Consider the following 55,369-nt stretch of genomic DNA (forward strand, 5'->3'; position numbering starts at 1 on the left):
CTACCCATGCGTAAAGCACTGCTAATCGTATTGGCCGCGGTCATCATCAGCGGCTGTCAGGCAAGGCAACTCATGCCCACACCTGAGAAACACTTAGAAGCCTCATGTGTATTAGGCGATATGACCGAATGGATGGCACAGGAACAACAGTACCAACAGGCCTCATCCAATGTTAGATCCTTACTACTCAAAAAAGCGACTGCCGATAAGAAAACGATCACGCTGGCTATTTTGCTCAGTCAGCCGGATAACACCACGGCCCAATTAAAAAAATCCATCGCACTATTTGAACAGCTCGATTTAAATAATCCCCCCCAATCAGATGCGGAGCAATACCTGCTAGTGCGCTACCAATACACACTGGCGGTCATGACATTACAACGTGCTTTGAACACCGCAGACCTTGAACGCAAAGCGCTATCCACCGAACGGGATAAGCTCAAGCAGCAAATAGAAGCCTTAACTCGCATTGAGAATGACCTGTCTCGCTAGAAAGACAGAGAGGAGAAAAATATGAAATCGACTCAGCAACTCATCCTGATCGTTGATGATGATCCGGGTATCCTAAAAGTTCTGAGCCTGCGCTTAAGTGCTTCTGGCTTTCGCATAGACACCGCCAACTCAGGCGTTGAAGCACTACAACGTATCAAGCATGAAACTCCTGACCTTGTTCTGAGCGATTTGCGCATGGATGGTATGGATGGCATGGCGTTATTTTCCGCCATTCAAGAGGATCACCCTGCATTGCCAGTGGTCATTATCACGGCCCACGGCTCTATTCCTGATGCCGTTGATGCAACCCAGAAAGGCATTTTCGGCTTCCTGACTAAACCGATCGATAAAGACCAGCTACTCAGCACCATCAATTCTGCACTGGATTCTGCTCATGCGCAGGATGATAGTTGGCGCAGTGCTATCGTCACCCAAAGCCCATTGATGAATGAACGACTCAGCCAAGCTGAACGGGTTGCTAAATCTAATGTTAGCGTACTGATTACCGGCCCGAGCGGTACCGGCAAAGAGCTGATGGCCAAAGCTATTCATAATGCCAGCGACCGTCACAGTAAACCTTTTGTCGCTATCAACTGTGGTGCTCTACCCGAACAGCTGCTGGAATCAGAGCTATTTGGTCATGCCAAAGGCGCATTCACCGGCGCAGTCACCCAGCATGAAGGCCTATTTCAATCAGCCCAAGGTGGCACTCTGTTTCTGGATGAGATCGGTGATATGCCAACCACGCTGCAGGTTAAACTGCTGCGGGCGATTCAAGAACGCACCATTCGCCCTGTCGGCTCGACCCGTTCCCTCGATATCGATGTACGGGTAATATCGGCCACTCATCGCAACCTTGAACTCGCCATGGAAGATGGTGAGTTCCGTGAAGACCTGTATTACCGTCTCAATGTGGTTAATCTAGACCTTCCACCTCTACGGGATCGGCCTGAAGATATCCCACTATTGGCGCGCTTTTTTGTCGAGCAATCGGCTAAGCGACATAACCCTAAGGTCAAAGGCATCTCACCGGGGGCGTTGCATATTCTTGCTCAAGCCGCTTGGCCGGGAAATGTGCGTCAACTAGAAAACGTCGTCGAGCAGACCGTTGCGCTATCCAGCGCACCGATTATCAGCGAAGGCTTGGTCAATCAGGCAATCGCTAATCAGGACCGGGTTATCCCCTCCTTTAACGAAGCCCGATCCAGCTTTGAACGCAGCTATCTCACCAAAGTGATGCATATCACCGCAGGCAATGTGACCCAAGCGGCCAAGATTGCCCAGCGCAACCGCACCGACTTCTATAAACTGCTTAACAAGCATGATTTAGAAGCCTCGCAGTTCAAGCTAAGCCGCAAAAGTAATGAGTATCTCGAACAGAAAAAAGCGGGATAAAACCCAGCGACAAAAAAGGCTGATGCAAACACATCAGCCTTTTTCGTTGTAAGCGGTTTTCCTTTTTACCCCATCGACTAGACACTCAGTAAGCCAATCAGTTTATACCAACACTTGCCGAGTATTTGCGATAAGTTGATGCACTTGGTCTTCAATGGCAGGCTCGATCATCTCTTCCGGCCGGCAACCGTTTGGACAGGCTAAACGTGGTGTCGTACCAAATAAACGGCAAATCAATGGCCGCTCTGCATAAACCGTACAGCCCTTTGGCCCGAGATGAACGCAGCTAAATTCATTTAATGCCGCCTCATGCTCTGCATCAGACTTTACCGGTAACCGCGACATCTCCTCCGATGAGGCTGTTACAGGACCACAGCAATCGTGACAACCCGGCGTGCACTCAAATGAGGGGATACGCTCACGCAATCGCACGATAATCTCTTGGTTGTTGTTCATTGATACCCTTTTAGTCTACACGCCCATATGATCGCTAACGGCCAATACTCGCCATAACACCATTCGTTAACTGCAATAAATCAGCCGGACTTAATTCAACTTCCAAACCTCGCTTGCCCGCACTGACAAAGATTGTTTCAAACTCACTGGCAGAATCATCTAGCAATGTTGGTAAGCGTTTTTTTTGTCCCAGCGGGCTGATACCACCGACCAAATAACCACTACTACGCTGCGCCTGCTGCGGTTCAGCCATGGTCACTTTTTTCGCTTTTAAAGCACTCGCCGCCGCCTTAAGATTTAGTTGTCCGGCAACAGGCACAACCGCCACCGCCAACTGACGATTATCACCGTTAAGCGCCACCATCAGTGTTTTGTACACTTGCTGGGGTAAAATATTCAATGCCTTAGCCGCTTCATCGCCATAGGAATCACAGTCAGGATCATGGGCATATTCATGCAGCGTAAAACTTATTTTTGCTCGTTTTGCTAACTTAATCGCAGGGGTCATCTATAGCTTCACTCCAAATATTTCTCCAGAGGTTTACTCCAACAGGCCTGTACCATCCAGTATATCAATCACATCAATAATGGTGCCATTCCCCTCAAGCACTCGAATAATCTTATGGCCTATTCGACGATGCTCCTCTCCCGCGATGCGGTCTAACCGTCGCTCCAGCTCATAGGGTAAGGCCTCTGAACGGCGATACAGATCTTGATCTAGAACTTCGCCTGCAATAACTTTTTCCTGCCAACCGGGAGGCAGTTTTCCTCCTCTAGCAAGTTTTTTCTGCAACCCCGGCGGCAGTGACTTCGGCTTATGCTTGCCCTTTCCTTTAGTCTCATATGAATAGTCATCACCAAGATAATACTGGCGAATATTACGCTGCTCATTATCATCAAAACGGTGAGACGCTTTACCCTGTTGATCGGACTCTTTGTATCCTTGATGATTATCTGCAGCGGATTGCTCAGCGCCGTTGCCAGCCCATTCCGGTTTTTTAGCCAGCACCGATAGCGGGGCTAACAACAATGCACTCGCCAACCATAAAGTTATCATTTGATTTCGCATTTTATTTTGCCTAATTCGATGCCACATTAACTCACCCGTTACCGGTTAATCCGCGTTATTTTTGAGCCTTCAATACTCAAGTTATACATCAGCCCTTTATTAGAAAATATAAAACCAATAATCGGCTGCTGTACGGTATTCGAGTCGATGGTGCCGCCCGCACCGAGTGTTGCCAAGGCGACACTACCATCGACCCCGGCTTCCCAACCATCACTGTTGCGAAATTTAGTCAGCGCTGCTTGAGTCATAAAAAGCAACACCTGTGATTTTATCTGTGCACCTAACTGAAAACCGATAGACGCCGCAGCTACATTGTAATATCCCGCGGTTTTACCGCCGATGCGCAAAGCCCCTTCACCATACTCACCACCAATACCAATACCCGCCTTGATAACATCAGGAAAGACTAATACTCCCACCGCCTTACGGCTCAACGCTTTACCTGCAGCGCTATGCTGATAAAGCGCCTGCAGTGCCTGATCAACCTTAGCATCAATCTCTTGAGCTGATGCGGCGTTGGCATTCAGTGGCATCAATAACAGCAAGGAAGCGGTCAGAAAAGCGATTACAGATTTCATCGTGGTTCTCCAATGTGACTGTCTATTTAGGCTATCCATTCGGACTATCACACAAGGTACACATAACCCTATGACGATAAAATGCCTACTGAAAGTATGAGTGACAAACCCCGTAGCAGCAACCTAACCCAGCCTAACCACACCTTACCCTAGTAATACGAAGACAATAGTGCTGCGGCGATTAATAAAATCGCCGATCAATATCGCTGTGTGAGTGGCCGTAAAACATCTTCCAGCCCATTGAGCTTCACCTCATAGAGGATCTGCAACAAAATACCAATCTCGCCCTCAGGAAAGCCCTTACCGGCAAACCACACGAGATAAGGCTCCGGCAGTTCTAGCAAGAGTCGGCCTTTGTATTTACCAAATGGCATCGGCATATTCGCCAATTTTTGTAACCTTTCGGGGGTAATCTCCATAGTGGCCTCATATTGAATCGATGGACCGTTTACACGGCTCAAGCCATTCACTATACATCAAAACGCAGTGCTATTAATGGCAAAACGACCTTACTGGCACGATAGGCCCATGCCTAGAAAAATTGCTTTTTCAGCCGATCGAAGCGAGGATAGCAAGCATCATCAACGGCAGCCAATATTGCCATCACCGCCACCGAATCACGAGAGAACCTGAGATGTCACCAAGCCTTTCCGCTATCACGGTTTACCCAATCAAATCCACCGCGCCGATTAGCCTAAGCCGCAGCGCAGTAACCGTAACGGGACTGGCCTTCGACCGACAATTTGTCCTGTGTAATGAGCAGGGCAAGTTCCTCACCGCCCGCAGCCATCCGCAACTCTTGGCAATTAAAACAGCCTTGCTACAAGAAGGATTGCTTATCACGGCACCAGACATGGTGCCACTGCATCTTGAGTTCAGCGCCCTAGGGCAACAATACGATGAGATCGCCGTTTGGAAGGATACTATCCATGCCCAATATTGCGGCTTGGCCGCTCAACAATGGTTTGAAAGCTATCTACAACAACCTTGCAAGTTGTATCGCTTTGGCCCGCAATCTGACCGCCCCGTGAGTGACCATTCAGAGCATCAAGTTGCCTTTGCCGACGGTTACCCGCTGTTACTCATCTCGAAAGCGTCCCTGAGTGATCTAAACCAACGCTGCCAAAACGCCGTATTGATGGAACAGATGCGCCCCAACTTAGTGGTCGACAACTGCGTAGCTTATGCGGAAGATCGTTGGAAACGGATCCGTATTGGTAGCGTTGAATTTGCCGTTGTGAAACCTTGTGGGCGCTGCATCCTCACCACCACAGACCCAACCACATTGACTCGCAATCCAGAACGGGAGCCCCTTAGTGTATTAAAGAAATACCGTAAAGGAAGCGATGGTGAGGCTCACTTCGGTCAAAACCTAATCGCCCTCAACAGTGGTATCGTTAACTTAAATGACCCTGTAGAGATACTCGAAACAGGAGAACCGGAACACTATCCAAGCGAGCTGTTAAAGGATTGACCATCCAACGCCGCTAACAGATCAGCATCAATCATGGTGCCGGTAAGTGCTAATTGTTGTAGCTGTTGCGCGGCCTTCTCTGCGCCCTGCTGCTGCAATGCCATACCCGCATCAGAGACGCCTCGCAACATCACCGCCGCATAGGTGCCACTGACTTTATCCCGATGGTGGCCTAGCCGCTGTAACTGCAACCCAAAACGCTGCCAGAAACAACACAGTGCCGGGGTGGCTCCAAAGCTAGCCCCCAACCAATCGATATCAACAATCCCTTGCTCGACAGCATGCAACAGCTGGCTGCCGATGCCTCGCCGCTGCAGCTGAGGGTGCACCGCGATGCGCATGACGCGAAGTCCTCGACAATCGGCCGCTGCGGGGATTTGACAATGAGCTAGCAAGGTCTGAGGAATCAACTGCCCCTTAGGCCGGCGAGTGCCGTTAATAATCGCATTAGCCAATTCAGTCTCGATCGGGCCTTCATAGGCCAGCAACACCGCCGCAACCAACTGCTCTTCACCCGCCTGCTCAATAAAGCCGGCCCAGATTTCAATATTAGGACTATCTAATAAGATCCTCAGATCGCCAGGTGTGGTTCGGTAGTGCGCCAAAATCAACAAGCCAAATAGCTGTTTTAGTTGGCGAGTATCAGCCACTAACACATCCCGATCGAGTTTTCTAAAACACAGCGCTAAATGCTTAGCCGCCGTCATATCAGCGGGTTCTGCATCCAGCATCAATGCTTGATAACTAAATCGCTCCAGCGGATCGCCCTCAGCCCAACGTACCGGCTGACGCAAACATAACAGCTGCCGCTGGGGTACTTGGCGATCAAGGTAGGGCATAAAGCGCACGGCAAACCCCTGCCCGGTGCCCTCATAGCCATGCAGGGTCGATGCAAACACAACCCGGGGATAGGCTAATAAACTGAGTAATACCGGCGCAGGTATCGCAGCCGCCTCATCCACCAGCAACAGGTCAGCTTCTGGGCGGCACTGTAATAATTGATCCGGTAGGAAAAAACGCAACCGACTTTGCCCCACTCGCCAACAGTCCCTTTCGCACTGCAACGATCCCTCGGTAAAAGACCGCTGTAGCTGTAGCACAACCGCCTGTATCGCGCTTCGGGAAGGCGCCGTTAACAAGATGTCTAACACTGACCCGGTATCAGTCACTGCTTGGCGATAACGCTGTTGCATCAAGCGGGCGGCAAGAAGCCCCAATGCAGCACTCTTTCCCCGCCCCCGATCAGCGGTGATAACCGTGACCGCACGTGATTGATTGAGAATATCTTCACCGTGTTCAACCGCGGCTTGCTGATCGAGGGTTTTAAAGGGTGCAAGCTCTGCTTCTAAAGCGATCGCAGGTACCGGTAACAACCGATGCGAATCTCCCGGTAACAGCCGCCGAGGATCGGGCTTACCCTGCTCAAAATGAAGTAGCTCGCTATCGGCAGCGATAGTATTTTGCAGATGTAGAATAAAACGCCGCCCCACATCCGCCGCCGTAAAAGGTGGCACGGCAATATGGCGATATTCGGGATCATCAAAACGCAACCACTGGTCAGTGGGAGGGGTGATCAAAATAAACACTCCGCCAGCGACTAAAGTCCCTACCACCTGACCAAAACCATTCGGATTAAAGCCACTCCAACTATCAAACACAATGCCTTGGCACTCTCGCCCTAGCAGTTGATGCGCCTGTTTAGCACTCACGAGTTGCAGCATGGCCGGTGGTTTTAAACCTTCCGGCTCGCCCACCCACAGCCAGCCCGGTGCCTGATCGTCGGATTCAGTTTGCTGCAGGGGCGGATACGAAAAACCATCCATCTGCGCCTGACACCAAGCTTGTGTACCACTTAACACCACCAACTGCCGGTGCGATCGGCGACCCGCACTCGCCAGTACCCCTTTAAGGTCATTCAAAATTGATCCCTGAGCGCCCACACTACTACCTTTAACTGCGTCAATTTTTGAATTTTACACGCTCCTTGCTGTCAGGGTATAAGTTATAGGGAATAAAACGTTAGGGAGATGACATCAGCGATCATGGCTATTAACACGAGAATCTTATCCGCACTCAGCAAATCTGCTCGGGAGCTAAGCGATGCGCGCTGATTTGTGCCTAGTGATAGACCAAGGCAGCCACTACTGCCGGGCGATGGTTTATGACCGTCAGGGAATCCGTCTAAGCTTTGGCAAGGTAACGGTTAAAACCCAACTCACACCGCCAAATCGAGCAGAACAACAACCCGAGGCGGTTCTTATATCCCTGAAGCAGGCCTCCCTCGAAGCGGTCAGCAAACTCACCCGCGATCAACGCCGCCATCTAAGAAGCGCAGCCCTAATATCCCAACGGGCTAGCATGCTCTGCTGGGATGCGGATAACGGTAAGCCGCTCACGCCCATTATCAGTTGGCAGGATCAACGTGGTCGCCCCTACATCGAAGCGTTGATGCCGCTGGCAAGCATGATTCGGCAACTCACAGGGCTTTATCCCAATGCCCACCTACCCGCCGCAAAGCTACGCTGGTGTATGGAGCATATGACCGCCAATAACCCCAAGCACCGCATCCGAGGAGGGCCTCTCTCCGGCTGGCTGATTAAGCAGCTATTACATGAACAACCAGATCTGATCGATGGTGTAACCGCAGCTAGAACCATGCTGTATTCGCTCAAAGATCGTAATTGGCATCCTGAACTGGTCGAGCTATTCGAGCTACCAAGCTCACTCTTGCCAAAAGTACAATACAGCCAATCTCATTTCGGCACCCTAAAGATACCCGGTTTAAACCTACCGCTGGACTTTGTTGGCAGCGATCAGGCCGCCGCACTATTTGCCTTTGGCGAGCCCTCACAGGACAACCTCTATATTCATCTAGGCAACGGCGGCTTTATGAATAGAGCCTTGACGGAACGCGGGCTTCACCCTCAAGAACGAGTGCTTCACCACCTAATTCTCGCAGCTAAACAGCCACTCTATAGCGCCGAAGCCACTATCAACGGAGCAGCCAATGCGCTCGATTGGGCTTTCAATCACTGTCGCCCCGAATCACAAAATATTGATGAATGGGCGGCCGATTACACCGATCCGCCTTTGTTTATGAATATGGTTGGTGGAGTTGGCTCACCCTATTGGCAACCTTTAGAACGTTCATGCTGGATCAATGAATCAGACGATCCGAAAGCACAGATGGTCGCGGTGATGGAGAGCATTGCTTTCCTAGTCTATCGTAACCTCAAAGCGATGTCTGCGCTGCCTCCAGCCAAGCAGATCATCATCGATGGCCAAGCCAGCCAATTTGACTCACTCTGCCAACGGGTGGCTGACCTCAGTGGCTTAACCGTATTACGCTACGATCAACATGATATTACCGCCTTAGGGGCTGCTTGGCAGACACTGCCCAATAGCGTCAGACAGATCGAAGCGGATAGTACTTTTGAGCCGCAAGAAAACCCCGTTCTTGAACAGCGTTACCTTGTTTGGCTGAACACCTTTAATGACTACCTAAAGACGTTTAATGAACAAGAAGATTAACCAGTCAATTTCTCTGCGGCCTCAAATAGCACAACATTAGTGATACAAAAAAGCCTGCATGATGCAGGCTTTTCAACACATTGAGATCACCTAATCACACCCTAGGTAAAGATAACGGGCACCTCTGTCGAATCATCCGTATGGGCACGCACCTGTCCGCCACCGCATTGAATCGCCTCGGCTAAGGCCGACTCCGTATGTGCCAAAATAGTCTCCGCAGTCAACAGCGCCGAAGGCTGTAAGGTACTACTACCAATACTGATGCTTAGCCGCTGCCCTGCCAACGCACTATTCTGAACATTCTGACAAAGCCGTTCAGCCAGTAGTGGAGACTGTTCATTTGTTGAGGGAAGTAATAGTGCAAAGCGATAGGGATCGATTCGGGCAACTTGATCCCCCGGACGCGCAATTGCCTCTTTAAGTACATCGGCAACGCAGCCCACCTGCTGGTCATCGATATCCCCCGTCTCTGGCTTATCAATAGCCACCAGCATCAGCGTCAACGGATTAAAGTCACGCACGGCGCGACGGCACTCAGTTGACAAAACTTCACTAAAATGACGACCATTGATCAAACCGGTTAGCTCATCAATAATCATGACTGCCGCCAGTTTTTCATGACTTTGTTTTAAAGCACTCTCTTTATCGGCAATAATTTTATCGTAACGCCGCGTCCGCGCCTTCATATTTAGCAACATGCCGAGCGTGATAAAGGTAAGTCCGGCGGCCATCAACGCAATGAACAGTGGCAAAAAGGTTTGATGGCTGTCGATAATGGGTTCAGCCAACTGATAAAACTCATCCTCAGTTAACTCCACTTGTGGCCCATAAACAGACCACAACGCATCAATATCCGTTGCTTCACTGGCCCGGACGCTATCGACCTCATCAACCCGGTGTTCAATCGCAAGCCGAACCGCTTGCACAGACACCCGTTCTTCATAGGCGCGCACGCCGAGATACAGCACAGCAAACACTATTATTGAAACCACCAGAATGACAATGGTCTGAAGCCGATCACGGCGTTCAGTCTGCCTGGTATCTATCACCGTTTATTTCCTTAAATCACACCCATGTTGATGTTTAGTAGATACTTTTTTATAGAGCGATGCAAATACCTACTGCCCATAACGTTTATGGGGCTGATTCAAGTAAGCTAACTCTTCCGGTGTTGATGAACGCTCAAGGATTTTATTGCGATAAGGGAAGCGACCAAAACGTACAATCAGATCACGATGTTCATGGGCAAAATCAAGGGCATTATCAATATGGTGCCGATATTCACGAGGGGTCGTGCAAAGCAACCCTTCTAACTGAGCAACACAGAGGTTCTGGGCGCTAATATCTTCTGCATGCTCCAACGGCATCAGAAAGAACAGTTTTTCACTGCCTTCCAAGGCGGCATCGTGCCCCTTCGCTAAGCCCTCACGGCACAGTTGTTCAGCGCGACTATCGCCGGAAAACGCATCGGCAGAGCCACGATAGATACTGCGGGTAAACTGATCGAGTAAAATAATCAACGCTAAACGTCCTCGAGGCTGTCCAGCCCAATCATCTAGCTGCCCCCAAAGAGCCTGACGAACCTGATGACCAAACAACTCTTCCAGTTGTCGGTCCACGGCCTCATCACCAAACCACCACAACGACTTTCGATTCGTGACAGGAAACCCCTGTCGCAATTCACCAAACCAGAATTGTAAAATTTCTTCGATCTGCTCTGTCATCTCACTATCCGCTTGTTACGACTCAGCTAAAGACGATACCTCTAATGTGTGACCCATGATTGAAGGCGATATTTCCTTATACCCACACCCATTTAAACATCCCGAAAGAGCCCCTCGTATGCCATCATTGATAGCCAGCACACCACGTTATATCTTAACCAGTATAGAAGAGATGCGTAAACTCTGTGAGAGTCATCATCACGACAGCGATTGGCCCGTTTGGTAATTTAACTTTTATCTAGTGGAAATCTGTTTTAGTCTGAACCTTAATAACATAAATCACTCTTTATAATGTGAGTACGGTCGAGTCATAATATCTAACGGGGGAAAGATGCGGAACTTACTGATTTTAGTCATATTGGCCGTGGCAGGGTTTGCCGGTTATCTGTTCCTCAACCAATCGCAACAAAGCCCGATAGTGCAACCAAAGATACAACAGGATGAGCTATCCAAAATGGCCGCTCAACGCCATATAGAGAGTCTGACCGCCAAACCTGATCAGGTTATCGAAATTGGTAAAGCCAATAATTTTGTCACCCAAGATCAGCTGCTGAAACTACCGACCACACAAACGGCAACGGCCGGTACACAAGCGGTCGGCGACGGCAATGCCATCACCTTCGGGGTACAACTCGACACCATCGGTAACACCCCACAGCATCAAAACGCCATTATATTAGCCAGTCAATTACCGATGGCCGACCAGATCAGGCTCAAAGAACTGCTGAATAACCCCGATAATACCGCCGACACACTGTTTTATATTCACGGCGTCAATGCGGCCGATAAACAGGGATTGTGGGGCATTATACAGCAAGGGTTGATTGACACTTTCAGCAGTGGCATTCAGTTAGAAAAACAAAAAATTAGTGCGGAGATTCCCCTAGAAGCCGATGAACGACTGGCCAACCGTAACAGTTCATTTCTCGGCACCATCCTCGATGGCAAGGTCAAAGACACCTATGTCTACAATTATCATAAAGGCGTGCTCGGCCAAAACCCCGATCTAATTACCCCGGGGCAAGAACTGATTATCGTCACCTTCAGTCAGGATGAACTGATTGAAATCTACCAGCACTTTAGCCAGCAACAGTGACAGGAAATATATATGATTGACCTCTATACGTGGGGCACGCCCAATGGCCGCAAAGTGTCCATTATGCTGGAAGCCACCGGACTACCCTACATGGTTCATCCCATCAATATTCTCGCGGATGATCAGTTTAAACCGGAATTCCTTAGTATCAGCCCAAATAATAAAATACCGGCAATCACCGACGAAGAAGGTCCCAGTGGGCAACGGGTACAACTCTTTGAGAGTGGCGCCATTCTGATCTATTTGGCGGAAAAAACCGGTAATTTCATCCCCAGCGATCCAATGAAGCGGATCGAATGCCTGCAATGGCTGATGTGGCAAATGGGCGGATTCGGCCCGATTTTAGGCCAATCTCACCACTTTAACCGTTTTGCGAAAGAATCTGTGCCCTACGCTAAAAAACGCTATAAAGATGAAACTCTACGACTTTGGGGTGTGCTGGATAAGCAGTTAACGGGCCGCACCTTTATCCTCGATCAAGACCTCAGTATCGCCGACTTCGCAATCTACCCTTGGGCCTGTCGCTATGAATGGCAAGAAGTCTCTTTAGATGACTTCCCCAATGTGAAAGCCTGGATGGAACGGATGGGCAATATCGAATTCGTACAGCGCGGCATGGCAATTCCTTAAGCCATCCGTCGGTTTCAGCATAAGGTCCCTATAACGCCTATTCAAGTGGGCGTTATAGATAAGCAAACACTAAGATAAGCACTTAACACGCCAACCCAAATCTGCGCAGTTGTCGAGGAAGCAGTTCATCTAACAAGGTTAAGTCACTGGCCTGAAATTCGATAACGTCCAAATCATGAGCCTCATAGAGCGTCTTCTTACGCATTTTCTCAGCGAGATAAGCCGGATCATGTTCACTGCCCCAAAATTCGATATACAAATGAATCTGCGGTAAATAAAAATCCGCTCGCGCCTCCTCTGCAACCGGCAACAGCTTATAGCAAGCATGGGGAATACCAGATAGATACAACCAGTTGTCGATCTTCACTTCCGCCTCTGAACGCAACAGATGGCCGTCCATAGCGTAACAGCCGGCAACCTTTTGCTGTGCTGGAGCCTGCTTAAATTGGTCGAGTGAACGTTTAAATAACGGGTTATCCGTAAGTTTTTTCGGCCAACTGACATAGGGGATTGCGGTATTAGCATCCTCTTTCTGCACCCCACCTTGGGCTGTACCGAAATCAGTTATTTGCCAGCCTTTCAACCAGGGTTTTATCCAGCCAAGTTCTGCCAGTAACTGGTTAATTTTTGCTGCCGCCAAACCGGTTTTTAAACCTAAGCCCTTCGCACTGGTGAATTGATCTTCAGGGTTAACCAATGCCCGATGGCCAATGACACTCTCTGGCCACACAATATAACGACCATAGCGTTCACTATCGCGATAGCTGCCCTGTTCAAATTCACCTTTGGCCGTCAGTTGCCATTGATTGTCTACCCGCTTGATCCAGCCCAGCGCTTCCAGCTCGGCAAACATTTGTCGACTCTGTTTAGTCAGCGCCTTAGCCAGTGCTGTAGTTGATATTTTCTGATGCTCGTTGGTCATAGACTCAGTTCCGCTGATATAGGCCGACGTTTAACCTGTGGCTCTTAAAATCCCACACTATAAACCCCAAGGTCAATCACTGCCTCAATGCCGCCAACACAATTTGTTTCGCATCGATCACCACGGTTACTTTTTGTCCCACCTGCCACTCATTAGCCGACTCAACGTTGACCACTGCACACAACTCGATGCTCCCTATGGCGAGGATAACTTCCGCTTCGTGGTCACTACCCGAAACCCGGACAATGGTGGCGGATAAATGATTAGCCGCTGCACTCACCGATGGCCGTTGAAGACAAATAGCCGGCGCTTTAATCAGCACCAGTACCTCGCCAAAGGGGTGTAGATCTAAACGTAGCCGGCTGCGATGGGTTACTTCGGCGACTAACGTCACACTCGCTTCACCGGCCTGCACATCAATAGAGACCCGATCATTAACCTGATCCGAAACAATCCGTGAGACTCGCCCCAACAGTTGGTTGCGAGCGCTGTTCTGGGCCGAAAACAGGGAAACGGCCCCTAGCAGGCTATCTAACGGGACCGTCTCATCCTGCAGAGCCTGCAAGGCACGGTTCTGAATATCACTGAGCATCTGATACAACTTAACTAACCGTTCGCCAAAGGGAGTTAGCTTTGCACCGCCGCCCCCTTTGCCGCCAACTGCTAGGGTTAATACCGGTTGTGCCGCTCGAGTATTCATATCGTTCACCGCATCCCAAGCGGCTTTATAGCTCATCTCAGCTCGCTTTGCGCCACCACTCAAAGAGCCCGATTCAACAATACAGGCCAACAAATGCATCCGCCGTGGGTTAGCATACGGATGCTCTGCCAAGGAGAGAGTCAGTTGTGCGGTTAAATCCATCAATAGCCACTCCGATATCAGTATAAATTGACGCTATATAAATTATTATATAACGTATCGCTATACAGTTGAGTATATAACGAAATACAGATCAGTCCGTCTAACGACCCTTCACTGTATTATCGCCTCAAGCCTTTGACCACTTGCTGGACACACCATGTACCGATTTTTACTGCTGCTCTGTATTTTCACTGCCCCATTATCGTTACAAGCACGCCCTCTAACACTGTTTGCCGCGTCATCAATGACCAATGCTATTGATGAGATTTGCAGCCTCTACCAAGCCCGCTATCAGCAACCGGTAGTCAGATCCTTTGCCTCATCATCCTCACTCGCCCGACAGATCGCCGCTGGTGCTCCAGCCGATATTTTCATATCGGCAAACACTCGCTGGATGAATTTTTTGGCCGAACAAGACGCCATTCAAGCGACAACGTTAAAGCCCCTTTTAAAAAACCAGTTAGTATTAATTCGTAGCCACTACACAAAGGAACAGCACGTCAGTCTAGCAACGCTTGCCGAACAGCTAGGCACCGAACGACTGGCGATCGCGAACCCTGATCATGTGCCCGCGGGTATCTATGCCCGTCAAGCCTTGCAGCATACCGGCCAATGGCCATCACTCGTATCACGCTTAGCGCTAGGACAGAATGTTCGCTCCACGCTGTTATTGGTGGAACGAGGGGAAGCCCCCTACGGTATTGTTTACAACACCGACGCACAGCAAAGTGACAAAGTCAGCATTATCGAACAGATCCCTGACAATTTGCATGATGCTATTATTTACCCTGCCGCACTGACCTCACAGCACTTGACTGAAGCCAAGCAACTCTATCAATTGCTCTTTTCGAGGGAGGCTCGCGACATCTTCAACCGCTACGGGTTTCAACCTTTAACATCGGAGCCAAGTGATGCTCAGTGAGTATGAGGTCAGCGCACTACTACTCAGTCTCAAGGTCTCTCTCAGTGCCGTCGCATTCAGCCTACCACTGGCAATATTGGTGGCCTGGGTATTGGCCCGTAAGCACTTCCCCGGTAAACAACTACTCGATAGCTTAGTACATCTACCTCTAGTGTTACCCCCCGTCGTCATCGGTTATTTATTGCTGATCAGCATGGGTCGGCAAGGAGTCATTGGCAGTCGCTTATATGACTGGTTTGGGGTTTCATTCAGTTTCAGTTGGCAAGGTGCAGCGCTGGCGGCGGCAATTGTGGCTTTTCCGTTGATGGTCAGAGCCATCCGTCTGTCACTGCAATCCGTCGATATTAAACTTGAACAGGCCGCCCGCACCCTAGGCGCCTCGCCGCTTAAAGTATTTATGACGATCACCCTGCCCCTAACGATCCCCGGTCTACTAGCAGGCACGCTATTGGCATTTGCCAGAAGTTTGGGGGAGTTTGGCGCAACCATCACCTTTGTTTCGAATATTCCAGGGGAAACCCGCACCTTGCCGCTGGCAATGTTTAGTTTTATTGAAACCCCCGGTGCGGAAGCCGAAGCCGCCCGTCTCTGCCTCATCTCAATTATCGTCGCCCTTCTTGCACTACTGGTCTCCGAGTGGCTAACCCGCTTAGCACAAAAGAGGTTGGCATTATGACCTTGCAAATCAGGCTCAAAAAGCAATTAGGCAACCTGTGCATCGACACCGATCTTAATCTGCAGGAAAGCGGCATTACCGCACTGTTTGGCCGCTCGGGCGCGGGTAAAACCTCGATTATCAATCTAATCGCAGGGCTGCAAACACCGGATACAGGGAAAATAGTAATTGGCGAGCGGGTCGTGTTTGATGCCGAACAAAACATCAACCTAGCACCGGAAAAACGCCAGATCGGCTATGTTTTTCAAGGCTCACGGCTCTTTCCCCACTATACGGTCAGCGGCAACTTGCGCTATGGGCAACGGAGCAAAGCCTCTCAACAGCTAACGCTCATCGCCGAACTGCTGGGCATCGAACACCTGTTACACCGTTATCCCGCAGCACTATCCGGCGGCGAGCAACAGCGCGTAGCCATTGGTCGGGCATTACTGAGCAATCCCGCGATGTTATTGATGGATGAGCCCCTAGCCTCATTAGACGAGCCCCGCAAAAAGGAGTTGTTGCCCTATATCGAACAGCTCGTCAAAGAGGTCAATATTCCGATCATCTATGTCAGCCATAGCCTGGATGAACTGCTACGGCTAGCCGATCAGATGGTCTTGCTCGATCAAGGAAAAGTTGTTCATTGCGGTGCGGTTGCCGATATCTGGAACTCCGATGCGATGCTGCCTTGGCAACCGGACCAAGATATCAGCGTCATTCTGGAAGCCCGCATACAGGAACATAGCAGTCGTTATTCGATGAGCTGCCTTGATCTCGGTAATCATCAAGCCCTGTGGACCCCCTTTATCGACGCCCCCGAGTCCAGCCGGATACGCATGCGCATCCATGCCCGAGACATATCACTGGTTCGCAAGCCGCCCGAACAGAGTAGCATCCGTAATATCTTGCCGGTGACGATCATCAGCATGACACCACAGGACCGCTCTGCGTGCTTAGTTACACTGCAGGCCGGAGAACATAGACTGAAGGCTTCGATCACCCGCTGGGCCGCCGAAGAGCTCGGCATACAGCTCGGCGAGCAACTATTTGCCCAAATCAAAGGCGGCAGTATCTCCCGTAATGATCGAACTAGCCGCTAACGGCAATGACCTTAACGATTCTTTTGCCCTCAACCGACACCAACAAACCCCTCTATTTCAGGCCCCGAAATGGGGACTAGTCGCGCGATTTCAACCCTTACGAATGGCAATTTAAGCAACTAAAACCACGCCAAATCAATTAACACAGAATGGTTATTTTTTTATGACATATTCGCTTGCAAAATATTCTGAAAAGGGCATTCTGTAGATGTGACATCAAGCATAGTTTGCAGTAAGGGTTACATCATGAATATCAATATTACCAACCGCAATGACAAAGTTTCTCCTGCATTACGAGAAAAAATTGAAGCCTGGTTAGAGGAGAGTCAAAGACGCTATAACGTTATCACCAGCGCCCAGGTCACTATTGAAAAGAGCAATGGTAAAGTAGAAGTGGTAGAAGCGACAGTCCACGCCACCGGTAAAGATCTGTTTGCAAAAGCCAGTGAAGAAAACCTGTTTGCCGCGCTGGATTCTATGGCTCAAAAAATCGACAAACAGTTGGCTAAGATACGCGATATTCAAACCAACAAAAAAGGTGCCAGCGTCCCTGTGATGGCCGAAGCCGACGACATTCTAGACGAAGAGGAATAACCTTCCGTCAGAACCAAAAAAGGCTGAACAGTGTTCAGCCTTTCTTATATCTATTCATTATGTCTAAACCACGTGAATTACATGCAAAACCAATTAGCAGCGTAACCAGAAACAGCACTGAACCGAGTTTATTTGACCGGTTTAAGTAGACGCTCAAGCATCCAACCCGTCGTCGCTCGACCATTAAGATCAGCGCTTATTTTCAGCCAACCATTCTGACGCTCGATCGCCGTCACCCGCTGGGGATTACTCAGTTTGCCCACTGCCGAAAATTGAGTCCCAGGGCCAGAGCGGAAATACACATGACTACCTTTAACTTGATAGTGACCCGAAGCTTTTTCTCCACTCGATTTCGTCGTAGCGACTTGTTTAACACCCGCCTGCTGAGTCGAACGTAAGAAACGACCGGCAGTCCAAGCTTCTGCGGCTTGCCCTGATGTCTCGTGATAAGCAACTTTGACCCAATCACCCTGGCGCTGACGCTCTACCACTTGTTGGTTAAGTTTTATACTACCCACCACCGGAAAATCAGTCCCCGGCCCCTGGCGTAAACGCAGACTATTGGCGGTCACGGTTAATCTATTTCCATCACCCAACGACGGACGTTGCTGCCCATTCTGTTGCGCAGTCAGCTTTTCACTGAGCATCCAGCCTTTCAGGGGCTGCCGATTCTGTGACAGAAAAAAACCTTCGACCAAGCACCTTTCTTATCGATTTGCAGCAATACATTACCCTTGCTCAAATGAGTTAAAGCTTGGCCATTATCCGGTGCGGAATAAACCGTCGAATCATGATTAACCACAAAATAATCAAATGCCTGAGCAGCCACCGAAAAAAGGCTTAAGAGCATCAGCATCACAGAATTTAAAAGAGAGACTTTCACGTCATTCAATCCTTCGAAATCAACTACAACAGATTCAATCATAGCAAGTGTATCTACGGTAGTAACCTAACGTGACTAAATATCCACCCGAAAACAGTCTATTTAGTCCTATTGATGATGGTTCAGTCAGGTGAAAAAGCGCTATACTGATAACAGTTAGATAACACCTTCCTATGGTGTTGAGTGAAAGATCGATTCGGCCACTTCGAGGAGTCGTCCATGGCGCAGGATATCTTAATGGCCCGCCAGCCAATCTATGATGCAAATCTGAACGTTGTTGCCTATGAGCTACTCTATCGGGATATCAACAATAAGGCGCCCTGTTTAATCACTGATGGTAACAGCGCGACATCCCAAGTGTTACTTAACAACTACACTAGTATCTGCCAGTCCCGCAAAATGACGACTCTGCCTGCATTTATCAATCTCACCAAAGAGATGTTGCAGTCAGAGCATATTCCAGAAATATCCCGCAAACATATTGTCCTCGAAATCCTCGAAGGTATGGAGGTCGACGACAGCCTAATCGCCGCCATACAGCGATATATTGATGCAGGCTACCGGATGGCATTAGATGATTTTATCTATAGCCCAGAATACGACCCCATCCTCAAGATGGTGCATATCGTTAAACTCGACCTGCTTGCCATGAGCGATGAAGAGCTGGCACAACATACCGAACTGCTCAGTCAATTCAACGTCACCCTGCTGGCTGAAAAAATCGAAACCCTCGAAGAGTTCACCCGCTGTAAAGCGCTCGGCTTTAAGTTATTTCAAGGGTATTTCCTTTGCCGTCCGCAACTCGTCGAAGGCCGTAAATTAAGCTCAAACGAATTTGTCATGCTAGAACTGCTGGCACTGTTAACCGACCCAACAGCAACCACCGCCGCCGTTGGCCAGATTGTCAAAAAAGACCCTCAACTGACGCTGCAAATAATTCGTATCGTGAATTCGCCACTGTTTAATCTGATAAGAAAAATAGACAGCATCGAAGAAGCAGTCACCATGCTAGGCACCGCCGAAATAAAACGCTGGTGCGCTCTGATTGCGTTTTCCGGCGATAAAGGCAAGCCCGATGAATTAACTCGACACACCCTAATCCGCGCCAGAATGTGTGAACTTCTAGCAGAATCTAGCTCCAGTTTGTCTGGCTCTAGCGCGTTTATGATCGGTATTTTTGCGGGCCTCGAAGCCTTACTCGATACGCCTAAAAATGAGATTTTAGAACAAGTATTCCTGAGCGAAGACATTGAACTCGCCATTCGAGAAGGCGCAGGCCCCTACGGCGAGTTATTAACCAACGTTGATAGCTTTATTCTAGGCGAGTGGGCCTCATTAACTACGAGTTATGACCCGGCTCAGCTCAACCAAGCCTACCAAGACAGTCTTGGCTGGGTACGTGAAACCATGGAAAAAATCACCTCATAAGCTTATCGTTTCAGAGTGCTGCGCTCACCAACACGCGCAGCCTAGCTCACCCCCTATACGGACGCTATCGCGTCAGCCCTACCTTTCCTCTATGAGAACGAATAGCACTATAAAGTCACTAGCCCCAGCCTTAATCGCGATCATCAACACCGCACTGACTGATAAAAAAAGTTATCAGATCTGTAAGCGATTATTCATTAGACAGCCCACCATAGCACCGCCACAATAATGTCTTATTGATAATGATGATTCTAATAGGAGAGCGACAAACACCATGAGCACAATGATAGCGCTGAACCAATTTCAGCAACTGCGTCACGTTGACGAAATCATTGCGAAAGCCGAAAACAGCTGGTGGGTTTATCGCCGTACTATCGGGCACAACGGTAGCCTGAATACAACTGCCCGGGTGGTGTTTTTCGGTCGCACCAAGGAGCAGGTTGATCAGTGGATGGCCGCGCAGTAAGCGCCAATAGGTTTTTAAACTGATATCTCTGCACCAGTAGATACTCAGTTAACCGACTGGCCAGCGATCCTGGTCAGTCATCCCCTTGCCATTCAGGAATAGCGCAAGCTCTATGCCGTCTTGGCATTATACGGTCTAGCGCACACTCCTCAGGCACTCTCGCCCGCGTCCTGCATCTTTTTATCACCGCAAGGGTTAAGCTATAGCCTTGCAACATAGATATTATCACCTGACACCCTGTGCCGGTGAATGCTCCAACAGCGTTTCCTCCATGAAGCGATAGCACTGAAAGGTAACGACAATTCAAGAATCGCCGCGCTATGCGGCCCGCAGAATAAGGCTTTACTGATGAACAAAGAGATGACACCTTTTGAAATCCGCCAGCAGATTCGTCGTGGTGAGTTTACCGGCAATACCTCGGGTTTCGGCCAGGGGTTTGTACAAGGCAACCTCGCCATTATGCCGCAAGACTGGGCAAACGATTTTCTGCAGTTCTGCCAAAAGAATCCCAAGCCCTGCCCGATTGTTGGCATGTCCAGCCAACCCGGTGAATTTATGCTTGGCGATCTTGGCCAAGATATCGATATCCGTAGCGATGTCCCTAAATACCGCATCTACGAACATGGCGTGCTAACGCAGGAAGTCGCGGATCTTAAATCATTCTGGCGTGATGATCTTGTCACCTTTGTCCTAGGCTGTTCATTCTCTTTCGAAGAAGCCCTGATCGCCGACGGCCTTGAAGTACGTAATATCACTGAAGGGGTTAACGTGCCAATGTACCGCACCAATATTGAATGTAAAAGTGCCGGCCGTTTCAGTGGCACCACGGTGGTCAGCATGCGCCCGATGAAAGCTGCCGATGCCATCCGTGCGGTGCAGATCTGTACCCGTTTCCCATCAGTACACGGTGCCCCCTTACACCTAGGTGATCCAGCGCAAATCGGTATCCACGATATTAACACTCCAGACTTTGGCGATGCGGTCACCATTAAAGAGGGTGAACTGCCGGTGTTTTGGGCCTGTGGTGTGACACCTCAGGTCGCCATTGAGCAAGCCAAACCCGATTTCTGCATCACTCATAGTCCAGGTCACATGCTCATTACGGATTTACCCAACAGCCGTCTGGCCATTTTGTAAGAGGAGTAACAACGATGTCTTTACGTCTCAATTGCGATCTGGGTGAAAGTTTCGGTTCTTGGAAAATGGGCCTCGATGAAGCCGTAATGCCCTTTATTGATCAAGCGAACATCGCCTGCGGTTTTCACGCGGGTGACCCACTGGTGCTGCAAAAAACCTTAGCTCTGGCGAAACAAAACAATGTCACCATCGGCGCTCATCCCGGCTACCCTGATCTCGTCGGCTTTGGTCGTCGTAGCATTAGCGCCAGCGCCGCCGAACTGAAGGCGATGGTGCTCTATCAGATTGCCGCCATCGATGGCATGGCCACCACACAGGGACAAACGCTAACCTACGTTAAACCCCACGGTGCTATGTACAACGACATGATGGCCGATAGCGCGATTCGCGCCACCATCATGCAAGCGGTGTCGGAATATCACCGTCCATTAGTATTAATGCTACAAAGCACGCCCCAAGCAGAACTGCATCAGCAAGAAGCGAATAGCATCGGCCTAGAACTATGGTTTGAAATCTTCGCCGACCGTTGTTATGACGATGATGGCAAGCTACTGTCACGCACCAAACCCGGTGCAGTGCATAACAAAGAAAAGATGCTCGCGCAAGTTAAGCAACTCAAAGAGCTGGGCACCGTCACCACCGTTAGTGGTGAAACTCTAACACTGCGGGCCGATACGCTCTGTGTGCATGGCGATAATATGGATGGCGTCAATGCGATCCAAGAAATTCGCGAATTGATCAGTCAATGATAACCGAGGTGGCCAATATGCGTATTGATGTCGCGGGTGAAAATGCCCTGATTATCTATTTTGGTGAAAAAACCGACCCTCGGGTGTCGGCGCAGGTACAACAGGCCGTGACAATTCTTGAATCTGAATTGAGCGGCAAGCTGATTGACATGGTGCCCTCCTATGCCTCCCTTTTGGTGATTTATGACCAATTGGCAACCGATCACCTGGAAGTGCGCCGCTGCATTCGCCAAGTATTAAGCCAATTAGGTGACAGTGACAACAGTGAGGGCAACCTAGTCGTCCTGCCCGCCTATTACAGCACCGAATCTGGCCCTGACTTGGAAGCGTTGGCTCAACGCGCCGATTTAAGTATTGATGATGTTATTAAGCTACATAGCGAGATGGAATACCGCGTCTACGCTATCGGCTTTGCTCCTGGCTTTGCCTACCTTGGCGAAGTCGACGAGCGCATTGCTGCACCACGCCTATCGACCCCAAGAATGAAGGTTCCCCGAGGCGCTATCGCTATCGCTGACCGCCAAACCGCCGTTTATCCGGCGGTATCCCCCGGTGGCTGGAACCTTATCGGCCTGTGTCCGACGCGTATGTTTGATCCTAAAGCCACCCCCACCATGCCGGTGCAGGTTGGCGACCGTATCAAATTTAACCCTATCAGCCGAGACGAATTTTTTGCCCTCGGTGGCGAATTGGGAGAGATCAAATGAGCGGTTTTAAAGTGATCCAACCAGGGCTGTTAACACTGATTCAGGATGCCGGCCGTTTTGGCCATCACCGGATCGGTTTAACCACCGGCGGCCCGCTCGATTCGCAAGCCTTCAAATGGGCCAACCGACTGGTCGACAACCCACTCAATACCACCGCCCTAGAAATTAGCTTTGGCGGGTTGGTACTGCTAGCGGATACCGATGCACAGATCGTGCTGACCGGCGCCGAAATGCCATTAAAGATTAATGGCGTTGAACAAGATCGCTGGCATGCTCATAAGGTCAAAGCCGGCGACAAAATTGAAGTCGGCTTTTCAGCTCAGGGAGCCCGTGCCTACCTAGCCGTCAGCGGCGGTTTTCAGGTTGAACATAGTTTTTCTAGTAGCGCCACCGTGACCCGTGAAGGCATCGGCGGCTTTACCGGTGAAAAACTACAGCAAGGCGACTTTCTCAATTGCAGCGCATCAACGACGCACCGTGGTTTCCGTTTAGCCGAAACCCACCGGCCTGATTATGCCGATAATATTAGCCTGCGGGTGATTACGGGTTATCAGCAAAATGCCTTCAGCGACTATCAAAAACGGCTGTTCTTTAGCAGCGAGTATAAAGTTACAGATCGCGCCGACCGTATGGGTTATCGCCTAGAAGGCCCGGAAGTAAAACCCACCATTGATGGCATTTTGTCAGAAGGTATTTGTCATGGTGCGATTCAGATTCCAGCCGATGGCCAACCCATTGTGTTGCTGAATGATCGGCAAACCATTGGCGGCTATCCCAAAATAGGCTCCATGATTGCAATGGATACCGCCCGTATGGCACAGCTACTGCCCGGTTCACGGATATCCTTCGATGAAATCACCATCGATGATGCCCACAACCTGCACTGCTTAGCGCATGTACGGTTTAACAATACCGAGCCAGAACCAGTCGACTAAACAGTCTTGTTAACACAGTAACCAAACATCACATGGCCGGCCCTATGTACAACGCCGGCCCTTTGCAAAATTACTAAAGAGCGAACTCTCTATGTCACAGAATCAGATCAACGAAACAGTGCTGAGCAAGCAGGTTGAAGACCTGTTAGTTGCACGTAACCTGCGCGGCATGAAAACAGTTCAGCCCGCCCTATCCACCGGCTATTATCTGCGCGCCGCCCGCACGCTGTATAAGTGCCGAGGCCACGTTCTGATCGGCACCGGTTTTCCCGTTGTCGACACCTTTGAAACCGACGGACCATTGGGTGCTATTGCACTTTACGATGCCCTCGAAAAACTCGGTGCTACCCCCGTTTTAGTCTGCGGCCCACCGGTGTCTCAAGCACTGATGGACAAGTACCGCGTTCATGAGATCCGTGTTGGTGAACACCAAGAGCGCACCCTTGAAGCCTTCCAAGCACTTTACAACTACAACCCCGATGCGGTGCTATCAATTGAACGCCCAGGACAAGCAGCTGACGGCGACTACTACAACATGCGTGGCGAAAGCATTAGCGCACGTACCGCCTGTTTTGACACCTTTGTCAACAATGCGAAATGCCCAACGATTGGTATTGGTGATGGTGGTAACGAAATCGGCATGGGTAACATCACCGAAGCAATCAAAGGTTTAGATATCACCCCTGCCGCCACCTGTGTGGATGAATTGCTGATCGCCGATGTATCCAACTGGGGTGCTTATGGCCTGATCACCTTCTTCAGCCTCTGGAGCGGCCGTGATCTATTGGGTGAAACCGACCCGCTCGCCATTATCGAATATCTATCTAAACTAGGCAGTGTCGATGGGGTTACCCGCATCAATCAGCTCACCGAAGATGGCCTGCCGTTGGAAGAAGGCGACAGCGTGATTGCCGGATTACGTGCTTTGATCGGCTATACCGACTAATATTCAAAGTGCAAAACCACCATTCAAGACTGGCTATTACGCTGTTCTATGGTGGTTTTCTCGCTAATCTAAAAAGGCTGATGTAACTAACATCGGCCTTTTTTATTGAATCATGGAAGCAGCAAAAAAAACGCTTTAAGCCCTCGTTTGTAACAGGAAAAACAAACAGCAGACAGCCTAATAAGTAAGCGTACTAGTAGAGTAGGCCCACCAGAAACCTCGCACCGTCGCTTTATGATAGGCACGGAGGCGCGCGATCCACGCCGCTGTGCTTTGCTGTAGTTCCTTTGCTTTAGCGCAATAACCCAACAAACACTGCAGCTTTTTTTGCCTTATGGCTATGACCGACAACAGCCATCTAACATTGCTGCTAGCTGCTGTTGATAGACAGTAATATCACCGATATTCTGCATCACCCAGTCGCGGTCGTAATAACTATCGAGATAACGTTCACCACTATCGCAGATCAGCGTTACCAAAGAGCCTGTCTCACCGCGCTGATACATTTCCACCGCCAAAGTTAACATCCCCCAAAGATTAGTGCCTGTTGATGCACCGACTCTCCGGCCGGTTAACTGCTCCAGCCACTCCATGGCGGCGACAGACGCGCCATCCGGTACTTTGATCATCCGATCAATGACACTGGGCTGAAAAGATTCTTCCGCTTTAGGCCGTCCGATGCCTTCGATCCGCCCACCCTGATGAATTTCAATAGAGCGATCACCGGTTTGCCACACGTCATAAAACACCGAATTCTCAGGATCGACCGCTAATAGCAGAGTATTAAACCCCTTATAACGGATATACCGGCCCAATGTTGCAGTAGTGCCTCCGGTGCCTGCACTCATCACAATCGCACTGGGTACCGGGTGGCTCTCAAGCTTCATCTGCCTAAAGATACTTTCGGCAATATTGCTGTTACCCCGCCAGTCGGTTGCCCGCTCGGCATAACGAAACTGATCCATAAAGTGACCGTTACACTCTTGGGCTAAAGCTGCGGCCGCATCATGCATTTCGGTGGCACATTCAACAAAGTGACAACGTCCGCCATAAAATTCGACCTGTTTAATTTTAGCTTTAGCGGTTTTACGCGGCATCACAGCAACAAAAGGCACACCAATCATCCGCGCAAAATAGGCTTCTGATACTGCAGTACTACCAGATGATGCTTCGATGACGGTAGTATCCTGGCGGATCTGACCATTACATAAAGCATATAAAAACAGTGAACGAGCCAAGCGATGCTTTAGACTTCCCGTCGGATGACTACTCTCATCTTTTAGGTAGAGATCAACCCCCGCCAAGATCGGCAGCTCAAGTTTAATCAAATGAGTATCCGCTGAGCGCTGTGCATCCGCTTTAATCAGCGCCACCGCCTCTTGTATCCAAGCACTCATGACCCACTCCTTATACGTTATTTAGGTCTACAGTATAGAGCTGTCGATAGAGATATTTTTTGCCTTTTACTGGAAAAAAAGCCCAATATATAGAATAATTTTTCTTATTATTAACAAACTGGGGGATTATTTTTTATGGACAGTATCGACAAGAAAATTCTCACCATACTGCAACAGGATATAACCCTGTCGGTTGCCGACATTGCCGAACAGGTTAACCTATCGACAACCCCCTGCTGGAAACGCATTAAACGGCTAGAAGACAGTGGCGTGATCAAAGCCCGTGTCGCCCTGCTCGATAGCGCCAAAGTGGGTGCCGGTGTTTCGGTGTTTGTACATATCAAAACACAGCAACATGAAGAACAATGGCTGACAAACTTTGCTGCATCAATATTACGTTTTGATGAGGTGATGGAATGTTACCGGATGGCAGGGGAATGGGATTATCTTATTCGGGTAGCTACCCAAGATATTCACTCGTTTGACCGTTTCTATAAAAAGCTAATTAGTGAGGTGCCAGGCTTAACCGATGTCACATCCAGTTTTGCCATGGAGGAGATTAAGTTCTCTACCCGACTGCCACTGACAAACTGTTAAAACTTCATCTGTGCACCGCTTCCAAGCATTGATCTGCTTGTATATAGTGGCACTACTATCTGCTGAGCCTTATATCCATGCGACTGAGAAACCTAAACACTTTTGTTAATGTTGCCCGTCTGGGTAGTTTTCATGCCGCCGCTCAACAACTACATGCCACACAACCGGCGATATCGGCCAGAATCCACGCACTGGAAGAAGAACTCGGCGCGCAATTATTTATCCGCGATAAAAGCGGCACACGCATCTCCTCACGTGGCCTACAACTATTACCCTACGCGGAAAAACTGCTGGCCATCAGTCAGGAGATGAAACAGCAGATCACCGATCAAAACCCACAAAAGGGCACCCTCAGAATCGGCATTACCGATACTCTGGCGCACCTCTATCTGTCACCACTACTACAACAATGGCAGCAACAACATCCACTCATGTCGTTTGAATTGATCAGTGATGTCACGCCAACCCTCACCCGCCAGTTACGGGATAATCAGTTGGATCTCGCCTTTATGGTGGCAGGGGATAATGATCAGTCTGGACTGGTGACAGAGCCGCTCTGCAGTTTTCCTCAGTATTGGTGCACGACGCCGCTGCGCTTAGCACAGAACCCCGTGAACAGTGTCGAAGAACTGTGCCAATCCCCTATTCTGAGTTTTCCTCGAGATACTCGCCCCTGGGATTACCTACAACAGTTGTTTCGACCGCTTGAAGAAACACCGATATTTCATACCTGCAGCTCGGTAGCCAACTTACTCACCCTCACCCTCGAAGGTGCGGGGATGGCACTGTTGCCTGAAGCGGTGATTCGCCCCCATCTCGAACAGGGACGATTGATCCAGTTTAATCCCGGCCCCACACCACCCGAACTGGCTTTTTGCGCCTGCTGGCGTTTGGACGATGATCGGATTTTACCGCAGCTATTAGTTAAAAGTGGCCGAGATATCATCGTCAAAACCGCCTAAGCGCTGCTATGAAGTTTAGTCATAACCTTATAATGGATAGGCGTTATAACTGCATCATCTTTTTTTTCAACAGATCTTCCTAAATAAGCCGAAGATACAGATTATTTTTCTTATCTTTTTCCAGCTATTGCAACTATTCCACTTTTCTTAGAAACTGGACGCAACCCAAAAAGTCATATTGCAGTAAACCTATAGCTTCCCGCCACAAGCACGGCTCGGTTTGCTGCACGATCACGAGACCCGGAAGCTGTCCTCCGATCGATTCCCGATCAAATGTTACTCAGCGACTCAGTGTCAAATAATTCCGGACATTGCTAGTAAGGCGATACAGCCCTGTCTATTTTCTCAGGCTGCCGATCCCGCATTGTCCCTAACAGTTTAAGGAAGGTTAATATGAGCATTGCTTACCTGAATGGCGAATACTTACCACTAGAAGAAGCCCGCATCTCTCCACTCGACCGTGGTTTCTTATTTGGTGATGGTATCTATGAAGTAATTCCATACTACAACGGTAAATCTGTAGGCCTGATGCCTCATATCAACCGTATGATCAACGGCTTATCCATCATCGAGATCAAAAACAGCCACACTGCTGACGAGTGGAAAACGCTGCTTGATGATCTGATTGCCAAAAACAGCGACCTCGGCGAAAACTTAGGCGTTTACGTACACGTTTCCCGTGGTACTGACACCAAGCGTAACCACGCTTACCCAGAAAATGTTGAACCAACCATCTTCTGTTTTGCCTTCGGTATCAAGTCACCTGAACCTGCTGACCGCGCTAAAGTACACCAGTACAGCTTGATCAGCACTGAAGACCTGCGCTGGCAGCGTTGCCACATCAAGTCTACCGCACTGCTAGGTAACGTTATTCACTATCAGGAAGGCCACTCAAGCGGCAATGACGAAGCACTGCTTTACAATGCCAAAGGCGAGCTGACTGAAGGTAGTTCTTGTAACGCTTTCATCGTTAAAGATGGCGTGATTATCACCCCAATTCAAGACAACCAGATCCTGCCGGGTATTACCCGTCGCATCATCATCGACAGCATCAAAGCTGACGGTTCTCTGAAACTGGAAGAACGCACCGTTACAATGGATGAAGTCCGTAATGCTGACGAAGTTTGGGTAACAAGCTCATCTAAAGAGATCGCTCCGGTGACTAAACTTGACGGCAAGCCTGTCGGCAATGGTGAAGTTGGCGAGATCTGGGAAAAAGCCTTCAACATCTACACAGCGGCAAAGTTCGACTACTAAGCCCTACGTTTTGTAAGCGCTTAACGCATCTCAGCATTGATGAGACGCAGCCAAAAGGCCTGATAACGATAAGCCGTTATCGGGCCTTTTTGTTGCTTGCTAGCACCGACCTGCATAAAGCAGGCCTCATATCATCAACCCGCCAGCCACCAACCTGAGTTTTTATATTCAGAATACGATCTCCTCTCGCATAACCATCGGGATAGCAAATGATAAGCACAACCCCCGAGGGATTGGCTTAGCGAAGCTAATCAGGATAGATGAGAAAGCGTTGCAACAAGATAGAAACGTCTTTGAGGTATAAAATGGAGAATGTAAGCAAACCAAATTAGCTAATCATTATTGAACACGGCACAGTCTCGACCGTTTGCCTTAGCAAGGTATAGTGCTTCATCTGCGCGTTGCAACCAAGTATCTGCGGTGGTGCCCGGCACCCAAGAAGCAACACCAAATGACACTGTTATTTCATCACCATCGGGGGTTTTTAACGTGTTTTTAATGGCGGCTTTAAGGTTGTGAATAAACGCCTGTTGTTGCTCACCCCCCCGAAATCAATAACACAAACTCCTCGCCACCAAAGCGATAGAGCCGATCATATTGTCGAATATGCGAGGTGATAATGGCGACAAAATCTTGCAGTACTTGGTCGCCAACAGCATGACCATACTTATCATTTACTGCTTTGAAGTAATCTAAATCAAGAATGGCCAATAGCTGCTCTATACCGTTGCGCTCGGCGTTGGCTAGAGCAGCATTCATATCGCTATTCATCGCTCGGCGATTTAAAGCCCCCGTTAACGGATCAACCGTATTGAGCTTTTCAAGCAAATCAAACTGTTTTGCACTATGGCTGGCATACACAAAAGTGCTTATCGAAAGCATCAAGATAGTCACCACATAGGAAAGCACCGAGACCGTATCAAAAATATCCGCTAAGAACAGCAGCGAAGTACCGACCACAACATTGATAAATAAGGCTTCTAGTGGCTTGATCAGAACAAAGGTGCTGGCTAAAACCGGATAGATCCACAAAAAACTATCGACACCGTTCGCGACAACCACCACGACAACCCCGATATTGATAAATATGGCGATGATAGCGCTGACCAACCGGACCTTCTTGCAGAAATAGCCATAAGCGACTAACGATGTGATACCTAAAATCAACAGCACATCAATAATCGCACCGGACACATCGCCTCGAAGATAACGCATGACCACAAAGGGGAAGATACCCATTGAAGCAACAGAACTGAGTAACAACAATAACGACTGTTGATATTTTTCCTGTAGCTGATTGATCATAAAACTCTCGCAGTCAAAAAAACATTATGCCTATCAGGCGGTCACATTAACAAGCAGGTAAATATGTTTTGCTTGTCCGACTGAAACGGATCAGTCTGTTTGACCTAACATGCGATCTACATAGAGAGACACCCTCGTGTTACCAGGATAATCTCATCAAGTCACTGCAAGTTGCTTTACCGCCAATGACGCCATTGCGCAAAGCGAACCAAGACCTAAGCTGACACTATAACGCTTATTTCTCCTGCAGAATAACCCTTGAGCTATTTTTTTTACTTGCCCCCCATAAGGCTAGCGAACTCAATGCAAGCAAAAAGCGCTGCTGATTAAACCCTCAAGATAACAGTAACCTAGGTCATTTCTGATGTGCCTCCGATAAACACAAGCGATGATCAGAGAGGGCTTCGATGATACGGCAATCTGATACCTGCCCTCCTGCACACGCGCCGATCATTCGCTTCAGTTCTGTGCGCATATCCTCTAGCCGAGCAATTTTTGATTCGACTTCACTTAGGTGCGCGTGGGCGATCTTATCCACCTCAGCGCAACAATGGCTCGGATCATCATTTAACGCCAATATTGTTCGAATCTGCTCCAGTGAAAACCCCAGTTCACGGCTATGACGGATAAAATTCAGGCGATCACGATGTGCCTGCAAATAGATACGCTGATTACCCGCCGTGCGACCCGGCTTCAGTAATAAGCCGATCTCTTCGTAATAGCGGATAGTCTGCACCTTACAATTGCCAACCTTAGCCATTTCACCAATCGAAAACTGCTGTGCCATTTTCAAAGTTCCTCTTGAACCTACAGCGACTGTAGGTTGTAGACTATGTTTTTTAGCCTAATAAATAAATGGGAGTATCAATCATGGCGGGGTGTAATAGCTGTGCTAGTGACAATACAACGGATGCTGAACGCAATAATCCACTGTTCCGGCGTATCTTATGGATCGCGCTCTTAAGTAACGCTGCGATGTTTTTTGTCGAGATCGCAGGCAGTATTGCCAGCGGCTCAATATCATTACAAGCCGATGCTCTGGACTTCTTCGGCGACACTGTGAACTACGGGATTACCTTATTCGTCATCGCAATGGCACTGCATGTCCGCGCAAAAGCGGCCCTGTTTAAGAGCGCTACGATGGCTATTTTCGGCCTTTGGGTCATTGGCAGCGCTATCTACCGCGCCTATACCGGCAGCGTCCCCGACCCTATTGTGATGGGCACCATCGGCCTGTCGGCACTGGCCGTTAACGTTGTGGTTGCCTTACTGCTGTTTCGCTACCGCAGCGGCGACAGCAATATGCGCTCGATTTGGTTATGTAGCCGCAATGATGCATTCGGTAATATCGCCGTCATGCTCGCCGCAGGCGGCGTCATTGCAACCGACACCGGCTGGCCCGATCTTGCCGTTGCAGCCCTCATCGCAGCGCTGAGCCTAAGCGCGGCCCTAGAAGTAATGAAACATGCGCTAACGGAATTACGCACTGAGTCACAATAGCGACAATAATCTAACCACCATCGACACAACTTAATCACGGCTCAGGTTATTATCACTATACTGGGAGAGCTATATAACAAACCCTGCCTATACTGACGTCATGCGTTGCCGATATGCAGAACAAAACCCACCACAATAGGAGCCGTTATGAACCACTCCAAATTACTTTTGCCATTAGCCGTAATCTCAATGATGAGTGCTAACGTATTCGCTCTAGAGGCTAATTTTGCAGATACGGCTTGGGACGGCAAGCAAATACCTGCTGGCCAACAATGCCAAAAATTTGCAGGACAAAACCCATCCACACCAGCACTGATTGTCAGTGACATTCCAGCGGGCACTAACGCAATCGTACTGGCATACAGCGACCGTGATTCTGCAAAGATGAATAACGGCGGACATGGCATCATGCAATTCACGCTCAATTCATCGGCACATCAAGTAACCATACCTTCGGTTACTGGGCATAGTTTTGACCTCCCTGCTGAATTCAAAATGATTGAAGCACACCGCAGCCCTGGTTGGGATAAAGCCGGTGCTTATATGCCGCCATGCTCTGGCGGTAAAGGTCATGCCTACTATGTGACGGTCAAAACGCTTACCGATGATAAAGTCAGTGCCTCGACGCTGTTGGAGATGGGCAAATATTAAGATGGTCAAGCAGGTTAGCCGAAGCACTTTCAGCGACCCTGCTATTTAATAGATGGGCAATGTTCACCCAGCACCCTTTCAGCTACCCGATAGTATATAAGCTAATGCAGCGAACTCGCCTTTTAACTAGGCTTAAACCCGGTATAACTGCGACTGGTTTCTGCCGCTATTTTTCGCTTGATACAGTGCTTTATCAGCCCGGTTGATGGTGTCTTGCAGATCCGGTGCTGTAGCGTCCACTTCGGCAATACCGACACTGATGGTAAAGCTGACCGACTGTTCGCGATCCATTTTCAAAGTCATGGTCTCGATTGTCTGGCGAATCCGTTCAGACAACGAGAAACCCTCTTGACCAAAAGTATCTGGCATCATAATCACGAACTCTTCACCGCCATAACGCGCCAGTAGATCTTCGTGACGACACTGAGATCGAATGACATCGGCAACCTGTTTAATGGATTTATCACCTAGTGCATGCCCATAGGTATCATTAATGACTTTAAAGTGATCGATATCGATAATCGCAATAGAGACTGGTTGTTGTGCTTGTGCCGCTAGCTCTAATAACTGGTTCGCAGCAAGACTAAAATGACGACGGTTAAACAACTGTGTTAAGGGGTCTGTTGAAGCTAATAGCTGAAGGTCAGCCTGGTTCGCTTTTAAACTTTCTAGGGAGCGAATACGGTAGGCGATGATCAGTGCCAACACCAATGCTTCAAGCACGATGCCAATACCGACGCCATGACTGTTAACATAATTAAAAGCGATTTTTCCCTTATAAAATAAAACCGCTAACACGCTAAAAGCAATAAATAAGCCATGCCCCAACAAAAAGAAAAAGGCGATAGGATGCTTACGTATCAACATAGACAAGGTCACACAGAGTGTAACGAGCATCATGATCGCGGCCAATGTACTGGAATACTTTAGTGCGGTAACAATATCAAATAAGCCATAGATAAACTCACCGGTTAACAGTGTCAGAATGGACAGCAGCGCCCAATGTTCAACGGGATATTTTTTCTTGGTTTCAAAAATATTGATCATAAACAGCAAGATAAAAATCGGCATAGACACTAACGATAGATGCCACTTCAGCGTAATACTGCCATAAACATCGAACAGATCCGCCAACAAGCCATAGGAGAGGGCTATCCAAAAGCCACCCGAAACCAGATAACAGGCGTAGAAAAAGTGCTCTCTTAACCGCGAAGAGAAGAACAGCAAAAAGTTATAGATAATCAGCGCCAATATCATCCCGACCAAGAGCGCGATATCGGTGTACTGACCAAGCAGTGCCCGTTTAGATTGATTTTCATCGTAAAGATTCAGCACGAACCATTGATGAGAAAACGCTTGGCTTTTGACAAACAGCGTCTTATGTTGCGACGCCTGCAGCTCAATATCAAACACCGCGCTACCACGATACATCCATTGCAACGTCGTTTTATCGTCCATATCCAGCACGCGGGAGCGGGTTAGCTGGCCATCGACCACCTCATACAGCTCAACCTTACTGTTGTGATAAGCATACGGATGGTGAAGATAAACCTTAATCGGCGAAGCGTTAGCATTCTCTAGTTCGATCTTTACCCAGGTAGCCTTCGAGGTGGTGCCCAACGATAATCCATTGGCCGAGGGTACAAAGGTTTGCGGTTGCACATCCGCAAACGTCATCGCTTCTGTTTTATCAACAAAATAGCCCATCCTGAACGTCTCGAGCTTTATCGTATCGCTGCCAATAACCTGAGTTGGGATCTGAGTTTGAGTCGTGGCGAATGACGCACCAGAAAAGAGGAAAATACACAAAATCAACAGGAATGAAAAAACGGCACGGGGGCGGGTGCAGATCATTAATTGCCTTCTATTAACGCGGTCACAAGTGAGTACTTCCAGAGCATATTCTTCATCCTAACCGATTCGTGGCCGAAAGAGTACAACACAAGGATTTCAATACTCAGCAAACTATTTTTATAGGGCTAACGGAATGCCGAATACTCTGCCTAACCTAAAAGCAGCCGTTCTGACGCCGCCAATGCATTGGTCAAACGCTGCTCTCCCACCCCTTCAACAATTTCATAACGCCGATTTAATCGCTGTATTTCACGCAAATGGCGCTGATAAAGCATCTCCCGATCATTGGGGTTATGCCGCAATGGATCGGGCTGCCAAGGAATATCAGGCTTACAGAGCAAATAGCGGTGGGATGACTCTTCCGCCATTGCATCACTGATCATCGCCGGACAGTGGCCAAATACCACCTCAGCCCAGATTTTATAATTGATCAGATCCGTATCAAAAATGCCTAACGGGGAATCCCCTACCTCGGCTTGCTGATAGTGCCGATGGAGCTGACTCAGGTGTACCAGTTGATCAAGGTCATAATCAGGTCCATTCTGCTCTAAGTAAACACGAGCATATTCCGCGGCAAAAGGAAGGTTTAACCGCTGACTCAGCTGCTCGGTTAAGGTACTTTTGCCGCAAGACTCCGCTCCAGTGATCACGATCCGCATCAAGGATTCACCGCTGACGATTGCGGGCTCGATTGACATGATCGATGCCACTGAATCCAGCCGTAGATGCCAAGCACGAGGAAAATACCATACTGAATTGAATAAATAGGCGAACCTTTTAGCCAATAGATATAGATACCCAGCATATTAACGATGGTCCAGATAACCCAGTTTTCCATCCGCTTACGCGCTTGTAAAAACTGAGCAAAAAAGCTTAACACGGTGGTAGTCGCATCCAACCATAATAACGATGGCTGAGGAATCCAGCTGACCTGCTCTGCCAAGACCAAAATCCCTTGCCCCCATACGACAATGCAGATGATGGCGGCTACCAGCAAGGCTAATTGCCGCTGCCCGGTTAGCCATCTGGGTATAAAAGGTGCTGTCTGAACTGCGCCACCGATAACCCAAGCCCGCCAGCAATACAGTTGAATCGGTATATAGGAGAGATAGAGAATACCATCGGACACCAATTGCCATTCGGTAATTGCCAGCCAAGCCGAAATAGATGCCCAAAGGATGCCCAGCGGCCACCCCAGCATATGCTGCCGGGCAATCAAAATCACAGCCACGATAGCACTGCTTGTCGCCAGTATTTCCAGTGGAGTACTGCCAAATAACTGCAACCACTCAATCGTGGCTAAAAGATTAGTTTCCATCATAACTCTATCTAGCTCTACTGCTTACTCAACTTAACGATTCTGCTTGACCGTTCTTCTTAACAGCCATGACTCAATGACGCAGCCATAAACCACTCCACCGCTAGACGCATCCTTTATCACCAACCTGACACTCCGCGCCTAGGGACAAAACCCGCAAAGGCGGCGTAACTTAGGCATGAGCGCTAACAACAAAAAAAGCCTGCATAATACAGGCTTCTGTTGTCATTCGTAACGCCCAATCACTCGTTATTCACGCAGCAGTGGGCGATTCATTAACGGTATTAAGTCAGCGTTGGGTAATCGGTGTACCCCTCAGCCCCTTGAGCATAAAACAGGTTCGAACGGGGTGGATTGAGCTCTGCATCGAGTTCTAACCGTTTCGGCAGATCTGGGTTGGCAATAAAAGGTACACCAAAGGCAATCGCGTCGGCTTTACCATCGGCTAACCACTGATTAGCCAGCGCTTTAGTGAACTTCTCATTGGCGATTACCGGGCCACCAAAGTGCTCTTTTAACAACGGCGTTAGACTGTCATCGGCGGCATGTTCTCGCGTTGAAATAAAGGCAATTCCTCGCTTACCTAGTTCTGTAGCCACATAGCTAAAGGTCGCTTTCGGGTTTGAATCCCCCATATCATGGGCATCCGTTCGCGGTGCTAAGTGCATCGCCACGCGATCTTTACCCCAAACCTCGATACAGGCATCGGTGACCTCCAGTATTAAGCGGGCACGGTTTTCTAATGAACCGCCATACTGGTCATCACGCTGGTTAGTACTGTCTTGCAAAAATTCGTCCAGCAGATAACCGTTAGCCCCATGGATATGCACACCATCAAAACCAGCCGCTTTAGCATTCACCGCGCCCTGACGGAAATCGCCGATAACCGCTTCAATCTCTGCCAATGTCATCGCCCGGGGCTCAACATAATCTTTCACCGGCCGCACGAGGCTAACATGGCCCGCAGGTTTAACGGCACTCGGGGCAACCGGCAACTCACCATTAAGATACAGCGGATCGGAGATACGCCCCACATGCCACAACTGCAGGAAGATACGCCCACCAGCCTGATGAACCGCATCGGTGACGAGCTGCCAACCCGCTACCTGCTCAGCGGACCAGATGCCCGGAGTATCGGGGTAACCCACCCCCATCGGCGTTACTGACGTCGCTTCCGACAAAATCAAACCAGCACTACTGCGTTGCCGGTAATATTCAGCCATCAACGCGTTTGGCACTCGACCTTCATCGGCGCGGCAACGGGTTAATGGTGACATAACAATACGGTTTTTAAGGGTCAAATCACCCAAGGTAATCGGATCAAAAAGAGTAGGCATTCACGTTTCCTATCGGTACGTTTATTAAAGCTGTTCGTTTAGACGCGTAATAAACTGCTGAATCACAGCCTCATTACGCATAAAGAAATTCCACTGCCCCAGTTTTTTGCTACTGATAAATCCGGCCCGCTGTAACGTTGCCAAATGCGCCGACACCGTTGACTGGGATAAACCGGCTTGTCGATCAATCATCCCGGCACACACACCAAAACTCAGTGGGTGTTCCTGATCAGCAAAAAACAGTTCAGGTTGTTTTAGCCAGTGTAAGATATCTCGGCGCACGGGATGTGACAGTGCTTTGATCATCTCATCGAGTTCAGCAGCGCTCATAGCCTTCCTCTTGGTATACTCGGACTGTCATTTTTACAATTCTGCTTCATCACATAAAATCAATTTAACGCTGAATACTGGTTTTCGGTTCTGCATGACAAATTCATCACCTTGCACTATCGAGCGCCATGGACATAAATGAATCAAAATACCAATATCGTAAAAACACGATATAACGAAATATATATCGTTACAGATCGATATACAAGCCTAATTAAGGTTGCGCTTCGACCTGACTCGCATGTAAACCACTATCGCCTTTTAGATCATGGCCGGCAGGTGATTTATGAAGGGTTTAATAAACGCTTTCTGAAAATGAAAAATACTCTGTTCCAACAAAGCGCTCCAACAGAGCCTTAGATTCGTTCAAAAACACGACCTGCCCCTTTTACTTTTATGTTTCTTGTAAAAGGTCTATCTATTGCTCCCCGATAAAATAGCTTATTTGTTTAGCTCAAAACGATCTTAAAATAAGCTTTGATATTCTTTTAGTTTATATATAATTCATAGCCAAATTTTAATTCTCTGGAGTGCTCTAATGTCCCGATTCGTGGCCCTGATGACCTTGTTCTTGTGTGGCTGGAGTAGTTTAGTGACTGCGGCCGACAAAAACCTTGAAATTGGCTATATGCCCATTATCCCTATTTCCCAAGCTTTTATTGTTTTGGAAGGCGACACCTTGAAAAACGCCGGCGTGAGCGATCCTAAGTTGTTCCAATTTCAAAATGGCCCCGCTATTGTGCAAGCGCTGCTAGCCGGTCAATTAGATGTTGCCTACCTTGGTATTGGACCTGCCATGGTTGCGCGTGCCAAAGGGGCAGACATTAAAGTGGTTGCCTCTAACATTGTTGAACAAATCAGCATGGTCGCCCTAGGCGAACTGTCTCCTTACTTTGAGAATAGTGATGCAAAAACAGCGTTTGCCCGCTTTCAAGCGGATAAAGGCCGTAAAGCCGTTATCTCCACCTTCCCTAGAGGTTCAGTACCAGAAACAGTATTGCAGTATTGGTTGCAGAACCAGTTAGGTATGAGCCGTGATGAGATTAAGCAAAACATCGACATCATTTACCAAGGCGCAGCTCAGGTACAGCAAGCACTCATGACCGAAGCGGTCGATGGCGCAGCTATTTTAGAGCCAGTTGTTAGTATTATTCGTGATAAAAAATCCGATGCAAAAGTCGTAGCCTCAGGCTCGGGTATGTTCCCTCATCAACCAGGCGCGGTATTAGCCGTGCGTGAATCGTTGATCAATGAGCATCCTGAATTGGTGAAAGCGCTCGTGAAAGCACATATCGCCGCCACCCATGAACTGCGTGATGCACCAGAAAAGGCGGTCAAAGCGGTTGGCAAATACGTCGGTGGTGGTCGTTTACCTAGCAAGATTGTTTTGAATGCGTTGCAGAATTCACACGATCAGTTCCAAGCAGATCCGAACGCCATCATAGATGGCACCCGTACCATGCGTGATTTTCAAGCCAGTCAAGGCACGCTTAAAGCAAGCGTTGACCTAAACGCACTGTTTGATGTTCGTTTTTATAACGAACTCATTAGGGAGTAATTCCACCTCATGGAATCACACACTCACCCTTTGACACGCTCACAATGGGGGCGTGCTTTACTGGGAATAATAGGTGTAGCAGCCTTTGTACTGTTATGGAAATACGCGCAAGCGGCAGGCTGGGCAGCGGCTGGCACCATTCCAGACCCCTTTAAACTGCCACAAGCACTGGTTGATGAATGGACATCCGAGCGTTTAATGCCAGCCGTCCTCTCAAGTTTAGTGCATTACGCGTGGGGCTTGGCGATTGGTACGTTTCTTGGTTTCTTAGTGGGTACATTAGCGGCGTCTTCATCACTGTTAGACGCATTACATGCTTTGCTCGCACGGATTCTACGTCCCATTCCGCCATTGGCGTGGGTGGTCTTTGCCATCGCTTGGTTTAAAGTAAGCCATGCGGGGGCCGCCTTCGTGATTGCCATAGGTGTATTCTGGGTAAACTACTTTGCAACCTATTCTGCGGTACGCAATGTGGATTCTCGTTTTTATGAACTGGCCCGTGCTTTTGGTCAAAATGGCCATTTACGTCAAACCTTTCAAGTAACCCTGCCGGGTGCTGCCACCGGTATTTTTTCAGGCATTCGTACCGGTATCGGACAAGCGTGGATGACCTTAATCGCCGCCGAATTGTTGGGCGTTCCGGGTATGGGACAAGAGATGAATTCAGCCGCCGGCGTAGGCGCTTACGAAGTGGTTGTGGTTTACATGCTGATTATCTCTCTGGTGTATACCTTGAGCGATACCCTATTTGGTTTCATTGAAAAGCGAGTGTTAACATGGCGCCCATCCTAAAGATCGAAGATCTGAGTTATCACTACGGCAACAATCCTGACCCCGTGTTTGCTCATTTGAATCTTCAAATAGAAGACGGCGAGTTTATAGCGGTCGTTGGTGGCTCGGGTGTGGGTAAATCAACCCTGTTACGTTGTGTCGCTGGCCTCACTTCAGCCAGTCATGGCACTATTTCACTGAACGTGGAAGAAGACGAAACCCGCCGCTCTCGTAGCGTTGTGTTTCAAGATGGTCGCCTTATGCCTTGGCGTCGATTGCGCAGCAATATAGCTTATGGGCTGACAGGGCTCAAACTGACCGCCGAAGAAAAACGCAACCGAGTCGACGACGTACTTAAACTAACTCGCCTTGACCCGTTGGCTGAGCGTTGGCCACACCAGTTGTCGGGTGGCCAAGTACAACGGGGCGGTATTGCCCGAGCGTTGGCGGTCAAACCTCACTTATTGTTGATGGATGAGCCTTTTAGTGCCGTGGATGCAATCACGCGACAACACTTGCAAGATCAATTACTGGCGATCTGGGAACAGACGCGCAAAGCGGTGATGTTTATCACCCACGATATAGAAGAAGCGGTGTATTTAGCCGATCGAGTCATTGTACTATCGGGTTCACCGGCGAACGTCGTGTTAGATAAACCCATTGATCTGCCCCGTCCAAGAGATCGCGGCACAGACAGATTGCAAAAAATGGCTCAAGAGATCGCAAACGCGCTTTAATTTTTAGACGAATGCTTAGAAGGACAGCCCCATGCCCGTTACTCAATTGTTGATCCATGCACCCACAGTGGATGCATTAAAGCGCGCGCAAAATAACGCGCGCAATTTGCTTAAATTAGAACCGGATGCCCAGATAGAAATCGTCGTTAATGGCCCCGCGATGGCAGTGGCGGTCACCTTGACAGACTCAGATATTCTGAATCGATTGGTGATGTGTCGTAATAGCTTACAAGCGCAATCCCTAACCGCTCAAGCAGACGTTAAGCTGGTGGACGCCGCTGTGCAGTACCTTGCTCATCAACAAGCCGCTGGTTGGTCTTATATTCGCGCTTAAGGTTTGCCTGTCAGCGAATCAATATCCTAGCCTATAAAATGAGGCAGAATCCTTTAATCTAAACATTCAAAGCATTCTCTTCGCTTGGCTTAATTGACCTGCTAACTCGCCCCGCTTTAGTGCGTTTAGAGGGATTTACCTCATCAGATCAATGATTAACACAATAGGCTTGAAATACCTTATTCATTAGCGCATTTTATACTTCAATATTTACACTAAACGATTATTACGGGTATTAAATTCATGAGTACGATTCATTTTGTCGGTGGTGAAAAAGGTGGCGTGGGTAAATCGGTATTATCCCGTCTGCTATCACAGTATTTTCTGGATAAATCACAGCCCTATGTCGGCTTGGATGCCGATCAGTCACACCCGACACTGAGCCGCTATTACCTCGATTACACCCGGCAAATTAATCTTGATCAGTTTGAAAGCATCGATCAGATTATGGAGCTGGCATTAGAGGACGACTGTAATGTGCTGATTGACCTTCCCGCGCAAAGCGAACGCTTTTTGGATCGCTGGATTGAAGAAAACGGTGTTATCGATATGTGCCAAGAGATGAATGTTCGCTTGGTTTACTGGTATGCCGTGGATAGCGGACCAGATTCGGTCAACCTACTGGATAATTTCCTCAATAAATACAGCCATCAACTCGATGTTATTGTGGCGAAGAACCAAGGGCGAGGCACTGATTTTTCAAATATTGAAGCATTAAGTCAGCTGCAACAGTCGTATCTCAGCCCGACTAACAGCACTGATTTTGACAACGGCGTTCAGAGCCAACCGATCCAACAGTTTTATATCCCGGCCCTGCATACACCGACCATGCAAAAGATTGAAAAGCTGGGGCTGAGTTTTTGGGCGGCCGCCAATTTAAAAGACAATGAACAACCACACCTTGGACTGATGGAAAGACAACGCAGCCGTGTGTGGGTGAATAAAATCCAACAAACCCTCGATAACTTAATCAGCCAAGGGTAATAACTCGTTAACCAATCATATGGCTAATGTGCCGGGCTTGATATTCACTCAAGTCCGGTAAATTAAAGCCACGTTGCTCAATGTTTTAACTCCGCAAAAAGCCCACTTATCTGCTAAACTCGCGCCTATTCCAACGTTAAGGCTAGGTTATGAGTTTCGCATCATTTGGGTTACACCCATCACTGTTAAAAGCGGTTGAAGAGCTGGGCTATCAGCAGCCGACGCCGATTCAACAAGCCGCCATTCCCGCTATTTTAAATCAACAGGATGTTATGGCGGGTGCCCAAACCGGGACCGGCAAAACCGCCGCCTTCGCGCTGCCGATTCTGCATGCCCTCGCCGATGTCACCAGCGCTGCCTCTACGGTTAAAGCGCTGATATTGACGCCCACCCGGGAACTCGCCCAGCAAGTTGGCCAAAGTTTTAAAGACTACGGCCAATATCTACCACTGCATACCGTTATCGCCTACGGGGGCGTTAGTATTAACCCTCAGCTCAGTGCGATAGAACAGGGCGTGGATATTCTCGTGGCGACACCGGGCCGATTGATTGACCTACTCTCTCGCCAAGCAATTGATTTAAGCGCGCTGACCTATTTCGTTTTAGATGAAGCCGATCGTATGCTTGACATGGGCTTTATCGATGATATCAAACGCATTCTGCGGACTATGCAGAAAGAGCGGCAAACCCTGCTGTTTTCAGCCACCTTTGATGATGCGATCTTTAAACTCAGCCAACAACTGCTCAATAACCCTGAACTTATCGAGGTGGATCAGCGTAATGCCGCCGCCAGCCAAGTCGAACAGATCGCCTATGAAGTAGACAAACACCGTAAGCGTGAGATCACCTCCTATCTGATTGGCTCTAAGAACTGGCAACAGGTGTTGGTGTTTACCCGCACTAAACAGGGTGCCGACGATCTCGCCAAAGAGATGTGTAAAGATGGCTTAAAAACCGCGGCGATACATGGCGACAAATCCCAAGGTGCCCGTGAACGAGCACTGGAAGGATTTAAAGAGGGTTCGATTCGTGTCTTGGTTGCCACCGATGTCGCGTCCCGTGGTTTAGATATTCCACAACTCAAGTATGTGATCAACTATGAACTGCCCCACAATGCGGAAGATTATATCCACCGTATTGGCCGCACTGGCCGGGCGGGCGAAACCGGCACCGCGATAACACTGTTAAGCGCCGATGAAAAATGGCTGCTTGATGAGGTACATAAAATTCTCGATACCCATCTGATGCAGCAATGGTTACCGGGTTATGAGCCGAGCCTAGAGCTGGATTTTTCCCACACCCCTAAAAAGGGCCGTGGTCGAGGTAATTCGGCGAAACCCAGAGGTCGTTCACGTAGACGATAGGAGGCAAACTGATGCAAGCGATTCTCGATGAGATCGTCGCCACGATTGGCGCGAGCGACGAACGGGGCCACGTGGCGGATTATATTCCACAATTGGCCTGTGTTGATCCAAAACAGTTTGCCATCACCGTTGCGATGGCCGATGGCCGAGTCTTTAGCGCCGGTCACAGCGATCAACTGTTCTCGATTCAGAGTATTTCTAAAGTCTTTACCCTGACAATCGCCCTCGGCAAACTCGGTGGCGCCGTCTGGTCACGGGTAGGACGCGAACCCTCAGGGGATCCGTTTAACTCCATCGTCCAGCTGGAACATGAACAGGGTAAACCAAGAAACCCCTTTATCAATGCCGGCGCAATCGCTATCGTTGATGCTATTCTGATGGGTCACCAGCCGAAAGAAACCCTCGGGGAAATACTCCAGTTTGTGCGCTTTATCGCCGACGATGACAGTATCAGTATCGATGAAAAAGTCGCCCTGTCTGAACTGAGCACTGGCGATCGCAATGCTTCCTTGGCTCACTTTATGGCCTCGTTTGGACGGATGGTAAACCCTGTTGACTGTGTCTTAGGCACCTACTTCCATCACTGTTCAATCGCCATGAATACCCATCAACTGGCCAAAGCCGGCTTATTTCTAGTCGATAATGGCCGCAATCCAGTCACCGGTATTCGCGTAGTCTCAACTGAACGCGCCAGACGCATCAACTCGCTTATGCTGATGTGTGGTCACTACGATGGTTCCGGGGAGTTCGCCTTCCGGGTCGGTCTGCCCGGCAAAAGCGGTGTCGGTGGCGGTATCTTGGCCGTTGCGCCGGGTAAGGCTTCCATCGCCGTCTGGTCACCCGGTTTGGATGAAGTCGGCAACAGTAAACTCGGCACCGAAGCACTGGAAAAACTGGTACAACACACCGGCTGGTCAATCTTCGGTTAGCGTTGAAGTCGGCAACAGCAAACTCGGCACCGAAGCGCTGGAAAAACTGGTACAACACACCGGCTGGTCAATCTTCGGTTAGCGTTGAAGTCGGCAACAGCAAACTCGGCACCGAAGCACTGGAAAAACTGGTACAACACACCGGCTGGTCAATCTTCGGTTAGCGTTGAAGTCGGCAACAGCAAACTCGGCACCGAAGCGCTGGAAAAACTGGTACAACACACCGGCTGGTCAATCTTCGGTTAGCGTTGAAGTCGGCAACAGCAAACTCGGCACCGAAGCACTGGAAAAACTGGTACAACACACCGGCTGGTCAATCTTCGGTTAGCGTACAACGTGGCCCTAACATCGGCACAATGGTTTAAAACAGCACTGAGCGTTTACCTAAATACTGATTAAAAACCGGTATTGGTAAGCAGCCAGAATAAACAAGATGATGGAGAAAAGAGTGGACAACCCAGGTACAGCAGCGATCGCATTGTGTAATCCCAAAAGCCCCTCCAATGTTGGCGCCGTCATGCGGGCGGCGGGCTGCTACGGTGCCTCGGCGATATACTATAGCGGTAGCCGTTTTGAACGTGCCGCCAAGTATCACACCGATACGCGTAATGCTAATCAGACTATTCCCTTAACAGCGGTAGACTCCTTTATCGGCCTAGCGAACGATCAACAAAAGCTGATCTGTATCGAACTCGCTGAAGGTGCAACTCCCCTGCCCGACTTCGAACATCCAGAACATGCCCTGTATATCTTTGGCCCAGAAGATGGCTCGATTGATCAAGCCACGGTGGATGCCGCTGATGCGGTGGTTTATGTTCCCACAATCGGCTGTATGAATCTCGCGGCCACCGTCAATGTCTTGCTCTATGACCGCATGGCGAAACAGGGCCAATTAATAGATCATAGCGAGCGAATCAAACAGAGTCGCGATGTGAATAATCGCTTGGTGTTTAAACAGTCTTAAAGGATGCGTTTAACTGCCAATCGCCATACGCGGCCTAGTGGGGCATAACGATAAAACAGCCTCGCCTACCTAGATCGCGCACCCCAAAAGCTCGCGATCAGCATCGACTCACTAACCCTGATAGATCATCACAATACCGATTAGGATAATAAAGGCCGCCAGTATTCGCTGGCGCCACGCAACATGCTCGCGAAAAAAGATAATGGAAACTAACGAGGCGATAATAATACCGCCGTTAGAATATGCCACCACGACCGCTGAAGGCATCTGCTTCATCGCAAACACCACCAGAGCATAGGCCAAGCCGATACAGAGCCCGCCAAGCAACAGCGCTAAAGGCGAGATACATTGCGCCGGTCGCCAACCACCGGTCTGACGATACAGTGTCAGCGTCATGGCCAACCAAGTACAGCAATACCCAACTGAGATAAAGCCCACAATAGCGCCAAAGCTATCGAGATTGGCAACCGCCGCTTTATCACTCAGGGAATACACACTGGTTCCAAGCATCGCGACCATCGCCCAAGGTAGTGCCCGCTTATCCGTGGCCGAACCGGAACTTGACGCGAGGATAAGCAAACCGATCACATTAACAATGATCCCCAACCACGCCCAACTGCCTAACTCCTCACCTAATAACAGCACACTCCATAGCGCGATCAATAACGGCGAGCTTCTAACCAGAGGATATACCAGCGGCACTGGCGCATGGCAATAAGCCTGCCGTAAGCCCATAAAATAGACCACATTAGCGACTGTAGAAATGAGTAGCAGCAACGCAAACGAGAGATTCCAGTTAACTTGTGTGATCAGAGACCACCAGCCCCAAGGGGCAAAAATAATCAGATGTGCCAGCAGTACCCACCACAACGGAAAGGCATTGGAGGGTTGATAGCGGGCGATAAGGTTCCAGGTGACATGCATCAAAACAGATATAACAACGGCAGCGCCCGGCTCAAGTACCATGCAAAATCCCTATTATTATTGTCAACCATCCCTGCGAATACACCGACAGCTCTCACGCCAGTCTATCACCAGACGATTCCTAGCAACAATTCACCCTCTAGACCGAGCCATAAAAGAGTCATAGCACTGCGTAGGTGATCAAAATGAGCCGTTAGCTTTTAGGGAAGATGCGTTAATGAATCTCTTTAATCAGGACGCGGATAGCCGACATTTTTAAGCTAAATAGGAAGGGGTTTTATGCAACCAAAAGCTGACTCAAACCAAAGCGGAAACAAAATAAAACAGATAAACCCATGCTCAGATTTATCTGTACTGGCCGGGTTTAATCCCGGCCGAAATCAACCACCGTTAGATCAATGCCCCTTCCAAGGCACCAATTTTTTCTCCAGATAACGCATCAACATATCGAAAAGGTAAGCGATAATACCAATGACAATAATCCCCATGATGACAATATCTGTGACTAAAAACTCAGCGGCATTGAGCACCATAAAGCCTAACCCCGCCTGTGCAGCCACCATTTCCGCCGCCACAAGGGTTGTCCAACCAAAGCCAATACCAATACGCATACCGGTAAGGATCTCGGGCAGCGCATTGATCAAAATGATATGCCGAATCACTTGCCAGCGACTGCCGCCCATCGAAAAAGCCGCATGAATCTGCTCCATCGCAACCGACTTAACACCGGCACGGGCACTGAGCGCCATTGGTGCGAAAATCGCCAGATAGATCAGTACAATTTTGGACACCTCACCAATACCCAACCAAATAATGACCAAGGGCAAGTAAGCCAAGGGCGGCAGTGGACGATAGAACTCAATAATCGGATCAAAGATCCCACGAGCAATACGGTTAACGCCCATAAAAATACCAATCGGCACCGCAGTCACTAACGCTAGCAAAAAGGCGGAAAAGACGCGCATCATACTCCAACCGGTATGTTCTAATAGTGTGGCATTGGCAAAACCTTCGGTCGCCACCTCCCAAAAACGCATCACAACCGCACCTGGCGAAGGCAGAAACAGCGGTTTAACCCATTCAAAATAGGTGGCGACATACCATAAGCCAATCAGTAATGCCGTCGTGAATAAACTGATCGCCAAGCTTTTACCCTGTCCCGGCGCACCGTAGGACTCACCCGGTTTGACGGGCCCAGCAGCAAATACGGATAGACAGCGTTTTAGCAGACTCGGACGTGACATAGGGCGATTAATTAACGTATTAACCGGCGTTGTGATTATGGTCGAATCATTCATCAGTGTAGTCCTCCACCAGCCACTTCATCGCCGTGAATAATGCCTAATACTTTCTCTCGCATCGCGATAAATTCAGGCATCGATTTAACTTTTCGCGCATCCCGGTTTTCCAAGAAAATCTTATTAAAATCTAACGAAAACTCATGGGTAATGCGGCCGGGCCGTGGCGACATAATAATCAAGCGCGAAGCCATAAATAGGGCTTCCTCGACACTGTGAGTGATAAAGAACATCATTTTCTTCGTCTCTAGCCAGACATCCAACAGTAACTCCTGCAGCACTTCTCGCGTGAGAGCATCCAATGCGCCTAACGGCTCATCAAGTAGTAACATCTGTGGGTCATTGGTCAACGCACGGGCAATACCGACCCGCTGCTGCATCCCGCCGGACAACTGATACACCGGATGATGATGAAAATCCTCCAGTCCAACCAGCTGTAAAAAATCTGCCGCTCGAGCATTTCGCTCTTGCTCACCCACCCCCTGTAGCTTTAAACCAAAGGCCGCATTTTCCAACACGTCGAGCCAAGGTAATAAGGCATGTTTTTGAAACACGACGCCACGGTCTTTCCCTGGCCCAGAAATCTGATCCTTTAAATCCAGACCGCAGGCCACCCGAGGTAAACCGGCAATACTACTATCACCCAGCGTTAGATAGCCTTCACTCGGTTGGATAAAACCTGCCATCAGGTTTAGCAACGTTGTCTTTCCGCACCCGGAAGCGCCTAGTGCGACCACAAACTCTCCAGGCTCAATATTAAAATTAATACCGGACAGAGCAGTGACTGTTTCACCACCGTTCATTCCGGGATAAAGAACGGATACATCATGAATTTGTAATCGGCTCATAGCTAATCTCCTATAAATAGCCGTGGCAGCTCAAATCGCTTCACTCAGACAGCATCAGCCATCTGAGCGAAGCGGCTATTGAATCAAAGCTTGGCAGCAGCTTCGGCAAAAGAGGGGTTAACAAACACACTGTAATCATCCGCTAAGGTGCGCACTTTACCCTGCTGTTTTAAGAACTCAGAGGTAAACTGCAGCGCTTTTGCCGCGCCACCTTCCGCCCCACAACCCAACCAAGTGCAGCCGGTCTGTGTTTGCAAATCAGGAAAGTCATACAGAGCCAAGACTCCTGCAACGTTTTCAGGCGCGCCACCTGTCATCGCCGCAATCCCTTTAATCATCGGGGAATCAACCGTCAGGCTGTCTTTTTCAGCACGATATTGGTTGTCAGCATCGGCAATCAATTTAATCACTTGGGCAACAAATTCAGGCTTCTCTTCACCTAATGACTTATTAATCACCAAACCATCGAAAGTGGCTTTACCCCAACGGCTCAACTCGCCGGAGCTGATCATGACATGACCTGACTGTTTAATACGTCCAAGCGCTGGATCCCAAATAAAAGCCCCATCAATATCGCCCCGCTCCCAAGCCGCCGCAATGGCATTAGGCTGCATATTAATCAGTTTCAGGTCCTTATCGGTTAAGCCAAACTGCTCTAACGCAAACAGCATATGGAAGTGGGTGGTGGACACGAACGGTACACCGATTGATTTACCTTTTAGGTCTTGTGGCGCAGCAATACCTGAGCCATCACGAACCACCAACGCCTCGGCGTTATTAATGTTTTCTAACACCCAGACCAGCTCAATATCCAAACCGCGATTAACCGCTGCCGCTATTGGACTCGAACCGGCTGATGCCATATCAATATCACCGGATGCCATCGCCGTAATGACTTTCGCACCGGAATCAAAGCGCCGCCATTCAATGTCCATCCCCGTTGCTTGTTCTAATTGCTTCTCCGCTATCACCGCTTTCCAAGGGTTCATCATGCCTTGATAGCCGATTGTCACCGTATCCGCACTGGCGATATTCGAAAAAACGAAACCGCTTGCAAGAACCGATAGCGTGACTGCTTTTTTAACAAACGAGGTAATCTTTCTTGCTCTCATCTTAATACTCCTAGAGGTGTGAAGTCGGTTGATCGGTATTCAGATTAGGAGCAGACGCGGCACAAGCGATAGATCCAGCAACTTGAAATAATGGAGCCAGAGATGATAGCTGGACTAAAATTTGCATCAGATTGGCGCATAACTTTGCCAAGGTATTGACAGAACATGCTCGAACAACATTTTCAAATCGAATTTGACCCCGAACGAACACTACAAGAGCAAACCCGTGAGCATTTGGTCAACCTTATCCTCTCGGGCCGTTTACCCGTCAACGAAGCCCTGCCGTCCTCTCGAAACCTTGCCCAGATGCTGGGGGTTTCACGCAATACCATCGTGCTCATCTATGAGAGTTTGGTCGATAGCGGTTATATCGAATCGCGGCCCAGAAAAGGCTTCTTTGTCACTCACAATTTCAGCACTCCCGAGGTCATCAGCACCAATGTTGTGCAAAACGACGATGCTGGCTCACCTGATTGGCTGCAACGCTTTAAGAAAAAACCCAGTACGGAGCGCAATATCGTCAAACCGAATAACTGGCAGAGCTTTGAATACCCGTTCATCTATGGCCAGATTCAGCATGAATTTTTTCCCTTAGAGCAATGGCGCGATGTCGCCCGCAAAAGCATGAGTGGGCATTGGAACAAATACTGGGTCAATGACATGGTCGATACCGATGACCCTATTTTGATTGAACAGATTCGCACCCGCCTGCTACCACGACGGGGCATCTATGTTGAACCTAACGAGATCATTATTACCATTGGTACGCAAAACTCGCTCTACTTATTGGCCAACCTACTGTGTAACAGCAACACTCGGATGGCGGTTGAGACTCCGGGCTTTCGCGATGCCTTCAATATCTTCTCGCTATTTAACAGCCAGATACATCAGCAACCGGTCGATCAAGACGGCATGCTTATCGATGAACGCTTAAACGATTGTGATTATCTCTACATCACCCCTAGTAATCAGGTACCGACCGGGGCAGAACTCAGCGATGTACGCCGGCAGCAACTGATGGCGCTATCCCGTGAGCAAGACCTCATCATTATTGAGGATGACTACGATGCGGAAATAAACATGAAGTACAACCCGAAGCCCGCTCTGAAAGCCAACGATGAACACAACCGAGTCATCTATATCGGTAGCATGTCAAAATCGATCTCTCCGGGACTTAGAATCGGCTATATGGTGGCCGATGAAGAACTGATCTCTGAAATTCGAGCATTACGACGGCTGATGTATCGCCATCCTCCGGTAAATAACCAGCGGCAACTGGCGCTTTTCTTGTCACTCGGATACTACGATACTTATCTACGTAAAATCCGTGAGATCAATGCTGCTAAACTTCAGCGCGTTATTGAATCGGTCGACCGTCACCTTCCGCACATGCGCACCGCTGACGAAATTGGCCAAGGCGTGACCTCCGTTTGGCTTAAAGCCCCTGCAGGGGTCAATACCGAAGAGGTCTCTTGGGCCGCCGCCCGAAAAAGTATTCTGATCGAATCCGGTGCAATCCATTTTGCCTGTGACAATCCGCCTGAAAACTACTTCCGACTAGGGTTTTCAGCCATCGCCAATCATAAAATCGAACCGGGGATCGCCGCTCTAAAAGAGGTTTTTGCCCAATTTTAGAACCCTGGTACCAAAATCCCTGCCTGCTGGACCTATAGCAAATTCTCACTTCCCATCTACCGTATCTCCCTCGGCCCGCCCCTCTTTTTTAATTTCGGGCCATTGAGATCGGAGATCATTTATGCCCCATCTGGAACTGGCCATGCTATTAGTTTTTATAGCCGCACTCGTCCGCGGCTATACCGGCTTTGGTTTCGCCGCGATCGCAATATCCGGTCTAAGCCTTATCTGGCCGGCACAGGTTAGCGTGCCCGTTATCCTTATTATCGATCTACTCGGCTCAGTCGGCATGTTAGCCAGCGCCTGGCAATTCGCCGACCGTGCTCTGCTTAAAAACCTCAGTATCGGAGCCATTATCGGTCTTCCGATAGGGCTGACCATTCTGATTCAGGTGCCTGACTCGATACTCAAATTCGCCATCGGTAGCGCTATTTTAGCGATGACTCTCTGGATTCTATTCGCCCGAAATATCTCATTATCGATCGCCCCATGGCACACCCGTATTGTTGGCGGTGTATCAGGAGCTTTTTCTGCTGCGGCTTCCGTTGGCGGACTCCCCATTGTTTGCTTTCTCTTAATGACCGCTCATGTCGCGCAGGTACAAAGAGCAACAATGGTTATTTTTCTTAGCGCCACCGATCTTATCTCTGTTGGCTTAATTGCCACCAGCGGCGTGATTTCCAGCGCACTGCTACAGCCCACCCTACTACTGTTAATTCCAACGCTAGTAGGGGTGCAGTGTGGCCAGTGGTTTTTCCATCGTAAACCACCGCAATCTTTTCGCCCAATTGCCCTCCCCGTTCTCATGCTGCTGTCGAGTATCAGTATCTACTACAGCGGCCAGCAAATATTAAGCTAAGGAGTTTATATGAACAAAACAGCCGTTATTACCGGTGCAACATCTGGCTTTGGTTTAGCCGCCGCTCACCGCTTTGCCGATGCCGGTTGGAACCTCATCATCACTGGCCGCCGAGAGGAGCGCCTTGCCAAAATTGCGGCAGAACTATCAGCAAAGAGTCGCATCATGACTCTGGTACTGGATGTCTGCGATACCGATGCAGTGCAACAGGCGTTTGCTAACCTTCCGAGCCCGTTTGACCGTATTGATCTACTGATTAACAACGCAGGGTTAGCACTGGGTACTAAGCGGGCACAGCACTCAGAACTCAACGATTGGCATACCATGATTGAGACCAACATAAAGGGATTAACCACTGTCACCCATGCCCTACTCCCCAAACTCATTGCCCAAGGAAAAGGCAGCAGCATTATCAATATTGGCTCCATTGCTGCAAATTGGCCCTACCCAGGCGGTAATGTTTATTGCGGTACCAAAGCCTTTGTTGAGCAGTTTTCCCTAGCCCTACGCTGCGACCTAGCTGGCACGGGCGTGCGGGTCAGCTGCCTAGCGCCAGGATTATCCGAGAGTGAGTTCACACTGGTCAGAACCGGCGGTGATCAACAAGCATACGATGCCCTTTATAGCGGTGCTGAAGCCATTCAACCGGACGATATCGCCGACACATTACTGTGGATTGCGCAGCTCCCGGCACACCTCAACGTTAACACCTTAGAAATCATGCCTGTGCGCCAAAGCTGGGCACCTTTTTCAATTACCCGTGACGCCTCATAACACGAACAGCAGGAGTAACCACATGTCACAATACAACACCGACCAAATTAGATCCCTAGACAAAGAGTATGTTTGGCATCACCTCACACCGAATGCTGCAGCCCAGAAAGGTATGCCACTGTTTGTTAAAGGAGAAGGTTTAAACCTATGGGATATCGAAGGCAACCAATACCTCGATGCCTCCGCAGGCGGAGTTTGGGTCACCAATGTAGGCTACGGCCGAAAAGAGATTGTCGATGCGATCAGCGAGCAGTTGATGCAACTCAACTTCTTTGCCAGTTCAATGGCAAGTAAACCCGCCGCTATCTTTGCCAAAAAACTGATCGAAAAAATGCCTGGCATGCAGCGGGTTTTCTACTCTAGTTCAGGTTCTGAGGCCAACGAAAAAGCCTTTAAAATGGTGCGACAGATCTCACACAAAAAATACGCCGGTAAAAAGAACAAAATTCTCTACCGTGAACGGGATTATCACGGCACCACAATTGCGGCCTTGAGCGCCACCGGCCAGTCACAACGTAAGGAACAGTTTGGCCCCTTTGTGCCCGATTTTGTCGAATTTCCACACTGTTTCGAATATCGCAGCCAGTTTGGCGAAACCGAAGATTACGGTCTAAAAGCGGCTCAACTGTTAGAAGATGTTATTCTGCGAGAAGGCCCCGAAACCGTTGGTGCAATTATTATCGAGCCTATCACTGCGGGCGGTGGCGTCATTCTCCCTCCCGAAGGTTACTTAAAAGCGGTTGAACAGATCTGTAAAAAACACAGTGTTCTACTCATCATCGATGAAGTGGTTTGTGGACTGGGCCGGACAGGCAAGTGGTTTGGTTATCAGCATTACGATATTCAGCCCGATATCGTCACCATGGCAAAAGGTGTCGCATCCGGCTATGCAGCAATCTCCTGTACTGTCACCACCGAAGCCGTTTATCAGAGTCTACAGGAGGATTCGGCAGAGGATAAAATGGGCTATTTCAGAGATATTTCGACCTATGGCGGCTGCCTTGCAGGCCCTGCCGCTGCGGCCGCTAATATGAAGATTCTCGAAGATGAAAATCTACTCGAAAACTGCACCGAATTGGGTAAAAGTTTGCTGACCGGCTTAAAAGCCCTGCAAGCTAAATACCCTATTATCGGTGATGTCCGCTGTCTCGGTTTGTTCTGCGGTATCGAGCTGGTTAAAAATCGGGAAACAAAAGAACCGGTCGACGAGTCCGTGGCAATTCAAATTGCCAACGCCTGTAAACAAGCAGGATTGCTGATTGGTCGTACCAACCGTAGCTTCGAGCAATACAACAACATACTCAATATGAGTCCGGCTCTGTGTATCACTGAGGCACAACTTGAGCATATCTTAACGATTCTGGATGAGGTCTTTGCATCAATTCCAGTACCTGAATAGATAAATTAGCCACGAAACCGCCCGTCGGCGGTTTCGCTTTATGCGACAACTCATAAGCCACTAGCGGCCTAAGAGTTACGCCTGTATAGCGGCTTCAACGGCCGCCGCTAAGGTCAACATACTAGCCTTGCCACCCATATCGCGAGTCAGCGCTTTCCCCTCTTTTAACACCTGTGCCATCGCTGCCATGAGCGTATCGTGCACCGCGTCAAAACCCAGATGTTGCATCATCATCGCACCGGCCCAGATCGTGCCCAGTGGATTAGCAATCCCCTGCCCGGCAATATCCGGTGCCGAACCATGTACCGGTTCAAACATTGATGGGAAGGTTTTTTCTGGATTGATATTGGCTGAGGGCGCTATAGCAATCGTGCCGGTACAGGCTGGCCCAAGATCCGACAAAATATCACCGAACAGGTTAGAGCCCACGACTACATCAAAATGTTCCGGCATCCGCACAAAGTTCGCCGTGAGAATATCGATATGATATTGATCAACCTTCACTTCAGGATATGACGCGGCCATCGCCTCTACCCGGCTATCCCAATAGGGCATGGAGTGATAGATACCGTTCGACTTAGTGGCAGAACTCAGATGTTTGGCTGGTCGACTTTGCGCCAGATCAAAGGCATAGCGCAGAATACGATCGGTGCCTCGACGGGTAAAGATACTCTGTTGCGATACCACCTCATGTTCCGTACCTTCATACTGAATACCGCCCACCGAGGAGTATTCCCCTTCAACATTTTCCCGGACCACATAAAAATCGATATCACCGGGTTTCTTACCCGCCAGTGGACAGGGAATCCCGTCGAATAACCGCACTGGACGTAAATTAACATACTGATCAAAGGCCCGCCGAATCGGCAGTAATAACCCCCACAGCGAAATATGATCGGGTACCCCTGGGAAGCCCACGGCGCCTAGGTAGATCGCATCAAAGTCTTTCAACTGATCAAGGCCATCCTCCGGCATCATCCGGCCAGTTTTATGATAGGTTTCACAGGACCAGTCAAACTCGGTCCAACTAAACTCGACCCCCTGTAGACGTCCGGCAGCTTCCAACATTTTCATCCCCACAGGGATCACCTCTTTACCAATGCCATCACCGGGAATAACCGCTATTCTGACCTTGCTCATCATCTGCACCTCCATACGTCACATTCAACTGTTTCTGCCAAGCATTGTCTTTAAACTGCCAGCATCATATCCGATATACTATGTGAACTTAAAAGCCTCAGCGTAAAGATAAGGAACACAAACCGTGAACCATCTTCCTCCCCTTAATGATATACAAGCGTTCGTAATGGCAGCCCGACAACAGAGTTTTAGCCTTGCGGCAGACCGCTTGAATGTTTCCCCAGCCTATATCAGTAAACGCATCGGCCTGCTAGAAAAACACCTCAGCGTCCGTTTGTTTATCCGTGCCGCGCGGCAAGTCACGCTCAGCCCAGAGGGTAAGGTGGCCTTACTGTGGTCAGAACAGCTATTGGAAACCATGGAGCGGATGCAGGCGGAGATCAATAATGAACAGTTGATCCCCAAGGGGAAACTGAGAATCGTCACCAGCACTGGCTTTGGCAGCCACTTTATTGCCCCCATAATCTCGCAGATCAG

64 protein-coding genes (2 of these 64 only partly in view) are annotated in these 55,369 nt (G+C 49.1%); 38 read left to right on the plus strand and 26 right to left on the minus strand.

Annotation, left to right across the window (positions count from 1 at the left end):
• The 3 genes in view from AC0L4K_RS11795 to AC0L4K_RS11805 are tightly spaced (at most 21 nt apart) and all read left to right on the plus strand, a layout consistent with a single transcriptional unit that may run on beyond the window.
• Positions 1 to 14, plus strand: the 3' portion of a protein-coding gene (locus tag AC0L4K_RS11795) for a sensor histidine kinase (RefSeq protein ID WP_473266280.1). It extends 1,324 nt beyond the left edge of the window; only the last 14 of its 1,338 coding nucleotides appear in the window; its start codon lies beyond the left edge, outside the window; it ends in the stop codon at positions 12 to 14.
• A complete protein-coding gene (locus tag AC0L4K_RS11800) occupies positions 7 to 492 on the plus strand; it encodes a hypothetical protein (RefSeq protein ID WP_417222066.1) in 486 nt (161 codons plus the stop codon). The genes AC0L4K_RS11795 and AC0L4K_RS11800 overlap by 8 nt, the downstream gene beginning before the upstream one ends.
• Before the next feature lie 21 nt (positions 493 to 513).
• Positions 514 to 1,887, plus strand: a complete 1,374-nt coding sequence (locus AC0L4K_RS11805) for a sigma 54-interacting transcriptional regulator (protein ID WP_417222064.1) — start codon at positions 514 to 516, stop codon at positions 1,885 to 1,887.
• Positions 1,888 to 1,989: 102 nt separating this feature from the next.
• On the opposite strand, the gene AC0L4K_RS11810 is transcribed toward AC0L4K_RS11805, so the two are convergent.
• The 5 genes from AC0L4K_RS11810 to AC0L4K_RS11830 all read right to left on the minus strand — a co-directional run bounded on the left by AC0L4K_RS11810 (position 1,990) and on the right by AC0L4K_RS11830 (position 4,451).
• Positions 1,990 to 2,343 (minus strand): YkgJ family cysteine cluster protein, encoded by a 354-nt coding sequence (locus AC0L4K_RS11810; protein WP_417222062.1) that lies wholly within the window; start codon positions 2,341 to 2,343, stop codon positions 1,990 to 1,992.
• A gap of 34 nt (positions 2,344 to 2,377) precedes the next feature.
• On the minus strand, positions 2,378 to 2,851 hold the full coding sequence (gene ybaK / locus AC0L4K_RS11815) for a Cys-tRNA(Pro) deacylase (RefSeq protein WP_417222061.1): 474 nt from the start codon (positions 2,849 to 2,851) through the stop codon (positions 2,378 to 2,380).
• Positions 2,852 to 2,884: 33 nt separating this feature from the next.
• Complete coding sequence (locus AC0L4K_RS11820; RefSeq protein WP_473266284.1) at positions 2,885 to 3,412, minus strand: hypothetical protein; 528 nt, start codon at positions 3,410 to 3,412, stop codon at positions 2,885 to 2,887.
• Positions 3,413 to 3,450: 38 nt separating this feature from the next.
• A complete protein-coding gene (locus AC0L4K_RS11825) occupies positions 3,451 to 3,990 on the minus strand; it encodes a BPSL1445 family SYLF domain-containing lipoprotein (RefSeq protein WP_417222056.1) in 540 nt (179 codons plus the stop codon).
• Between the two features lie 197 nt (positions 3,991 to 4,187).
• Entirely contained in the window at positions 4,188 to 4,451 is a 264-nt protein-coding gene (locus AC0L4K_RS11830) for a DUF3820 family protein (protein ID WP_473266286.1), read from the minus strand.
• 173 nt (positions 4,452 to 4,624) lie between these two features.
• Here AC0L4K_RS11830 and AC0L4K_RS11835 point away from each other — a divergent pair, with 173 nt between their 5' ends.
• Complete coding sequence (locus AC0L4K_RS11835; RefSeq protein WP_473266288.1) at positions 4,625 to 5,464, plus strand: MOSC domain-containing protein; 840 nt, start codon at positions 4,625 to 4,627, stop codon at positions 5,462 to 5,464.
• On the opposite strand, the gene AC0L4K_RS11840 is transcribed toward AC0L4K_RS11835, so the two are convergent.
• Positions 5,437 to 7,383, minus strand: a complete 1,947-nt coding sequence (locus AC0L4K_RS11840; protein ID WP_473266289.1) for a tRNA(Met) cytidine acetyltransferase TmcA — start codon at positions 7,381 to 7,383, stop codon at positions 5,437 to 5,439. The genes AC0L4K_RS11835 and AC0L4K_RS11840 overlap by 28 nt on opposite strands.
• A 181-nt stretch (positions 7,384 to 7,564) precedes the next feature.
• Here AC0L4K_RS11840 and AC0L4K_RS11845 point away from each other — a divergent pair, with 181 nt between their 5' ends.
• On the plus strand, positions 7,565 to 8,995 hold the full coding sequence (locus tag AC0L4K_RS11845) for an FGGY family carbohydrate kinase (RefSeq protein ID WP_473266291.1): 1,431 nt from the start codon (positions 7,565 to 7,567) through the stop codon (positions 8,993 to 8,995).
• A 101-nt stretch (positions 8,996 to 9,096) separates the two neighbouring features.
• On the opposite strand, the gene AC0L4K_RS11850 is transcribed toward AC0L4K_RS11845, so the two are convergent.
• Positions 9,097 to 10,044 (minus strand): GGDEF domain-containing protein, encoded by a 948-nt coding sequence (locus AC0L4K_RS11850; protein WP_473266292.1) that lies wholly within the window; start codon positions 10,042 to 10,044, stop codon positions 9,097 to 9,099.
• A 69-nt stretch (positions 10,045 to 10,113) separates the two neighbouring features.
• Positions 10,114 to 10,719, minus strand: coding sequence for a DUF924 family protein (locus tag AC0L4K_RS11855; protein ID WP_417222044.1), 606 nt, complete (start codon positions 10,717 to 10,719; stop codon positions 10,114 to 10,116).
• A gap of 331 nt (positions 10,720 to 11,050) precedes the next feature.
• On the opposite strand from AC0L4K_RS11855, the gene AC0L4K_RS11860 reads away from it, so the two are divergent.
• Positions 11,051 to 11,815: a hypothetical protein gene (locus tag AC0L4K_RS11860; RefSeq protein WP_417222041.1), complete on the plus strand. Its 765-nt coding sequence runs from the start codon at positions 11,051 to 11,053 to the stop codon at positions 11,813 to 11,815.
• A 12-nt stretch (positions 11,816 to 11,827) separates the two neighbouring features.
• The gene (locus AC0L4K_RS11865; protein ID WP_417222039.1) at positions 11,828 to 12,445 is read left to right on the plus strand and encodes a glutathione S-transferase family protein; all 618 of its coding nucleotides are present in this window, start codon (positions 11,828 to 11,830) and stop codon (positions 12,443 to 12,445) included.
• Positions 12,446 to 12,527: 82 nt separating this feature from the next.
• On the opposite strand, the gene AC0L4K_RS11870 is transcribed toward AC0L4K_RS11865, so the two are convergent.
• A complete protein-coding gene (locus tag AC0L4K_RS11870) occupies positions 12,528 to 13,367 on the minus strand; it encodes a hypothetical protein (RefSeq protein WP_417222037.1) in 840 nt (279 codons plus the stop codon).
• 76 nt (positions 13,368 to 13,443) lie between these two features.
• Positions 13,444 to 14,229 carry a TOBE domain-containing protein gene (locus AC0L4K_RS11875; RefSeq protein WP_417222034.1) on the minus strand — a complete coding sequence of 262 codons (786 nt, stop codon included), beginning with the start codon at positions 14,227 to 14,229 and terminating at the stop codon, positions 13,444 to 13,446.
• Positions 14,230 to 14,386: 157 nt separating this feature from the next.
• On the opposite strand from AC0L4K_RS11875, the gene modA reads away from it, so the two are divergent.
• The 4 genes from modA to hpf all read left to right on the plus strand — a co-directional run bounded on the left by modA (position 14,387) and on the right by hpf (position 17,503).
• Positions 14,387 to 15,151: a molybdate ABC transporter substrate-binding protein gene (gene modA / locus AC0L4K_RS11880; protein ID WP_473266293.1), complete on the plus strand. Its 765-nt coding sequence runs from the start codon at positions 14,387 to 14,389 to the stop codon at positions 15,149 to 15,151.
• Positions 15,141 to 15,827, plus strand: a complete 687-nt coding sequence (gene modB / locus AC0L4K_RS11885) for a molybdate ABC transporter permease subunit (RefSeq protein WP_473266294.1) — start codon at positions 15,141 to 15,143, stop codon at positions 15,825 to 15,827. Before modA ends, modB begins: the two co-directional genes overlap by 11 nt.
• A complete protein-coding gene (gene modC, locus AC0L4K_RS11890) occupies positions 15,824 to 16,909 on the plus strand; it encodes a molybdenum ABC transporter ATP-binding protein ModC (RefSeq protein WP_473266296.1) in 1,086 nt (361 codons plus the stop codon). The genes modB and modC overlap by 4 nt, the downstream gene beginning before the upstream one ends.
• 246 nt (positions 16,910 to 17,155) lie before the next feature.
• On the plus strand, positions 17,156 to 17,503 hold the full coding sequence (gene hpf / locus AC0L4K_RS11895) for a ribosome hibernation-promoting factor, HPF/YfiA family (RefSeq protein ID WP_417222026.1): 348 nt from the start codon (positions 17,156 to 17,158) through the stop codon (positions 17,501 to 17,503).
• 128 nt (positions 17,504 to 17,631) lie between these two features.
• Here the strand turns inward: hpf and AC0L4K_RS11900 are convergent, their stop codons facing one another.
• Both AC0L4K_RS11900 and AC0L4K_RS11905 read right to left on the minus strand, forming a co-directional pair.
• Entirely contained in the window at positions 17,632 to 18,150 is a 519-nt protein-coding gene (locus AC0L4K_RS11900) for an SH3 domain-containing protein (RefSeq protein ID WP_473266298.1), read from the minus strand.
• 8 nt (positions 18,151 to 18,158) lie between these two features.
• Positions 18,159 to 18,428, minus strand: coding sequence for a hypothetical protein (locus AC0L4K_RS11905; RefSeq protein ID WP_473266300.1), 270 nt, complete (start codon positions 18,426 to 18,428; stop codon positions 18,159 to 18,161).
• 177 nt (positions 18,429 to 18,605) lie between these two features.
• Here AC0L4K_RS11905 and AC0L4K_RS11910 point away from each other — a divergent pair, with 177 nt between their 5' ends.
• The 7 genes from AC0L4K_RS11910 (at position 18,606) to AC0L4K_RS11940 (ending at position 24,754) form a co-directional block, all read left to right on the plus strand.
• Entirely contained in the window at positions 18,606 to 19,814 is a 1,209-nt protein-coding gene (locus tag AC0L4K_RS11910) for an EAL and HDOD domain-containing protein (protein WP_417222021.1), read from the plus strand.
• Positions 19,815 to 20,088: 274 nt separating this feature from the next.
• Positions 20,089 to 20,280, plus strand: a complete 192-nt coding sequence (locus AC0L4K_RS11915) for a hypothetical protein (protein WP_417222018.1) — start codon at positions 20,089 to 20,091, stop codon at positions 20,278 to 20,280.
• A gap of 348 nt (positions 20,281 to 20,628) precedes the next feature.
• Positions 20,629 to 21,417 carry a putative hydro-lyase gene (locus tag AC0L4K_RS11920; RefSeq protein WP_417223372.1) on the plus strand — a complete coding sequence of 263 codons (789 nt, stop codon included), beginning with the start codon at positions 20,629 to 20,631 and terminating at the stop codon, positions 21,415 to 21,417.
• Between the two features lie 14 nt (positions 21,418 to 21,431).
• The gene (locus tag AC0L4K_RS11925; protein WP_473266302.1) at positions 21,432 to 22,166 is read left to right on the plus strand and encodes a 5-oxoprolinase subunit PxpA; all 735 of its coding nucleotides are present in this window, start codon (positions 21,432 to 21,434) and stop codon (positions 22,164 to 22,166) included.
• Positions 22,167 to 22,183: 17 nt separating this feature from the next.
• The gene (gene pxpB, locus AC0L4K_RS11930; protein WP_473266304.1) at positions 22,184 to 22,873 is read left to right on the plus strand and encodes a 5-oxoprolinase subunit PxpB; all 690 of its coding nucleotides are present in this window, start codon (positions 22,184 to 22,186) and stop codon (positions 22,871 to 22,873) included.
• Positions 22,870 to 23,808 (plus strand): 5-oxoprolinase subunit C family protein, encoded by a 939-nt coding sequence (locus AC0L4K_RS11935; protein ID WP_417222011.1) that lies wholly within the window; start codon positions 22,870 to 22,872, stop codon positions 23,806 to 23,808. The genes pxpB and AC0L4K_RS11935 overlap by 4 nt, the downstream gene beginning before the upstream one ends.
• A gap of 91 nt (positions 23,809 to 23,899) precedes the next feature.
• Complete coding sequence (locus AC0L4K_RS11940) at positions 23,900 to 24,754, plus strand: DUF4392 domain-containing protein (protein WP_417222009.1); 855 nt, start codon at positions 23,900 to 23,902, stop codon at positions 24,752 to 24,754.
• A gap of 338 nt (positions 24,755 to 25,092) precedes the next feature.
• On the opposite strand, the gene AC0L4K_RS11945 is transcribed toward AC0L4K_RS11940, so the two are convergent.
• The gene (locus AC0L4K_RS11945; RefSeq protein ID WP_417222006.1) at positions 25,093 to 26,151 is read right to left on the minus strand and encodes a PLP-dependent cysteine synthase family protein; all 1,059 of its coding nucleotides are present in this window, start codon (positions 26,149 to 26,151) and stop codon (positions 25,093 to 25,095) included.
• Positions 26,152 to 26,286: 135 nt separating this feature from the next.
• Here AC0L4K_RS11945 and AC0L4K_RS11950 point away from each other — a divergent pair, with 135 nt between their 5' ends.
• The 3 genes from AC0L4K_RS11950 (at position 26,287) to AC0L4K_RS11960 (ending at position 28,967) form a co-directional block, all read left to right on the plus strand.
• Positions 26,287 to 26,748 (plus strand): Lrp/AsnC family transcriptional regulator, encoded by a 462-nt coding sequence (locus tag AC0L4K_RS11950; RefSeq protein ID WP_417222003.1) that lies wholly within the window; start codon positions 26,287 to 26,289, stop codon positions 26,746 to 26,748.
• Positions 26,749 to 26,825: 77 nt separating this feature from the next.
• On the plus strand, positions 26,826 to 27,710 hold the full coding sequence (locus tag AC0L4K_RS11955) for a LysR family transcriptional regulator (protein ID WP_417222000.1): 885 nt from the start codon (positions 26,826 to 26,828) through the stop codon (positions 27,708 to 27,710).
• 393 nt (positions 27,711 to 28,103) lie between these two features.
• Positions 28,104 to 28,967, plus strand: coding sequence for an aminotransferase class IV (locus AC0L4K_RS11960; protein ID WP_473266308.1), 864 nt, complete (start codon positions 28,104 to 28,106; stop codon positions 28,965 to 28,967).
• A gap of 332 nt (positions 28,968 to 29,299) precedes the next feature.
• Here AC0L4K_RS11960 and AC0L4K_RS11965 read toward each other — a convergent pair whose 3' ends face one another.
• From AC0L4K_RS11965 to AC0L4K_RS11975, 3 genes are all read right to left on the minus strand, one after another.
• The gene (locus AC0L4K_RS11965; protein WP_473269220.1) at positions 29,300 to 29,488 is read right to left on the minus strand and encodes a GGDEF domain-containing protein; all 189 of its coding nucleotides are present in this window, start codon (positions 29,486 to 29,488) and stop codon (positions 29,300 to 29,302) included.
• Between the two features lie 16 nt (positions 29,489 to 29,504).
• A complete protein-coding gene (locus tag AC0L4K_RS11970; RefSeq protein WP_473266310.1) occupies positions 29,505 to 30,272 on the minus strand; it encodes a GGDEF domain-containing protein in 768 nt (255 codons plus the stop codon).
• A 355-nt stretch (positions 30,273 to 30,627) separates the two neighbouring features.
• On the minus strand, positions 30,628 to 31,059 hold the full coding sequence (locus tag AC0L4K_RS11975; protein ID WP_417221992.1) for a MerR family transcriptional regulator: 432 nt from the start codon (positions 31,057 to 31,059) through the stop codon (positions 30,628 to 30,630).
• A gap of 83 nt (positions 31,060 to 31,142) precedes the next feature.
• Between AC0L4K_RS11975 and AC0L4K_RS11980 the strand changes: the two genes are divergently transcribed.
• Entirely contained in the window at positions 31,143 to 31,772 is a 630-nt protein-coding gene (locus AC0L4K_RS11980) for a cation efflux transmembrane domain-containing protein (protein ID WP_473266312.1), read from the plus strand.
• A 147-nt stretch (positions 31,773 to 31,919) separates the two neighbouring features.
• Positions 31,920 to 32,423 carry a hypothetical protein gene (locus tag AC0L4K_RS11985; RefSeq protein ID WP_473266314.1) on the plus strand — a complete coding sequence of 168 codons (504 nt, stop codon included), beginning with the start codon at positions 31,920 to 31,922 and terminating at the stop codon, positions 32,421 to 32,423.
• A 132-nt stretch (positions 32,424 to 32,555) separates the two neighbouring features.
• Here the strand turns inward: AC0L4K_RS11985 and AC0L4K_RS11990 are convergent, their stop codons facing one another.
• The 5 genes from AC0L4K_RS11990 to AC0L4K_RS12010 all read right to left on the minus strand — a co-directional run bounded on the left by AC0L4K_RS11990 (position 32,556) and on the right by AC0L4K_RS12010 (position 37,262).
• Complete coding sequence (locus AC0L4K_RS11990) at positions 32,556 to 34,277, minus strand: sensor domain-containing diguanylate cyclase (protein WP_473266315.1); 1,722 nt, start codon at positions 34,275 to 34,277, stop codon at positions 32,556 to 32,558.
• 149 nt (positions 34,278 to 34,426) lie between these two features.
• Entirely contained in the window at positions 34,427 to 34,975 is a 549-nt protein-coding gene (locus AC0L4K_RS11995; RefSeq protein ID WP_473266317.1) for an AAA family ATPase, read from the minus strand.
• A complete protein-coding gene (pnuC, locus tag AC0L4K_RS12000; protein WP_473266319.1) occupies positions 34,936 to 35,598 on the minus strand; it encodes a nicotinamide riboside transporter PnuC in 663 nt (220 codons plus the stop codon). The genes AC0L4K_RS11995 and pnuC overlap by 40 nt, the downstream gene beginning before the upstream one ends.
• Before the next feature lie 281 nt (positions 35,599 to 35,879).
• Positions 35,880 to 36,932, minus strand: coding sequence for an alkene reductase (locus tag AC0L4K_RS12005; RefSeq protein WP_473266321.1), 1,053 nt, complete (start codon positions 36,930 to 36,932; stop codon positions 35,880 to 35,882).
• Positions 36,933 to 36,956: 24 nt separating this feature from the next.
• The gene (locus tag AC0L4K_RS12010; RefSeq protein WP_473266323.1) at positions 36,957 to 37,262 is read right to left on the minus strand and encodes an ArsR/SmtB family transcription factor; all 306 of its coding nucleotides are present in this window, start codon (positions 37,260 to 37,262) and stop codon (positions 36,957 to 36,959) included.
• A 538-nt stretch (positions 37,263 to 37,800) separates the two neighbouring features.
• Here AC0L4K_RS12010 and AC0L4K_RS12015 point away from each other — a divergent pair.
• The 10 genes from AC0L4K_RS12015 (at position 37,801) to AC0L4K_RS12060 (ending at position 44,903) form a co-directional block, all read left to right on the plus strand.
• The gene (locus AC0L4K_RS12015) at positions 37,801 to 38,820 is read left to right on the plus strand and encodes an ABC transporter substrate-binding protein (RefSeq protein WP_473266325.1); all 1,020 of its coding nucleotides are present in this window, start codon (positions 37,801 to 37,803) and stop codon (positions 38,818 to 38,820) included.
• Between the two features lie 9 nt (positions 38,821 to 38,829).
• Positions 38,830 to 39,612 carry an ABC transporter permease gene (locus AC0L4K_RS12020; protein ID WP_473266327.1) on the plus strand — a complete coding sequence of 261 codons (783 nt, stop codon included), beginning with the start codon at positions 38,830 to 38,832 and terminating at the stop codon, positions 39,610 to 39,612.
• Entirely contained in the window at positions 39,597 to 40,328 is a 732-nt protein-coding gene (locus AC0L4K_RS12025) for an ABC transporter ATP-binding protein (RefSeq protein ID WP_473266328.1), read from the plus strand. The genes AC0L4K_RS12020 and AC0L4K_RS12025 overlap by 16 nt, the downstream gene beginning before the upstream one ends.
• A gap of 31 nt (positions 40,329 to 40,359) precedes the next feature.
• Entirely contained in the window at positions 40,360 to 40,662 is a 303-nt protein-coding gene (locus AC0L4K_RS12030) for a DsrE family protein (protein WP_473266330.1), read from the plus strand.
• 243 nt (positions 40,663 to 40,905) lie between these two features.
• The gene (locus tag AC0L4K_RS12035) at positions 40,906 to 41,646 is read left to right on the plus strand and encodes a P-loop NTPase family protein (RefSeq protein WP_473266331.1); all 741 of its coding nucleotides are present in this window, start codon (positions 40,906 to 40,908) and stop codon (positions 41,644 to 41,646) included.
• A gap of 149 nt (positions 41,647 to 41,795) precedes the next feature.
• The gene (locus AC0L4K_RS12040) at positions 41,796 to 43,010 is read left to right on the plus strand and encodes a DEAD/DEAH box helicase (RefSeq protein WP_473266333.1); all 1,215 of its coding nucleotides are present in this window, start codon (positions 41,796 to 41,798) and stop codon (positions 43,008 to 43,010) included.
• Between the two features lie 11 nt (positions 43,011 to 43,021).
• Positions 43,022 to 43,939: a glutaminase gene (locus AC0L4K_RS12045; RefSeq protein WP_473266334.1), complete on the plus strand. Its 918-nt coding sequence runs from the start codon at positions 43,022 to 43,024 to the stop codon at positions 43,937 to 43,939.
• Between the two features lie 2 nt (positions 43,940 to 43,941).
• A complete protein-coding gene (locus AC0L4K_RS12050; RefSeq protein WP_473266336.1) occupies positions 43,942 to 44,103 on the plus strand; it encodes a hypothetical protein in 162 nt (53 codons plus the stop codon).
• A 2-nt stretch (positions 44,104 to 44,105) separates the two neighbouring features.
• The gene (locus tag AC0L4K_RS12055) at positions 44,106 to 44,267 is read left to right on the plus strand and encodes a hypothetical protein (protein ID WP_473266336.1); all 162 of its coding nucleotides are present in this window, start codon (positions 44,106 to 44,108) and stop codon (positions 44,265 to 44,267) included.
• A gap of 105 nt (positions 44,268 to 44,372) precedes the next feature.
• A complete protein-coding gene (locus AC0L4K_RS12060) occupies positions 44,373 to 44,903 on the plus strand; it encodes an RNA methyltransferase (RefSeq protein ID WP_473266337.1) in 531 nt (176 codons plus the stop codon).
• A gap of 111 nt (positions 44,904 to 45,014) precedes the next feature.
• Here AC0L4K_RS12060 and AC0L4K_RS12065 read toward each other — a convergent pair whose 3' ends face one another.
• The 4 genes from AC0L4K_RS12065 to tauA all read right to left on the minus strand — a co-directional run bounded on the left by AC0L4K_RS12065 (position 45,015) and on the right by tauA (position 49,085).
• Positions 45,015 to 45,869, minus strand: a complete 855-nt coding sequence (locus tag AC0L4K_RS12065) for an EamA family transporter (protein WP_473266339.1) — start codon at positions 45,867 to 45,869, stop codon at positions 45,015 to 45,017.
• 353 nt (positions 45,870 to 46,222) lie between these two features.
• Positions 46,223 to 47,125: an ABC transporter permease subunit gene (locus AC0L4K_RS12070; RefSeq protein WP_417221958.1), complete on the minus strand. Its 903-nt coding sequence runs from the start codon at positions 47,123 to 47,125 to the stop codon at positions 46,223 to 46,225.
• A complete protein-coding gene (locus AC0L4K_RS12075) occupies positions 47,125 to 47,973 on the minus strand; it encodes a taurine ABC transporter ATP-binding protein (protein ID WP_417221956.1) in 849 nt (282 codons plus the stop codon). Before AC0L4K_RS12075 ends, AC0L4K_RS12070 begins: the two co-directional genes overlap by 1 nt.
• Before the next feature lie 83 nt (positions 47,974 to 48,056).
• Positions 48,057 to 49,085 (minus strand): taurine ABC transporter substrate-binding protein, encoded by a 1,029-nt coding sequence (gene tauA / locus AC0L4K_RS12080; RefSeq protein WP_417221955.1) that lies wholly within the window; start codon positions 49,083 to 49,085, stop codon positions 48,057 to 48,059.
• A 165-nt stretch (positions 49,086 to 49,250) separates the two neighbouring features.
• Here tauA and pdxR point away from each other — a divergent pair, with 165 nt between their 5' ends.
• The 4 genes from pdxR (at position 49,251) to AC0L4K_RS12100 (ending at position 53,752) form a co-directional block, all read left to right on the plus strand.
• Positions 49,251 to 50,720, plus strand: coding sequence for a MocR-like pyridoxine biosynthesis transcription factor PdxR (gene pdxR, locus AC0L4K_RS12085; protein WP_473266341.1), 1,470 nt, complete (start codon positions 49,251 to 49,253; stop codon positions 50,718 to 50,720).
• A gap of 121 nt (positions 50,721 to 50,841) precedes the next feature.
• Positions 50,842 to 51,579 (plus strand): sulfite exporter TauE/SafE family protein, encoded by a 738-nt coding sequence (locus AC0L4K_RS12090; protein WP_473266342.1) that lies wholly within the window; start codon positions 50,842 to 50,844, stop codon positions 51,577 to 51,579.
• 9 nt (positions 51,580 to 51,588) lie between these two features.
• Positions 51,589 to 52,353 carry an SDR family NAD(P)-dependent oxidoreductase gene (locus AC0L4K_RS12095; protein ID WP_417221950.1) on the plus strand — a complete coding sequence of 255 codons (765 nt, stop codon included), beginning with the start codon at positions 51,589 to 51,591 and terminating at the stop codon, positions 52,351 to 52,353.
• A gap of 22 nt (positions 52,354 to 52,375) precedes the next feature.
• Positions 52,376 to 53,752 carry an aminotransferase family protein gene (locus AC0L4K_RS12100; RefSeq protein ID WP_473266344.1) on the plus strand — a complete coding sequence of 459 codons (1,377 nt, stop codon included), beginning with the start codon at positions 52,376 to 52,378 and terminating at the stop codon, positions 53,750 to 53,752.
• 75 nt (positions 53,753 to 53,827) lie between these two features.
• Here the strand turns inward: AC0L4K_RS12100 and AC0L4K_RS12105 are convergent, their stop codons facing one another.
• Complete coding sequence (locus AC0L4K_RS12105; RefSeq protein WP_473269221.1) at positions 53,828 to 54,892, minus strand: tartrate dehydrogenase; 1,065 nt, start codon at positions 54,890 to 54,892, stop codon at positions 53,828 to 53,830.
• Positions 54,893 to 55,016: 124 nt separating this feature from the next.
• On the opposite strand from AC0L4K_RS12105, the gene AC0L4K_RS12110 reads away from it, so the two are divergent.
• Positions 55,017 to 55,369: the 5' end (the start) of a LysR substrate-binding domain-containing protein gene (locus AC0L4K_RS12110; RefSeq protein ID WP_473266346.1), read on the plus strand. The gene runs 556 nt beyond the window's last position; only the first 353 of its 909 coding nucleotides appear in the window; the start codon lies at positions 55,017 to 55,019; its stop codon lies off the right edge, out of view.

It is taken from the genome of Amphritea sp. GJ51-11 (genome assembly GCF_055808735.1).

What these genes read in the sequence shown, in the direction of transcription:
- AC0L4K_RS11800 (WP_417222066.1), top strand. Translation starts at nt 7, where the DNA reads ATGCGTAAAGCACTGCTAATCGTATTGGCCGCGGTCATCATCAGCGGC.
- AC0L4K_RS11805 (WP_417222064.1), top strand. Translation starts at nt 514, where the DNA reads ATGAAATCGACTCAGCAACTCATCCTGATCGTTGATGATGATCCGGGT.
- AC0L4K_RS11810 (WP_417222062.1), bottom strand. Translation starts at nt 2,343, where the DNA reads ATGAACAACAACCAAGAGATTATCGTGCGATTGCGTGAGCGTATCCCC.
- ybaK (WP_417222061.1), bottom strand. Translation starts at nt 2,851, where the DNA reads ATGACCCCTGCGATTAAGTTAGCAAAACGAGCAAAAATAAGTTTTACG.
- AC0L4K_RS11820 (WP_473266284.1), bottom strand. Translation starts at nt 3,412, where the DNA reads ATGCGAAATCAAATGATAACTTTATGGTTGGCGAGTGCATTGTTGTTA.
- AC0L4K_RS11825 (WP_417222056.1), bottom strand. Translation starts at nt 3,990, where the DNA reads ATGAAATCTGTAATCGCTTTTCTGACCGCTTCCTTGCTGTTATTGATG.
- AC0L4K_RS11835 (WP_473266288.1), top strand. Translation starts at nt 4,625, where the DNA reads ATGTCACCAAGCCTTTCCGCTATCACGGTTTACCCAATCAAATCCACC.
- AC0L4K_RS11845 (WP_473266291.1), top strand. Translation starts at nt 7,565, where the DNA reads ATGCGCGCTGATTTGTGCCTAGTGATAGACCAAGGCAGCCACTACTGC.
- AC0L4K_RS11855 (WP_417222044.1), bottom strand. Translation starts at nt 10,719, where the DNA reads ATGACAGAGCAGATCGAAGAAATTTTACAATTCTGGTTTGGTGAATTG.
- AC0L4K_RS11860 (WP_417222041.1), top strand. Translation starts at nt 11,051, where the DNA reads ATGCGGAACTTACTGATTTTAGTCATATTGGCCGTGGCAGGGTTTGCC.
- AC0L4K_RS11865 (WP_417222039.1), top strand. Translation starts at nt 11,828, where the DNA reads ATGATTGACCTCTATACGTGGGGCACGCCCAATGGCCGCAAAGTGTCC.
- AC0L4K_RS11870 (WP_417222037.1), bottom strand. Translation starts at nt 13,367, where the DNA reads ATGACCAACGAGCATCAGAAAATATCAACTACAGCACTGGCTAAGGCG.
- AC0L4K_RS11875 (WP_417222034.1), bottom strand. Translation starts at nt 14,229, where the DNA reads ATGGATTTAACCGCACAACTGACTCTCTCCTTGGCAGAGCATCCGTAT.
- modA (WP_473266293.1), top strand. Translation starts at nt 14,387, where the DNA reads ATGTACCGATTTTTACTGCTGCTCTGTATTTTCACTGCCCCATTATCG.
- modB (WP_473266294.1), top strand. Translation starts at nt 15,141, where the DNA reads ATGCTCAGTGAGTATGAGGTCAGCGCACTACTACTCAGTCTCAAGGTC.
- modC (WP_473266296.1), top strand. Translation starts at nt 15,824, where the DNA reads ATGACCTTGCAAATCAGGCTCAAAAAGCAATTAGGCAACCTGTGCATC.
- hpf (WP_417222026.1), top strand. Translation starts at nt 17,156, where the DNA reads ATGAATATCAATATTACCAACCGCAATGACAAAGTTTCTCCTGCATTA.
- AC0L4K_RS11900 (WP_473266298.1), bottom strand. Translation starts at nt 18,150, where the DNA reads ATGCTCAGTGAAAAGCTGACTGCGCAACAGAATGGGCAGCAACGTCCG.
- AC0L4K_RS11905 (WP_473266300.1), bottom strand. Translation starts at nt 18,428, where the DNA reads ATGATTGAATCTGTTGTAGTTGATTTCGAAGGATTGAATGACGTGAAA.
- AC0L4K_RS11910 (WP_417222021.1), top strand. Translation starts at nt 18,606, where the DNA reads ATGGCGCAGGATATCTTAATGGCCCGCCAGCCAATCTATGATGCAAAT.
- AC0L4K_RS11915 (WP_417222018.1), top strand. Translation starts at nt 20,089, where the DNA reads ATGAGCACAATGATAGCGCTGAACCAATTTCAGCAACTGCGTCACGTT.
- AC0L4K_RS11920 (WP_417223372.1), top strand. Translation starts at nt 20,629, where the DNA reads ATGAACAAAGAGATGACACCTTTTGAAATCCGCCAGCAGATTCGTCGT.
- AC0L4K_RS11925 (WP_473266302.1), top strand. Translation starts at nt 21,432, where the DNA reads ATGTCTTTACGTCTCAATTGCGATCTGGGTGAAAGTTTCGGTTCTTGG.
- pxpB (WP_473266304.1), top strand. Translation starts at nt 22,184, where the DNA reads ATGCGTATTGATGTCGCGGGTGAAAATGCCCTGATTATCTATTTTGGT.
- AC0L4K_RS11935 (WP_417222011.1), top strand. Translation starts at nt 22,870, where the DNA reads ATGAGCGGTTTTAAAGTGATCCAACCAGGGCTGTTAACACTGATTCAG.
- AC0L4K_RS11940 (WP_417222009.1), top strand. Translation starts at nt 23,900, where the DNA reads ATGTCACAGAATCAGATCAACGAAACAGTGCTGAGCAAGCAGGTTGAA.
- AC0L4K_RS11945 (WP_417222006.1), bottom strand. Translation starts at nt 26,151, where the DNA reads ATGAGTGCTTGGATACAAGAGGCGGTGGCGCTGATTAAAGCGGATGCA.
- AC0L4K_RS11950 (WP_417222003.1), top strand. Translation starts at nt 26,287, where the DNA reads ATGGACAGTATCGACAAGAAAATTCTCACCATACTGCAACAGGATATA.
- AC0L4K_RS11955 (WP_417222000.1), top strand. Translation starts at nt 26,826, where the DNA reads ATGCGACTGAGAAACCTAAACACTTTTGTTAATGTTGCCCGTCTGGGT.
- AC0L4K_RS11960 (WP_473266308.1), top strand. Translation starts at nt 28,104, where the DNA reads ATGAGCATTGCTTACCTGAATGGCGAATACTTACCACTAGAAGAAGCC.
- AC0L4K_RS11970 (WP_473266310.1), bottom strand. Translation starts at nt 30,272, where the DNA reads ATGATCAATCAGCTACAGGAAAAATATCAACAGTCGTTATTGTTGTTA.
- AC0L4K_RS11975 (WP_417221992.1), bottom strand. Translation starts at nt 31,059, where the DNA reads ATGGCACAGCAGTTTTCGATTGGTGAAATGGCTAAGGTTGGCAATTGT.
- AC0L4K_RS11980 (WP_473266312.1), top strand. Translation starts at nt 31,143, where the DNA reads ATGGCGGGGTGTAATAGCTGTGCTAGTGACAATACAACGGATGCTGAA.
- AC0L4K_RS11985 (WP_473266314.1), top strand. Translation starts at nt 31,920, where the DNA reads ATGAACCACTCCAAATTACTTTTGCCATTAGCCGTAATCTCAATGATG.
- AC0L4K_RS11990 (WP_473266315.1), bottom strand. Translation starts at nt 34,277, where the DNA reads ATGATCTGCACCCGCCCCCGTGCCGTTTTTTCATTCCTGTTGATTTTG.
- AC0L4K_RS11995 (WP_473266317.1), bottom strand. Translation starts at nt 34,975, where the DNA reads ATGTCAATCGAGCCCGCAATCGTCAGCGGTGAATCCTTGATGCGGATC.
- pnuC (WP_473266319.1), bottom strand. Translation starts at nt 35,598, where the DNA reads ATGATGGAAACTAATCTTTTAGCCACGATTGAGTGGTTGCAGTTATTT.
- AC0L4K_RS12005 (WP_473266321.1), bottom strand. Translation starts at nt 36,932, where the DNA reads ATGCCTACTCTTTTTGATCCGATTACCTTGGGTGATTTGACCCTTAAA.
- AC0L4K_RS12010 (WP_473266323.1), bottom strand. Translation starts at nt 37,262, where the DNA reads ATGAGCGCTGCTGAACTCGATGAGATGATCAAAGCACTGTCACATCCC.
- AC0L4K_RS12015 (WP_473266325.1), top strand. Translation starts at nt 37,801, where the DNA reads ATGTCCCGATTCGTGGCCCTGATGACCTTGTTCTTGTGTGGCTGGAGT.
- AC0L4K_RS12020 (WP_473266327.1), top strand. Translation starts at nt 38,830, where the DNA reads ATGGAATCACACACTCACCCTTTGACACGCTCACAATGGGGGCGTGCT.
- AC0L4K_RS12025 (WP_473266328.1), top strand. Translation starts at nt 39,597, where the DNA reads ATGGCGCCCATCCTAAAGATCGAAGATCTGAGTTATCACTACGGCAAC.
- AC0L4K_RS12030 (WP_473266330.1), top strand. Translation starts at nt 40,360, where the DNA reads ATGCCCGTTACTCAATTGTTGATCCATGCACCCACAGTGGATGCATTA.
- AC0L4K_RS12035 (WP_473266331.1), top strand. Translation starts at nt 40,906, where the DNA reads ATGAGTACGATTCATTTTGTCGGTGGTGAAAAAGGTGGCGTGGGTAAA.
- AC0L4K_RS12040 (WP_473266333.1), top strand. Translation starts at nt 41,796, where the DNA reads ATGAGTTTCGCATCATTTGGGTTACACCCATCACTGTTAAAAGCGGTT.
- AC0L4K_RS12045 (WP_473266334.1), top strand. Translation starts at nt 43,022, where the DNA reads ATGCAAGCGATTCTCGATGAGATCGTCGCCACGATTGGCGCGAGCGAC.
- AC0L4K_RS12060 (WP_473266337.1), top strand. Translation starts at nt 44,373, where the DNA reads ATGATGGAGAAAAGAGTGGACAACCCAGGTACAGCAGCGATCGCATTG.
- AC0L4K_RS12065 (WP_473266339.1), bottom strand. Translation starts at nt 45,869, where the DNA reads ATGGTACTTGAGCCGGGCGCTGCCGTTGTTATATCTGTTTTGATGCAT.
- AC0L4K_RS12070 (WP_417221958.1), bottom strand. Translation starts at nt 47,125, where the DNA reads ATGAATGATTCGACCATAATCACAACGCCGGTTAATACGTTAATTAAT.
- AC0L4K_RS12075 (WP_417221956.1), bottom strand. Translation starts at nt 47,973, where the DNA reads ATGAGCCGATTACAAATTCATGATGTATCCGTTCTTTATCCCGGAATG.
- tauA (WP_417221955.1), bottom strand. Translation starts at nt 49,085, where the DNA reads ATGAGAGCAAGAAAGATTACCTCGTTTGTTAAAAAAGCAGTCACGCTA.
- pdxR (WP_473266341.1), top strand. Translation starts at nt 49,251, where the DNA reads ATGCTCGAACAACATTTTCAAATCGAATTTGACCCCGAACGAACACTA.
- AC0L4K_RS12090 (WP_473266342.1), top strand. Translation starts at nt 50,842, where the DNA reads ATGCCCCATCTGGAACTGGCCATGCTATTAGTTTTTATAGCCGCACTC.
- AC0L4K_RS12095 (WP_417221950.1), top strand. Translation starts at nt 51,589, where the DNA reads ATGAACAAAACAGCCGTTATTACCGGTGCAACATCTGGCTTTGGTTTA.
- AC0L4K_RS12100 (WP_473266344.1), top strand. Translation starts at nt 52,376, where the DNA reads ATGTCACAATACAACACCGACCAAATTAGATCCCTAGACAAAGAGTAT.
- AC0L4K_RS12105 (WP_473269221.1), bottom strand. Translation starts at nt 54,892, where the DNA reads ATGAGCAAGGTCAGAATAGCGGTTATTCCCGGTGATGGCATTGGTAAA.